The 41,303-nt window shown below is 43.6% G+C and carries 34 protein-coding genes (1 of these 34 only partly in view); 19 read left to right on the top strand and 15 right to left on the bottom strand.

Features of this window, described 5'->3' with window-relative positions; genetic code table 11:
- On the bottom strand, positions 1–531 hold a 531-nt coding region (locus BMY75_RS13910), incomplete at its 3' end, for a glycoside hydrolase family 11 protein (RefSeq protein WP_170844309.1).
- Between the two features lie 776 nt (positions 532–1,307).
- Between BMY75_RS13910 and BMY75_RS13905 the strand changes: the two genes are divergently transcribed.
- From BMY75_RS13905 to trxA, 3 genes are read left to right on the top strand one after another with little or no spacing between them, the layout of a single operon-like run.
- A complete protein-coding gene (locus BMY75_RS13905) occupies positions 1,308–1,502 on the top strand; it encodes a 4Fe-4S binding protein (protein WP_074834858.1) in 195 nt (64 codons plus the stop codon).
- A complete protein-coding gene (locus BMY75_RS13900) occupies positions 1,499–2,098 on the top strand; it encodes a 4Fe-4S binding protein (protein WP_074834855.1) in 600 nt (199 codons plus the stop codon). The genes BMY75_RS13905 and BMY75_RS13900 overlap by 4 nt, the downstream gene beginning before the upstream one ends.
- A gap of 48 nt (positions 2,099–2,146) precedes the next feature.
- Positions 2,147–2,455: a thioredoxin gene (gene trxA, locus BMY75_RS13895; protein ID WP_074834853.1), complete on the top strand. Its 309-nt coding sequence runs from the start codon at positions 2,147–2,149 to the stop codon at positions 2,453–2,455.
- Here trxA and BMY75_RS13890 read toward each other — a convergent pair.
- Positions 2,444–3,106, bottom strand: a complete 663-nt coding sequence (locus BMY75_RS13890) for a Crp/Fnr family transcriptional regulator (RefSeq protein ID WP_074834851.1) — start codon at positions 3,104–3,106, stop codon at positions 2,444–2,446. The two genes, trxA and BMY75_RS13890, sit on opposite strands and share 12 nt — an antisense overlap.
- Positions 3,107–3,131: 25 nt before the next feature.
- Here BMY75_RS13890 and BMY75_RS13885 point away from each other — a divergent pair, with 25 nt between their 5' ends.
- Together BMY75_RS13885 and BMY75_RS13880 are read left to right on the top strand one after the other, a co-directional pair.
- On the top strand, positions 3,132–4,802 hold the full coding sequence (locus BMY75_RS13885; RefSeq protein ID WP_074834848.1) for an FAD-dependent oxidoreductase: 1,671 nt from the start codon (positions 3,132–3,134) through the stop codon (positions 4,800–4,802).
- A 364-nt stretch (positions 4,803–5,166) separates the two neighbouring features.
- Complete coding sequence (locus tag BMY75_RS13880) at positions 5,167–6,267, top strand: TraB/GumN family protein (protein WP_074834846.1); 1,101 nt, start codon at positions 5,167–5,169, stop codon at positions 6,265–6,267.
- A gap of 145 nt (positions 6,268–6,412) precedes the next feature.
- Here BMY75_RS13880 and BMY75_RS13875 read toward each other — a convergent pair whose 3' ends face one another.
- On the bottom strand, positions 6,413–6,982 hold the full coding sequence (locus BMY75_RS13875; RefSeq protein ID WP_074834844.1) for a sporulation initiation factor Spo0A C-terminal domain-containing protein: 570 nt from the start codon (positions 6,980–6,982) through the stop codon (positions 6,413–6,415).
- Between the two features lie 216 nt (positions 6,983–7,198).
- Here BMY75_RS13875 and BMY75_RS13870 point away from each other — a divergent pair, with 216 nt between their 5' ends.
- Positions 7,199–7,729 carry a hypothetical protein gene (locus BMY75_RS13870; protein WP_074834842.1) on the top strand — a complete coding sequence of 177 codons (531 nt, stop codon included), beginning with the start codon at positions 7,199–7,201 and terminating at the stop codon, positions 7,727–7,729.
- Positions 7,730–7,731: 2 nt separating this feature from the next.
- Positions 7,732–8,253, top strand: coding sequence for an NUDIX hydrolase (locus BMY75_RS13865; protein ID WP_074834840.1), 522 nt, complete (start codon positions 7,732–7,734; stop codon positions 8,251–8,253).
- A gap of 34 nt (positions 8,254–8,287) precedes the next feature.
- Here the strand turns inward: BMY75_RS13865 and BMY75_RS13860 are convergent, their stop codons facing one another.
- The 5 genes from BMY75_RS13860 to BMY75_RS13840 form a co-directional block, all read right to left on the bottom strand.
- Complete coding sequence (locus tag BMY75_RS13860; protein ID WP_074834838.1) at positions 8,288–8,857, bottom strand: flavodoxin family protein; 570 nt, start codon at positions 8,855–8,857, stop codon at positions 8,288–8,290.
- A 31-nt stretch (positions 8,858–8,888) separates the two neighbouring features.
- Entirely contained in the window at positions 8,889–9,698 is an 810-nt protein-coding gene (locus tag BMY75_RS13855; RefSeq protein WP_074834836.1) for an aldo/keto reductase family protein, read from the bottom strand.
- 24 nt (positions 9,699–9,722) lie between these two features.
- Positions 9,723–10,649 (bottom strand): aldo/keto reductase, encoded by a 927-nt coding sequence (locus tag BMY75_RS13850; protein WP_074834834.1) that lies wholly within the window; start codon positions 10,647–10,649, stop codon positions 9,723–9,725.
- Between the two features lie 287 nt (positions 10,650–10,936).
- Positions 10,937–12,718: a hypothetical protein gene (locus tag BMY75_RS13845; RefSeq protein WP_074834831.1), complete on the bottom strand. Its 1,782-nt coding sequence runs from the start codon at positions 12,716–12,718 to the stop codon at positions 10,937–10,939.
- Entirely contained in the window at positions 12,718–13,242 is a 525-nt protein-coding gene (locus tag BMY75_RS13840) for an RNA polymerase sigma factor (RefSeq protein ID WP_074834829.1), read from the bottom strand. The genes BMY75_RS13845 and BMY75_RS13840 overlap by 1 nt, the downstream gene beginning before the upstream one ends.
- A 610-nt stretch (positions 13,243–13,852) precedes the next feature.
- Between BMY75_RS13840 and BMY75_RS18265 the strand changes: the two genes are divergently transcribed.
- From BMY75_RS18265 to BMY75_RS13820, 4 genes are all read left to right on the top strand, one after another.
- On the top strand, positions 13,853–15,541 hold the full coding sequence (locus BMY75_RS18265) for a dockerin type I repeat-containing protein (protein ID WP_074834827.1): 1,689 nt from the start codon (positions 13,853–13,855) through the stop codon (positions 15,539–15,541).
- Between the two features lie 594 nt (positions 15,542–16,135).
- Entirely contained in the window at positions 16,136–17,437 is a 1,302-nt protein-coding gene (locus BMY75_RS13830) for an ABC transporter substrate-binding protein (RefSeq protein WP_074834825.1), read from the top strand.
- Between the two features lie 93 nt (positions 17,438–17,530).
- Positions 17,531–18,415, top strand: coding sequence for a carbohydrate ABC transporter permease (locus BMY75_RS13825; RefSeq protein WP_074834822.1), 885 nt, complete (start codon positions 17,531–17,533; stop codon positions 18,413–18,415).
- 14 nt (positions 18,416–18,429) lie between these two features.
- Positions 18,430–19,338: a carbohydrate ABC transporter permease gene (locus BMY75_RS13820; protein WP_074834819.1), complete on the top strand. Its 909-nt coding sequence runs from the start codon at positions 18,430–18,432 to the stop codon at positions 19,336–19,338.
- A gap of 208 nt (positions 19,339–19,546) precedes the next feature.
- Here the strand turns inward: BMY75_RS13820 and BMY75_RS13815 are convergent, their stop codons facing one another.
- A complete protein-coding gene (locus tag BMY75_RS13815) occupies positions 19,547–22,546 on the bottom strand; it encodes a GDSL-type esterase/lipase family protein (protein ID WP_074834817.1) in 3,000 nt (999 codons plus the stop codon).
- 648 nt (positions 22,547–23,194) lie between these two features.
- Here BMY75_RS13815 and BMY75_RS13810 point away from each other — a divergent pair.
- Positions 23,195–23,944: an AraC family transcriptional regulator gene (locus BMY75_RS13810; protein WP_074834815.1), complete on the top strand. Its 750-nt coding sequence runs from the start codon at positions 23,195–23,197 to the stop codon at positions 23,942–23,944.
- Positions 23,945–24,015: 71 nt separating this feature from the next.
- On the opposite strand, the gene BMY75_RS13805 is transcribed toward BMY75_RS13810, so the two are convergent.
- Both BMY75_RS13805 and BMY75_RS18500 read right to left on the bottom strand, forming a co-directional pair.
- Complete coding sequence (locus tag BMY75_RS13805) at positions 24,016–24,546, bottom strand: CHAP domain-containing protein (RefSeq protein WP_074834813.1); 531 nt, start codon at positions 24,544–24,546, stop codon at positions 24,016–24,018.
- A 137-nt stretch (positions 24,547–24,683) separates the two neighbouring features.
- On the bottom strand, positions 24,684–28,706 hold the full coding sequence (locus tag BMY75_RS18500) for a pectate lyase family protein (RefSeq protein ID WP_074834810.1): 4,023 nt from the start codon (positions 28,704–28,706) through the stop codon (positions 24,684–24,686).
- 374 nt (positions 28,707–29,080) lie between these two features.
- Between BMY75_RS18500 and BMY75_RS13795 the strand changes: the two genes are divergently transcribed.
- Positions 29,081–29,575 (top strand): GNAT family N-acetyltransferase, encoded by a 495-nt coding sequence (locus BMY75_RS13795; RefSeq protein ID WP_242940244.1) that lies wholly within the window; start codon positions 29,081–29,083, stop codon positions 29,573–29,575.
- An 84-nt stretch (positions 29,576–29,659) separates the two neighbouring features.
- Here the strand turns inward: BMY75_RS13795 and BMY75_RS13790 are convergent, their stop codons facing one another.
- Both BMY75_RS13790 and BMY75_RS13785 read right to left on the bottom strand, forming a co-directional pair.
- On the bottom strand, positions 29,660–30,178 hold the full coding sequence (locus tag BMY75_RS13790; protein WP_074834808.1) for a cysteine hydrolase family protein: 519 nt from the start codon (positions 30,176–30,178) through the stop codon (positions 29,660–29,662).
- Between the two features lie 24 nt (positions 30,179–30,202).
- Positions 30,203–30,790 carry a TetR/AcrR family transcriptional regulator gene (locus BMY75_RS13785; RefSeq protein ID WP_074834805.1) on the bottom strand — a complete coding sequence of 196 codons (588 nt, stop codon included), beginning with the start codon at positions 30,788–30,790 and terminating at the stop codon, positions 30,203–30,205.
- A 481-nt stretch (positions 30,791–31,271) separates the two neighbouring features.
- Between BMY75_RS13785 and tnpA the strand changes: the two genes are divergently transcribed.
- The 6 genes from tnpA (at position 31,272) to BMY75_RS13755 (ending at position 39,424) form a co-directional block, all read left to right on the top strand.
- The gene (gene tnpA / locus BMY75_RS13780; RefSeq protein WP_081350559.1) at positions 31,272–31,739 is read left to right on the top strand and encodes an IS200/IS605 family transposase; all 468 of its coding nucleotides are present in this window, start codon (positions 31,272–31,274) and stop codon (positions 31,737–31,739) included.
- 225 nt (positions 31,740–31,964) lie between these two features.
- Complete coding sequence (locus tag BMY75_RS13775; protein ID WP_074834803.1) at positions 31,965–32,273, top strand: metal-sensing transcriptional repressor; 309 nt, start codon at positions 31,965–31,967, stop codon at positions 32,271–32,273.
- Positions 32,274–32,279: 6 nt separating this feature from the next.
- Complete coding sequence (locus tag BMY75_RS13770) at positions 32,280–34,817, top strand: heavy metal translocating P-type ATPase (RefSeq protein ID WP_074834801.1); 2,538 nt, start codon at positions 32,280–32,282, stop codon at positions 34,815–34,817.
- Positions 34,818–34,976: 159 nt separating this feature from the next.
- The gene (locus tag BMY75_RS13765; RefSeq protein ID WP_074834799.1) at positions 34,977–37,346 is read left to right on the top strand and encodes an ABC transporter permease; all 2,370 of its coding nucleotides are present in this window, start codon (positions 34,977–34,979) and stop codon (positions 37,344–37,346) included.
- A 178-nt stretch (positions 37,347–37,524) separates the two neighbouring features.
- Positions 37,525–38,190, top strand: coding sequence for a response regulator transcription factor (locus tag BMY75_RS13760; RefSeq protein WP_074834797.1), 666 nt, complete (start codon positions 37,525–37,527; stop codon positions 38,188–38,190).
- Position 38,191: 1 nt separating this feature from the next.
- On the top strand, positions 38,192–39,424 hold the full coding sequence (locus BMY75_RS13755) for a sensor histidine kinase (protein WP_074834794.1): 1,233 nt from the start codon (positions 38,192–38,194) through the stop codon (positions 39,422–39,424).
- A 61-nt stretch (positions 39,425–39,485) separates the two neighbouring features.
- Here the strand turns inward: BMY75_RS13755 and BMY75_RS13750 are convergent, their stop codons facing one another.
- Positions 39,486–40,448 (bottom strand): DUF6612 family protein, encoded by a 963-nt coding sequence (locus tag BMY75_RS13750; RefSeq protein ID WP_074834792.1) that lies wholly within the window; start codon positions 40,446–40,448, stop codon positions 39,486–39,488.
- A gap of 183 nt (positions 40,449–40,631) precedes the next feature.
- A protein-coding gene (locus BMY75_RS13745) for an MATE family efflux transporter (RefSeq protein ID WP_081350558.1) crosses the window boundary here: on the bottom strand, positions 40,632–41,303 show its end. 732 nt of this gene lie beyond the right edge of the window; only the last 672 of its 1,404 coding nucleotides appear in the window; its start codon lies off the right edge, out of view; the stop codon is at positions 40,632–40,634.

Raw genomic sequence — 41,303 nt, 5'->3', positions numbered from 1 at the left:
TGTGTAGATCTTGTATTCACTGCCGTCGATATTAACGGAACCCTTGTACTGCGCAGAAGAATCCTGTGCAGGAGACCAGTTCTTCCAGTCTTCGATGATGTAGTACTCTACCAGAGGATTCTGAGCCCAGCCGTAGATACAGATTCTGGAGTTACCTGATGAACCTGCCTGCCAGTTGCAGTCATAATCACAATAGAAATCACCGTAATCTTTGTATGTCTTAGGGTTATTCAGACCCCAGTAAAGACCACGACGAGCAAGGAAGTTACCTCTCGAACCATTAGGACCACACTTCCAGGATGTGCTGAAACCACCGTCATTGTCGTGCAGTGTCATAGTAGAAGAGTTAGGGGTATCTGCCTGCCAGATCTCGTGATGGTAATCATTGTACCAGCCGACTTCCTGTGTGTGCGAAGGGCTTGTTGTCAGTACCTTAGCAGCAGATGCAGTAACTGATGATATAATAGGAGAAACCATCAGTACACCGGCAACAAAAGCGCTTGTAATGCGTTTTGAAACGGATTTCTTCATAAACCAATTACCTCTCTTTCTAAAAAATCAAAACTATAAATAGATACTTAAATGATACGGCAATATTGACCCTCTCGTTTCAATATTAAATTCCGTATTATTTAATTATATTTTATAATTTTTTAGTTATTGAATCTAATCAAATTTTGCTCATTATCATTCGGGCGATACCAAAAATTGTGATTTTTACCTTCCGTACACTATTTGTTTACTTTTTAAATTATAATTATCTTAAATCTTTTAATCGTTAATAAGATAAGCATTTAAAGTGCAAAAGCCCTGAATCACGTGGATACATAAAATCAACAGTATAGAAATTTTATATTCGCAAATATGGATAAATCAGATATTAATGCAATTAAAACTCAGCATTTTCGCGCTAATATTGGTAAGTTTGAAATTGTAACATTATGCACAAAGTTTTAGTTAATTTTCCTTCACCTGTAATTTCCACCGACTTCTTATTTACTATCATAAAACCATGTATAAAACAACAAAAAACGATCATCAGCAATGTGTGCGGCATCGCGAGATCGTAAAACATAGTGTATATTACAAAAATCACTGTGAGATTTTGTAAGAATCAAGAATGGAAATTTATTAACAATTATGTTATACTAATTGGTAAAATGAAGGATCGAACATAAACGGATGGGAGGTGTAGCTAAGCAGATATAGTGCGATATCGTGGTTTTGATAGGGCTTTACCGACAAATGTGACTTTGTCACAGAAATATTGCCCCCGATTGGATATAATATATCTCGGAGGCGATGATATGAAACGAAAAGCTATCGTAAATACCGAGTTATGTGTGGCTTGCGGCTGCTGCGTGAAAGTTTGTCCGAAATCGGCGATAAGTGTTCCCGCTGGTGTGTTTGCTGTGGTTGACAGCACACTTTGTGTCGGCTGTGGAAAATGCGCAAAAGAATGTCCCGCGAGTGTTATTGAGATCGGGGGAGGTGCAGAATGAAACAGCGTAAAAAATGGTATGACTACCTCTGGATCTTCTCGCTGACATATCTGCTGCTTGGCTTTGTGAATATACTTTTTGCCTGGCTGGGTATGATCTGTTTTATCGTACCGCTTGTTATCTCAATTGGCTGGGGTAGCAAGGCCTACTGCAACAAGTACTGCGGCAGGGGACAGCTGTTCTCTATGCTGGGGGGAAGATTCGGTTTTTCACGAAAGCATGATATGCCGAAATGGATGAGGTCGAAAGCATTCAGATACGGATTTCTGATATTCTTTTTCACCATGTTCTTCGTGATGCTGTGGAACACATATCTGGTTTTCGCAGGCGGACGTCCTCTTTCACAAACAGTCAAGCTTATCTGGACATTTAAAGTTCCATGGCACTGGGCATATCACGGCACGCTGTTCTCAGATGGAGTGGCACAGTTCGCATTCGGTTTTTACAGCATTATGCTGACTTCAACGATACTCGGCTTTGTGACAATGCTGCTTTTCAAGCCGCGCTCATGGTGTGTTTACTGCCCGATGGGTACCATGACACAGCTGATATGCAAGGCAAAGAATGTGACAAAGTCACAGACCGCAGAGGAATAATTGTGTATAATTAAGACACAATAAAACAAACAGAAAGGAAGTATCACTATGGCAGTAATCAATGTAACAAAGGAAAATTTCGCTGAGATGGTAAACAGCCCAAAGCCTGTTCTTCTGGATTTTTACGCAACATGGTGCGGTCCTTGTAAAATGGTATCGCCGTTGGTAGATCAAATAGCAGATGAACATTCCGAATTCACCGTGGGCAAGATCGATGTTGATGAACAGCCTGAGCTTGCAGCGCAGTTCGGTGTTATCAGTATACCGACTCTTGTTGTTATGAAAAACGGCAGAGTTACCGCACAGGAGGTCGGTTTCAGACCAAAGCCCGTTATACTCGATATGTTAAAGGGCTAACTTCCGCAGACGTTCTTTATCGAGGATACGCACGCCCTTTCGAGATACTTCGACAATTCCCTCAGATACAAAGTATTTGAGCATACGTGAAACTACCTCACGGGCAGAGCCGATATACTTTGCGATCTGCTCCTGAGTGAGAGAGATAGTATCTGAGGAAGTTCTTGCTGATTCATCGTGGAGAAATATGGCAAGACGTTTGTCCATACTCATGAAAAGTATCTGCTGCATTACCCACATAACATCGGAAAAGCGGGATACAGCAGTCTCGAGGGCGAATATGCGGATAGCGGGATATTTTTCCGACATTTGCTTGAATGCTGTGCCGCTGAGGACGATACATTCGCTGTCCTCTTCGGCATCAACAGCCACATCGAATGTGATGGTCTGTAAAACACAGGAAGCCGACAGCATACACATATCCCCTTTGTGAAGACGGTAGAGAGTTACGTCCTTGCCGTCCTCGGAGAGTATATACGCACGAAGACTTCCCGAGCAGACAAAGAACGCTCCCGAACAGTCACTGCCGCTGTGGAGATTTGTGCCTTTTGTAAATTTCTTTTTAGCTGAATTTTCACAGATTAAGCTGCGGTCATCATCGGATAGATCATCCCAGAATGGGAAAACTTTCTTATAAACACTTTCAAACATAACAACTATCCTTTCGGAGGTATTTATGAAAACTGTAATTATTGGCGGCGTTGCGGGCGGTGCTTCCGCAGCCGCAAGACTTCGCCGTCTGAACGAACAAGACGAAATAATCATTATTGAGCGTGGAGAATTCATCTCCTTTGCGAACTGCGGTCTTCCTTATTATATAGGTGGAAAGATCACCGACAGAAAAATGCTGACCCTGCAAACTCCCGAGAGTTTCAACAGACGTTTCAACATTGATGTCCGCATCAAAAACGAGGCTGTGCAGATAAATCCCGAGGCACATATTGTTAAGATACGCAATGTGGATTCTGGAGAGATCTACGAGGAAAGCTATGACAGGCTGATCCTTTCTCCAGGTGCTGAGCCGATACGTCCTAATATCAAAGGCATTGATATACCTCATGTTTTTACTCTGCGAAATATCCCCGATACCATGAAGATCATGAACTATATTGAAACCGAAAAGCCGAAAAAAGCTGTTATCGCTGGCGGCGGATACATCGGTGTTGAAATGGCTGAAAACCTTGTTGATGCGGGGCTTGAAGTATCTATCGTTGAACTTGCAGATCATCTTATCGCGCCACTTGACTTTGATATGGCGGCAGATGTCCATCAGTATATCAAAAGCCGTGGTATAGGGCTTTATCTGGATAATGGGATAAATGAGATCACCGAAAAACAGGTTATACTTCATAATGGAAGCATCGACGCGGATATGGTTATAATGTCGGTGGGTGTTACTCCCGAAACTAAGCTTGCAAGGGACTGCGGCATTGAGGTAAACAGCAGGGGAAGCATTATCGTAAACAGCCATATGCAGACGAGTTCTCCAGATATTTATGCAGTGGGTGACGCGGTGGAAGTCCGCGATTTTGTTACCGGCTGGGGAGCTTTCATACCCCTTGCGGGACCTGCCAATAAGCAGGGACGTATCGCGGCTGATAATATAGCAGGTATATCCTCGGAATACAGCGGTACGCAGGGTTCTTCAGTGCTGAAACTGTTTGATATGACCGTTGCAGTGACAGGTCTTAACGAAAAGCGTGCAGAAGAAGCAGGCATCGAATTTGACAAGACATACACCTATTCGGCATCTAATGCAAGCTACTATCCCGGAGCGGAGAATATGTCAGTCAAGGTGCTGTGGGATAAGCATACCCATAAGCTGATAGGTGCGCAGATAGTGGGATATGACGGTGTTGATAAGCGCATGGACGTTCTTGCCACAGCGATACGTTTCGGTGCAAAAGTTACCGACCTGAAAGAACTGGAACTCTGTTATGCGCCGCCGTTCGGAAGTGCGAAAGATCCTGTTAATATGGTGGGATTTGTTGCCGAGAATGTCATAAATGGGACGGTGAAGCAGTTCTTCTGGCATGATGTTGCAACTCTGCCCCGTGACGGAAGCGTCACCCTGCTTGATGTGCGTACAAAGACCGAGATCGCACGCGGAATGATAGATGGTTTTGTGAATATCCCACTGGATTCTCTCCGCGGCGAACTGGATTCTATCCCGAAAGACAGACCAGTGTATGTACATTGTCACAGCGGTCTGCGCAGTTATATCGCCTGCCGCATATTATCAGGTAACGGATACGACTGCTATAATCTTGCAGGCGGCTGGCGGCTTTACAGCTCAGTGATCAGTTCTAAAAAGGTAAAGGATTATATCTGCACTGAGGATAAATAATTCCTTCGTTGATAGGATAATTATACCATCATGTGTGATGATATGTCAAGGAAGTTTTGGGCCGGTGATAACCCGATATTTGTGGTTGTAGGTTTATATCTGAAAAGAGTTTTGCTCTGCTTTTACGTGGGGTAAAGCTCTTTTTTTATTGATTTTAGAATGTAATGATATACAAATATTTGTTTAAATCAATTGTATTCAGAGGTCAAATATAACAATTATTGTGTTGGTTAAGTGAAATGTAATTACAAATCATTGACATATGCAGGAAGCAATTGTATATTAATATATGCTTGTGTGTTAATAAATAAACGATCAAATGAAAGATACAGATCATGTATCATTTAGGAAAGGAAAGTTAAAAATGAAAAACAAAGCTCTTATAGCAGCGGTTGCTTTTATGATGGCATTTACCTGCGCATCATGCGGAAAAAAGGAAGATGATTCTTCAAAGGCTGATTCTAAAGCAAAGGAAACTCCTGCTGAGACCGTAGTTACAACTGATGAAGAAACTGTTGAAACTACTGCTGAGGAAACGGTTGAGACCACCGATCAGGAAACAACCGAGAATGCACTTGGTACCACAGCTGATATCAATGATTTCATTGACACCAAGGAGATCGACCCTCCTATCTGGAAAGTTACCGATCCCGAAAGCGGTAATTCAATGTACCTTTTAGGTACCATACACGTCTTGCCTGCTGATGCTTCCGATTATCCTGCAGACCTGATGGATATATACAACAGCTGTGATTCTATCGCAGTTGAGTTTGATGTAACTGCTCTGCAGAGTGATATCAACGCTCAGATGGAGTACGTTAGCGGTATGACATATTCCGACGGCACTACAGTAAAGGATCATATCTCTGAGGAAACTTACAACAAGGCTAAGGATTATTTCACCAAGATCGGTGCATATAACGAGATGCTGGATCAGTACAGAGCGGGTTACTGGATAAATCAGCTGACCGTTGTAATGCTTATGCGTCTTGAAAATCTTGAGCTTTCAGGAACAGATTCATATTTCGTAGCCAAAGCAAAGGAGGACGGCAAGGAAGTTATCAATATCGAAGATATTTCCATGCAGACAGAGGCTCTCACTGCTTATACAGATGAATATGCTGATTATTCCATCAATGATCTGATCGATGATATAGATGATATAGATGGATTTGCAGCGGATTTCGGTGAACTCTTTGATAAGTGGGCTAAGGGCGACGGCGAGATATCAAGCGAAACTGAAGAGGATATCGCTGAGATACCCGAAGATCTGCTGGACGACCATGATGCATATAACAAGGCACTGCTCGATGACCGTAACCAGTATATGGCTGACAAGGCATCTGAATATATCAAGTCGGGCAAGAACTGCCTGTTCATGGTAGGCGCTGCTCATTATGCAGGAGAAAACGGCGTTGACAATCTCCTTGAAAAAATGGGCTTCACTGTAGAAAAGATCGGCTGATATTAATGCAAAAGTGATTAAATAAAGCATTCACTTTATAGATCATGTCAGAAAAACCATCAATGAAAAGCGTATTTTCATTGATGGTTTTTAGTTTTCATATAATTAAGCTGGACAGAACGCCCGGCTTTTTCCTTTTTTGATCTCAATAAAACACACGTCTTATAGTATCAGCACACTCGGCGATCAGTTCCTGACACTTCGGGCGCTGAATGGGTCTTCTGAACATTGCCCGCATAGGTTCGGGGTCCTCGGAATAGGCTTTGGTGATGGCGTGGCGTATGCTTCTTTCTATGCAAGACATATCAACACCGTATTTCTGAGCGATCTCAGGATAAACATCCTTGCTAAGACAATACAGCTTATCGGGCTTTGTTACACACATAACGATTGATTCGGCAAGATACAGATATCCTTTCAGTGCGCGGGATATGCCAAGTGAAAGTATTGTATCTACCGTCATATCTTCTATCTTTCTTTCCAGCGGAGTGGAAACAGTCATTTTTATGTAGCTGTAAAGGGTCTCCTCGCCGTATTCTGACGGGAGTTCGTATCTTACTCCGCAGTGCCGCGGCTGGTCATTCGAGCTTTGAAGCACGAATGTGTAGTCCTGTACCCTGAGTACAGCGCCGTCTGCAATAACATTAAAATTTTCTTTCTTCAATCTGTCTGCAAGCTTTGCAGCAAGCAGTTCTTCTTTTTCCTCAATAATCATAAGATCACTGCGACCTCCTAAAAAAATATACATTGATAAATTTGACAAAGCATTTCAGATATGGTAAAATAATACCTAGTTTATTAGTTGGATTATTAGTATTATATATTCCACTGGTGAAATACACAGCTGCATGATTAATTATACAGGATTACTGGGCATTAATCAATGAAATGACCTTGCAAGTTTCCTGCAAGCTTTTTGAAAGGATCAGGTATGGAAAGAACATTAAGACAAAGGATCAAAACTATCAAAGAGATCAAAAATCAGCACGGTATGTCTATACCGCAGATACAGGACATAGTAGCAGACCATGGCGGGTATGTATCTCCGAGGACGATGTACGATATTTTCGCAGATGGCTCAGAAGAAAAGAATTTTCACTATCAGTCAATAGCGCCGATATATGAAGCGCTTATAGATGTGTACGGTGATGACTATTCCTCCGATGATGTCATCGCACTGAAACAGATGCTGAAAGAGCGAAACCGCCAGATAGATGATCTTCTTGTTCAGCTTGAAAACAAGCAGGATGAATTTGACAAGCGTCTTGCGATATATGAAGAACGCAGAAAAGCTTATGAGCGTTCCATATCTCTGCTGGAAAAACAGCTGGATCAGCTTGACCGACTTCTTTTTGACCGTGACAAAATGCTTCAGCAGCTCCTTGATGCTTATCTTAAAATCGGCGGTTCGATGCCATCGGCAGCAGGAAGTGTATCGGACAGATATGATAAAGGAGAATGATCATGGAATTATGGGATCTGTATGACGGCGAAGGCAAAAGGACAGGAGAAATATGGGAACGCAAACACGGAAACTTTATGGAGATACCGAATGGGCGCTATCATCTTGTGAGCGACATACTTGTACAGCATAAGGACGGGACTTTTCTTCTATGCAAACGACATACCTGCAAAGACGTTTATCCAGGTTACTGGGAAGCAAGTGCAGGCGGTTCGGCGTTGCAGGGCGAGAATGCGGAAGAATGTGCAAGGCGAGAATTGTTTGAAGAAACAGGTCTTAAAGCAGACAGCTTAGATCTGATAAATATTTCATTCAGCGATAAAAGTCACAGTATGGTATACTGTTTTACAGCTACAGTAGATTGCAACAAGGATGCAGTTATTTTGCAGGAAAGCGAAACGACTGAATACAAATGGGTCGATGCAGCTGGGCTGATAGCGTATTCAGAATCAGATCTTGCGATAAAGACAAGTGTGAAAAGATATGAGAAATTCTATGATAAAGTCAGAGATATGCTGAAATAAAAAAGGCGCAGAGTTTTTTCTGCGCCTTTGTCATTTAGTAATACATATCAAATCCGTTTTCAAGACAATTAATATATGTCTTGCCTGCTTCGTAAAGTGCGGGGAGTATATAGTCCTTGTTGAAACGGACGACAGGAATACGGTCGTATGCGCGCATACCCATATGTACAAGTCCGCGTTCAAGCTGAGTGAGACATTCGAGAGTACCTCTGCCTGTACCGCCTGCACAGGCTATCAGCATACAGCGCTTTTCAGCGAGTGAGTGGCTGAATGTGGCATCACAGCGGCGGATCCTGTCAAAGAAAGCTTTGAAACACTCGGTCATATCCGACCAGTAAACTGCGCTTATCCATACAATTCCGTCGGCTTCTTTAAGGGTGTTGTATATCTCAGTGAAATCATCACTGATAACACAGGAGCCTTTTTTGTAGCAGGTGCCCCAGCCGTTTCCGCAGGCGCGACAGTGTTCAATATTTTTGCTGTTCAGATGTATCTCACATACTTCGCCGCCCGCTTCGGCGATGCCTTTTGATATCTGATCTTTTGCAGATGCAGTCAGACCGTCTTTATTAGGGCTTGACCATATAACTGCGACTTTTTTCATGATAAGTCCTCCTTTGAGAATTCTTATTATGCTATTCTTTTATTGCGAGAAGTTTCTGCATATCATCATCGCTGATGATGAAATCAAGTTCGGTATTCTGCTTGATGAATTCTTCATGGACGGATTTAGGAAGGGGAAGAGTGCCAAGCTGAAGGTCGAAACGGTTAGCAAGCTGTGAAACAGATACTCCGTATTTTTCAGCCATTTCGGAAATCTCTTTCTTAGCTGAAAGTCTGCCGGTTGCATTTGGGGAGTAGCTTTCGACAAGAATATCATTCTTTTTGCAGAACTCAATTAGTTCGGTTGGAACATGACCGATATGCACCCGTATCTGATTGACCATAGGTTTTATCTTAGCGTTGTCCATGAGATTTTGCAGATCTTCCACAGAGAAATTTGATACGCCGATGGCTTTTAGTTTTCCTGCTTCGTAAGCTTCTTCAAAAGCTTTCCACACAGCCAGGTTTTCCTTGTTGTAGTTATTGTTGGGGTCGCCGTCCCAGGGTCTTGGCCAGTGTATCAGCATCAGGTCGAGATACGAAGTGTCCAGCCTTTCGAGAGATTCGTTTATATGTCTGACTGCTTCCTCGTAGGTTTTTATCTCGGCAGGAAGCTTTGATGTGACAAAATAGGAATCGCGAGTTTTCCCGCTTGCTTTCATGCCTTTGCCCACGCCGACTTCATTTCCGTAAGCGATGGCAGTATCGATATGCAGATAGCCGATATCAAGAGCGTGCCTGACAACTCTTTCAGCGTCTTCGTTGGAAGTCTGCCATGTGCCGAGGGCTATTTTGGGGATAGTATTTCCGTTTGAAAGGGTGTATGATTCGCGGTAGATCATTGAATTCGCCTCCAGTTCGGGTGGTTATGGCAGGAACTTTCCTGATGCCAGATAGAGTTCGTACCACTCATGATGTGTGAGTTCAACCTTTGTGGAATCGCAGATGTCTTTAAGATGAGCGGGATTCATAGTGCCCGCGATAGCCTGCATTTTGGCGGGATGCCTGAGTATCCAAGCGATTGCGATGGCAGTCTTTGGTACACCGTATTTTTCACCAAGCTTTGCAAGAACTGCATTGAGTTCGGGATAATCCGGGTGATCTACAAAACAGCCCTTGAACATACCTATCTGCAAAGGCGACCATGCCTGAATGGTGATATCGTGCAGTCGGCAGTAATCCAGAATGCCGTTGTCCCTGTCGGTGGAACGGTCTGTGGTAGTATTGTTGATGTAAAGACCCGCATCTATCAGCTGAGACTGATCGAGAGAAAGCTGGAGCTGATTGAACACCAGGGGCTGTTTTACATATCTTTTCAGAAGTTCCAGCTGACCGGGAGTAACGTTGCTGACACCGAAGTGTATTACCTTACCGCTCTTTTCAAGCATATCAAAAGTCTCGGCGATCTCCTCGGGGTCGAACAGTACGTCTGGACGGTGAAGCAGAAGTACATCGAGATGATCGGTCTTCAGTCTTTTAAGACTGCTGTCAACACTTTCCAGAATATCTTTCTGTGTCCAGTCAAACTCGCCGCGGTCAAAATGAAGTCCGCATTTGCTCTGGAGAAAAATATCTTCTCTTTTCAGACCTGTTAGAGGGAAAGCATCGCCGAAACGTGTCTCGGCTTCACCTTCACCGTAAACGGTGGCGTGGTCGTAGAAGTTTATACCCAGTTCAGCCGCACATGAGATCATTTTAGCTGCCTCATCAACGGTAAGGGACGGCATTCTCATACAGCCGAGGATTATGCTGGATACGTTCTGAGGTCCGTTAACTACATTCTGCATTTTCATATCATATCGCTCCTTCTGTCGTCAGCATACAGTAAAATTCAGATCATTGTGTATATCCCGACCACACAAAAACGTGTGATCGGGATACGGGAAAAATGTTATGTCATTTACTATAGGGCTTAAATCATGTACGTATTATATCATATCCCATAATATAAAAATATAAAATACTTTCTAAAAAATTGTATAAAACTATATTGTTTTGTATTTTTATAATATATGTAAAGTCAGAAAACGGCATTAAAGAACCCTCTGCTATACTTTTGCAGAGGGTTCTTACGCTATTTTTACTTGAAGAAGTATAAGGTACTTCTTTTATTATCAGTATTCTGAGGATATGCAAGTGAGTTGACTTCCTCCTTATAACGAGCTACATGGAATTCTCCTGTAATCTCTCCCTTGAATTCATCTAAAGATGCGTACACATAACAATATTCGGGAGATTCGATATCGGTTTCTATCGTTCTTAATTCGGTAAGCTGGCTGCCGGATGTTTCATACAAAGTGCATTTCAATTTGCCGTTATCTGTTATATTGGCAGATGTAACGTATCTGCCGTTGAAATATACGTCAGAATAACCACCGAGATCATATCTGGTAATGCTGCATTTTTTTCCGCCGACATTGACATTGCCGTTATCATCAGGTGTGATTGCCAAAATATAATTCTCCTCACAGAAAGCACAATATATCGCGTCAGGTGTTGTAGCTATATTCGGGTATGTCTTACCATCATATAATTTATAGGGCTCTTGGGTCGAATCACCATCGGCGTTTATCAGTTCGAGTTCAACATGGCGTTCAAAAGTCGTGTAATCATTTTCTATGCGATCAACAAGTATTAAACCATTTGATTCATTGTAGCCCATTCCGTAGCCATGGAAATCTGTATTATATTCATATATTTTCTTTGCTTTTTTCTGATCTTCATAGTCTATGCGGTAAATAATATCTCCTTCAAAATTATTTGTGTTCGAGAGAGATATATACATTTTTTTCCCATCAGCTGAAAAACGGGTATGTGCGCCGACAACTTCGTTATCGCCTATTCCTAATTGCTTGAAATTAACATCATAATTATAAACAGCATTTCCGTTATCATCAAATACAGTGGCTTTCAAAAGGTTGTAATGTCCTGCATTGTCTAAAAGTCCACTGACGGATACGAATTTGCCATCAAGGCTATGTCCGTTTCTTCCTTTAGTTTTAAAAGATTTGATAAAAGAATCTGATGGAACATCGTATATAACATAATAGGTCAAATAATCGTCCCCGGCTTCCTGGATGCTGTTATCCCAGTAGTACAAAACATATCTGTTATCATTCAGTTTTTCTATACTATAGTCAGGGTAAGCGGCGTTCAGTTTATTAACTAACTCTTCAGTGTTCCTGTCCTTCAGACTATTTGTATTCTCCGTCTTGTTTTCGCTTTTATTCTCTTTGCTGTTTTCTTTGTTGGTGTCAACTACGACGTTCTGGTTGTTACCGTTATTGAGGTTCGTTGTATTGTCTTTTTTGCTGTCGGTCTTTGAATCAGTCTTGTTATTATTCTTGTTATCTGTCTTGTTATCTGTCTTGCTGTCAGTTTTGCTGTCAGTATTGTCAGACGAGCTTTCGTCTGTGATATCATCTGAATCTGTTTCGCTGTCGATATAGCTGCTGTCTTCATCATCTTCAATGTCTGTGGTGACAGTCTCGTTGTATATAGACGAATCTCTGTCCTTGTTAGGTACAGTATTGTGCATATTCCTGTTCAGGGAGAATATAACTCCGCCTGCAAGAAGTATTGCCAAACAAGCAGCGACCGCACCGCCGCGTCTCAACTGAATCCTGCCCGAGGGTTTATTATCATCCGAATTGTATGTCTTAGCTGTGATATTTCTTTTTGTCTGTATTACACTGTTCGTTTCGTTCATTTCAAATCCCGCCTTTCTCATGACGGAGGAGAGTATGCGCTGCTGTTCATCATCGGTGAGCTTTACATCATCAAAGGAAGAAAGCTCATCTGCAAGCTTTTCGGCATCTGACGGTGACACGCTGTTTGTCAATGCTTTCAATCTGTCTTCCATTACACGCCCTCCTCTAAAATTTTCTTTAGTTTTTTCAGTCCGCGAGATAGCTTCATATTCAGCGTGCTGATATTCAACCCTAAGTCTTTGGCGATGTCTTTGTTTTTCTCGCCAAGATAGTATTTGCGTATAAATATCTGTTCATCAGGTTCGCCCAGCTGTTTTATGGCATCTATAAGATCGGAATTTTCGCTGTTGTCTTCTGCGATAGTGTTTTCAAGGTCATCGTAATCCAGCATTTCCTCTTGTTTGCACTGTCGGTGAAAAACATTTATGCAGTGACGTTTTGCGACGACCATAAGCATCGCACGCACTGACTTCATATCAAAGCCGTTCTTCTGACCTATATTGTAAAAAATCAGAAAGATATCACTCACAGCTTCTTCGATGTCTTCTCTTGTGCAGACATCACACAGCTTTGAGTAAGCTATCTTATGTACATAAGCACTATACTGCATAACAGTCTGTGCAAGACCTCGCTGCGCATCGCTTTTCAGCAATTGCAGCAGTTCATTATCATTCATATGAAAACCTCGCTTGTTGAAACGTTTCACTATATACAGTCAATGTAAATTTCAGAAAAGTCACAGGGCGCAAACATTTTTTGCAGGAATAATTGTAAATGTTTTATGAATTGACAACTTGCTGTCGGATGTGAGTTTTTTACGATAACATTACAGTCAATAAAAGAGCAGTGTCTGTTGCAGCGAACATGGCATTGTTTATATTTATAAATATAGTATTCTGATTGAGATCAAGATCTGTTCGGATTTTTAATTATACACTAAATACTATGGTTTGTAAATTGGCAGATAAACTATGTTTCAGAACAGTACATAGTCCAAATTTGTTATCCTTTCATTATCCAGATAGGTACGACAGATTATTTTGTTATTATATTTACGCAAACTATTGACATCATTAATACGCTGTGCTATAATGTAAAACAAATAACAAATGTCATGAAATGAAATATCTGCTGAAGGAGGGCGGGGTCTGTGCCTGTTTATACTTTTTTCTGCGATAACAGTAGTTTTCCCCGTTCAAATAAGCTTAAGAAAGCATACTGACGTTGAATAAACATAGTCGGCGTGCTTTTTATTTTGTAATACATTTTTATAGGAGGAAAGAAACATGACGAAAACTATCAAGAGAGCAGCTGCTGCACTTCTGGCGCTGGCAATAGCCGCGGGAACTATCCCCGTTGATTTTGGTGCAAAGGGACTGATCAGTGTCGCCGCAAGTGCAGGATCAGAGGATATCACCGAGGTCGGAATCGAAAAGGAGAAGACGGAAGAAGAACCTGTTATAGCTCCCAACACATACTATAATTATGCTGAATTCAATGCGGCAGAACCCGGTTCCAAGCCAACACTTGTTCTGCAGGAAAACTACAACGGAACAATGACTATTACCCGCGATGATGGTATTATCGATCTTAATGGATTTACTATCACCGGTTATCTCAACCTGCAAAACCAGAACGATGTTATCATTGTAAAGAACGGCTCTGTTGGCTGGCTTGATGATACTTCGGGTGTGTGCACTGCATTTACTCAGCCGGTCATACTTATAAATGTTACCGTGTATAATACAGCATTCGGCGGTAACAGAAAGTTCTACTATCTGGGAAATACGAACGTAAGATCATTTTCAAGAGAAAGCGGTGAATATGAACCAGCTGACAGCACCGGCTTCAATGCTATCGCTGATCCTGTTGCTAAGGAAGGTCTTGTTTACAACGGCGAAGATCAGTTACTTATCGATGATTCATCTTTCAAGGGTACATTTGGTGTCGTTCCCTCTGAAGATGAGAGATACTTCACATATTATTTCACCCGCGGCGAGCAGGAATCCGATACCTATGTAGCAGGTACCGTTGAGGACGGCGTTATCAATACAGAGTGCGCACCGCTTTATGCTGCCGATGCAGGCGAGTATACAGTTTACTATATGTGGGACTGCGATAGTGAGTGTGATGGCGGCGTAGGAGCAAACAGCTTCACTGTTACTATTGACAAAGCTGTTCCTAAGGTAACTGCACCTACTGCAAATAAGCTTACTTACAGTGGTAAAGCTCAGGAACTGGTAGCAGCAGGTTCTTCCAGCGTTGGAAAGCTCTCTTACAGCCTTGATGGTAAAACTTTTAGCGAGGAGATACCTACTGCCACAGCTGCGGGAAAGTACACCGTATGGTACAAGGTCGATGAGACAAGCAACTGGGAAGCTTCCGAAGTCGGCAGCATCGAAGTCACCGTTGACCACCTGTATACCAAGCACGAAAAGACTGATGCGACCTGTACAGAAAACGGTGCAAAGGAAGATTACTGGACTAACGAGCTGGGTGAGTTCTTCAGCGATAATAAGGGCGAGAACAAGATCGACAGCTCTGTAGTGATACCCGCAAAGGGTCATGATCTTGATACAAAAGCTCTCGTATGGGTATGGACAGAGACCGAAAATGGCTTTGATGCCAGTGTTCAGATAAAGTGCAAGACCTGTGGTGATATCGAAGACGTTAAGGCTGAAGTGAAGTCTGAAGACAACGGCAAGCAAACTACCTACACTGCTACTGCTGTCTACGGTGGAAAAACCTATACGAATACCAAGATCGTAGACAACACTTACATTCTCGGTGATGTAAACGGCGACGGCAAGATAAACATAACTGACCTCACAAAGGTCGCAGCTCACGTTAAGGGCAAAAAAATGCTCAATGCCGATCAGATCAGACGTGCAGATATAAACGGAGATGGATCAGTAAATATAACCGATTTGACAAAGCTTGCTGCATATGTCAAGGGCAAAAAGCTGATCAGATAATCATATCGTAAGCTAAAAAAGAAATTTTTTCAGGCACTTTTGTCATTGCTTTGGCAAAGGTGCCTTTTTCTTGTAAATTGCGGTCAAAAAGTGTGGGCTAATGAAAATATTATCCTGTGAAAAAGTGCTGATAGCAGTTTTAGCATAGTAATTAAATTGATAAAATTACAATATTTGGTAGGTGATATTTCATTTTTTTATACGCAGATATCGTTGAATTTAATATTTTCGGATAAAATAAATAGATATATTTTATAGCACTACACATTATGCACAAATGATATAAAGCGATTTATGGCTTCATAAGGCGATATGCTGTCATATTTTAACATGTTCGCTGATGTGTAGCTTGACCATTTATTGCTCTTTTTTATAATAATATGAAAATCTTTATCAATTTTTGTGCTTCTTGCTTATATTTATTGACAAATTAATATGATTATGGTAAGATTTATACAGACACCGAAGGGAAGCGAAAGCAAATTTGGTGTAACAGAAATAAGCTTACCCGGGCGGCACGCGGAATATATCTTTGGTTGGATATGTCAAATTTGAAGGATCAGCCGCAGGGTATCTAACTAGGAGGTAATACTAATGAAAAAGAGAAAAATCTTAGCAACGATTGTTTCAGCAGCTATGCTCACAACTGTATTTGCAAGCTGCGGCAACACAGACGGCAAGAGCGGCACAAAGAAAGCCAAGACAAATGATGATGGTTCACAGGAGATCACCTGGATGTTCTGGGATGACCTTAACGCAACAGAGGATCTTATCTCGCTGGGTTACAAGCAGACTATTGACAAATTCAACGAGGATTACAAGGGAACATATCACGTAACACCTATAACAACTAACCTTGAAGAGTACTACAACAATCTCAATGCTAAAATTGCAGCAGGTGATGCACCCGATGTATTCATCGTAAGCCCCGGTCCTCAGCTGACTGATTATGTTGAGCCCGGCGTTGCAGCTCCCCTTGATGATTATCTCGCAAAGGACGGCTGGAAGGATACTTTCACAAGCGATGCTGTATTTACTCAGCAGACTTATGACGGAAAGATCTACGCGGTTCCGCTGAACACTGCTGCTGCTTGCTGCTTCTACAACACCGAGATGTTCGAGAAGGCTGGCGCTAAAGTTCCTACTACTTGGGAAGAGATGCTGGACGCTTGTGCTAAGCTCCAGGATGCAGGCTACACTCCTATAACTATATCCGCAAATACAGCATGGTGCCTTTCTATGGTAGCAGGTTATCTGTGTGAGGCTGAGGGCGTCGATCTCGCTGCTCTGGCAGACGGTTCTGCTTCATGGGAAGATGGTAAGCTGGAGAATGCTTGCAACAAGCTTCTTGATCTTTCTAAGTATTTCCAGAAGACAGCTGGAGGAGATACAAACGATGTAGCAACAGCAAACTTCTACAATGAACAAGCTGCTATACTTATCCAGGGTTCATGGGCTATCGGTCAGATCAACGGTGCCAATCCTGATTTCGAGTCAAAGTGCGGCGTGTTTGCATTCCCTGGCGTTGACAGAGTTATCGCTAAGTCCGACTCTCTCTGCATGAGTTCTACATCCGCTTGCCCCGATGGTGCAGCTGCGCTCATCAAGTATTTCACTGATGATGATGCTCAGAAGTACACCGCTGAAAAGGGTGGTAAGATACCTGTAACAAAGGTAGAGTATGATGCATCTGTAGCTCCTAAGCAGCTCGCTTACGTTATGGACGTATTCAGCAGTGCAAAGGGTACATTCGGTTTCTACAATGAGTCGATGCCTACTACCGAGACAGGTTCTCATTTCGATGACACAATGGTTTCTGTAATCCTCGATGGCGTGGCACCTGCAGATGCTGCAAAGGACATGGAGGAATTCTACGCTGCTAATTGCAGAAAGTAAAATTTCGATCTATCAAAAAGACGATATAGGGGCGCATATTACGCCTCTATATTGTTTTTAATGTTTCCCCATTCTGAAAGGAGTTGATCCGGGATGGACAAAATGCTTAGGAACAAGAAAGCTATTGCTTTCTTTATGCTTCCTGCATTCCTTTTGTTCACACTGGTGCTTTTTGTACCGATCGTACAGTCGGTATATTATTCATTCTGTGAATATAGTGTGCTCAAGCCCCCGAAATATATCGGACTTGATAATTACAAGGCTATACTATCTGATAAAACCTTCGTTATTGCATTAAAGAACTCAATGTTCTTCCTCGTTTTTTCCTGCGTGTCGCAGCTTATTTTAGGTCTTTTCTATGCAGCTCTGCTGACAAACATCGAGAAAGGACGAAATCTGTTCAAGAACATTATTTATCTTCCCTGCGTACTTTCTTCGGCAGCACTTGGTCTGCTGTGGATGTTCATATTCAGTCCGCAGTTGGGTATCAACCAGCTTCTTGAAAAAATTGGCATTGAGGGTCCTATGTGGCTTTCGGATACCAAGGGCGCTATCATACTTCCCATGTGGGTAATAGCTTTTGTTGCTCTGTGGCAGTATGTAGGTCAGTCTATGATGCTTTACATGGCTCAGATATCAGGTATAAGCAAGTCTCTTATGGAGGCAAGCTATATCGATGGATGTACAAAGCCCATGACATTCAGATATGTCACACTTCCGCTGATAAAGCCCATGGTAGCTACTGCAATGTCGCTGAATGCTATCGGTTCGCTGAAATTCTTCGATCTTATATTCAATATGACCGAAGGCGGTCCTAACCACAAGACTGAGGTGCTTGCAACTCACCTCTATCAGCAGGGATTCAAGTATTCCAAATACGGCTATGCTAGTGCCATAGGCGTAGTACTGCTCATACTTTGTCTGGCAGTAACATTATTTATCAATAAGGTCGTTAAGACCGAGCAGTACGAGATGTAAGGAGGTACAGTTTAATGAGTTCTTCAAAAAATGAAGTTGCAGCACTGGATCCTTCTTCCAAGAAAAAGGTCACACCGATTCAGGTACTGATATATGTTTTCCTTTCAGTGATAGCCATAACATATCTGCTGCCTTTGCTGTGGGTGTTCAACGTTTCGTTCAAATCTAAATGGGAGATATTTTCCGCTCCCTTTTCACTTCCCAAAGAAATAACATTCGGTAACTACACATTTGCTTGGAACAAAGCTCATTTGGGTCAAGCAACGCTCAATTCGTTTATTGTTTGTGTTGTTGCATTGATACTCGGTATGCTCATTGGTTCGATGGCAGCATTCGGTATTTCACGTCTGAAATGGAAAGGTTCTAAGCTTGCGATGACTTATTTCCTCACAGGTATGATGATTCCTATCCACTGCGTGCTTATCCCCCTGTTCACAAGATTTGCAAAGATCACACAATTTATGAATGATCAGGGATTTGAGAATTTCCATCTCACAAACTCCCTTACAAGCCTTGTTCTCCCTTATCTTACATTCTCACTTCCTATAACGATATTCATTATGGAAGGCTTTTTCTCGAGTATGCCTAATGAGCTTATAGAATGTGCTTGTATGGAGGGTGCGAATATCTTCCAGATATTCTTCAAGATATGTTTACCTCTTGGCAGAACAGGTCTTTTTGTAACAGGTCTGATGACTTTTATTGGTAACTGGAACGAACTGCTTCTTGCTATGGTTTTCATCTCAGATGAAACTAAAAAGACTCTGCCCGTATCTCTGTCGAAGTTCGTTGGTCCATATAATACCAACTATACACAGATGTTTGCGGCTATCATGATAGCAGTCATCCCGACTATCATAGTTTATTGTGCATTCTCAAACAAGATCGTTGACGGTCTGACAGCAGGCGCTGTAAAGGGCTGATAACTGTTTTTAGGGTGCATAAAAATAGAGTATTCGCGACACCTCTGTTGCTTGGGCAACGGGGGTGTCTTTTTGCTTTTGCTGTTAATCGGAATGGTTGTTTGGATAGCAAGATAGTTACGATGAGCAGATCATATAATCAGCCCAAATAAAAGCACATTCCCGAGCCGCTAATGCTGCCCGGAAATGTGCTTTTTGAGTTTGGTGATTATTTTACATAGCCGAAAAGTCCGGATATCTGCTGATTCTTGATAGCCTGAGCTACAAGGCCTGCCACGATGTTGGCACCCTTTTCACAGAAGTGTGTGCCGTCTGTTGAACCTTGTACAGCACCCATCAGGTGATAGGAAAGTGCTGTGTTGTAGCCAACTGAGTTATAGTGGTTCACCATGATTGTGTTCAGGTCGATGCAGGGGATACTGTACTTGCTTGCAAGCTTCTTGCAGGCGTTGCAGTAATCGGTGTAGCTGTTGGTGAATCTTCCCGAACCGCTGTTATATGCGCCCATGCCGATAACGGTAGTTACAAGTATGGGTGTAGCACCCTTAGCCTTTGCGCCGTTTATAAACTGGGTCATGTACCATTCATAGGAGCCGTCGCTGGGATAATCTACGTTTCCGCAGATAGGTGCATATCTGTCGGCATTGGATTTGCCTGCATCGTTGATGGCGAACTGAATCAGTACATAGTCGCCTGCTTTTAGGCTGTCTGCAAGGCTCTGCCATCTGCCTTCGTCGTAGGCTTTCTTACTGCTTCTGCCTGCCATGGAGCGGTTATCTACATTTACATTGCTGTTGAAATAGTTTGCCAGATAATAGCCCCAGCCCTGCTGAGGAGCGTAGCTTGCGCGGTAGGACTGTACAGTGGAATCGCCGAGTATGAATACTGTGGGATTATTGTTGGTGTTTGTATTTGGATTGCTGTTGGGGTCGTAAGTCTCGGCGTAAGGCTCGTCGGTTTTTATGAGAGATATATAGTCGAGATTGGGACCGCCCTTGCCTGAAACAGTGGAAACCATCTTGATGGTATTGACGCCTTTTACAAGTGGAAGTACTATGCCGAATTCATTCCATGAAGTCCAAGCGCCTGTGCCGGGGAAGGACTGCAGCCAGAAACGGCTGGTGTCACCGTTTACATATATCCTCATGGGTCTGTCTTCGGATGTTCCGTTTGCAAAACGGATATGGGTCATATAGTTGCCTGTCTGGTTTGCATTTACTGTGAATGTGATGTTACTGGTATCGGTATTATCGAGATTTATATAACCATTTGGATTTGTGTAGCCTGAATTTGTTGTCTCGATAATTGCTTCTGACCATGTCTGGTCTATTGCGTAGTAGACCTGTTCGGTATATTGTTCGTTCTGGCTGTTATCGGTGAGCTGTGCTCTCAGTCCTGCGAGGTATTCATGCATTATCTGAACATCTGTGCCGTTCACAGCATTATCGTCGTTGATGTCACATACAGAAGTCGGTACGGAATTGTACTTTGAGGAATTATTTGCTATGCGCTGGAGTTCAACAAGGTCAAGGATATCGATCACACCGTCTGTGTTGATATCGCCTACTCTTGACTGTACCTGTACTGGCTGAGGATCGGGTTCAACGGAAACTGTTGTCTTTTCAGCTGTCCATCTCTGGCACTTGTTGTAGGTCATGCCCCACTGCTGAACGTTTGCGCCTGCTGAAGTGCTTGCAGAATCAACTTCAACAAAGCACGCATCTCTTGAAGAACGTGTGGATATGTAGTAGCTGCCGTCACCCAGCTTGGTGAACTGGAAGAGCATCATGCTGTCATTGCCTGCATAAGGAACCAGCTCGACATTGCCGCCGTTGGATCCTGACATAGCTTTCAGTACATAGTCGGGATTTGCGGCGGAGCGTATATAATAGTATGTAGTGCCGTTATTGAAGGGGGTGAGTTTCCATTTCTGGTTGTTCTGACCGTTTGAACTCCACTGCTGGATATTTGTACCCGATTCCATCTTGCCGCCTGCTACGTCCATCACAAGACCGCTGTTCATGTTCTTGAAAGTGTAGTATGTGCTGGTATCCATCGCGGTATCGCCGATATTCATGAGACCGGCTACCAACTCAGCATTTTTCTGAGCACCCATGGCACTCTGGTGAAGATCGTCGTTAGATGCATAGTAAGGAGTCATGGCATCGTATCCGCCTGAACTGAAACCGAAGTTCTGCCATGCGGTGAAGAGGTCAACGACTTTGACATTCTGCTCTTTGCCTATGGTATCCAGCTGTCCGCCGAACCATCTGCCTGTCAGCTTGGGATTGCGGTTCATGTCACCGTGACGCCCCTGCTGTTTTACAAGGATAACGTTCATGCCCTTGGCTTTTGCTTCTTTTACCATGTTGGTAACAACGCTGTAGTATTCGTCAGAATTGGAATAGTTGGTATCGTTTATACCGATTGAGATAATGTAATAATCTCCCGCCTTGCCGTAATACTTTATCGGTGCGAACTGACCATCCTGATAAAAGCCTTTGGCATACTGTCCGCTTGAAGCAAGATTACGGACTTCAAAGACATTGGTGTTCACGTAGTTGTTCAGGTACTGACCCCAGCCGTGCTGTTTGTCATCTGAAGTGTTGTAGTAGTTAGCAACGGTGGAATCGCCGCATATCCATATAGTCGGCTTCATCTCGCCCGTGGTATTCAGCTGGGTTATCTCAATTGTTGAGATAGTGTAATCAGCTTTGTTCATACCTGCCACAGCCTCGATATTCAGCTGACCGTCCGTTACAGGTACCTGTATGGTCTCGGTAGCGTTGTTGCCCGTAAGGTTTATCATCTGTAACATACCCTCGACTTTAATTGTAGTTCGCGGGCTGTTGCCTGTTGTGACTGTCAGCTGATAAAGTCCTCTGGGAAGATCAACATTAAAAGTACCTCCCGTGAATTTTACCGCATCGGAAAGTGCGCCGTAGCCGCCTGCACTGACGTTTGAAACGCTGCCCGAAAAGCCGTAGCCCCTGGAGCTGTTATAACCGTCATAAGCGGAAACACCTGTATATCCGCTTGCGGAGCCATTGCCGCCAAGGTCGAATTTCCAGTTAGTCGTTGCGGCAGAAGCTTTGATAGCTGTGCCTGCCGAAAGACCCGAAAAAGCCGAAAGTGCCATCATAGCTGATGTCACACCGCTTAGCACACGTGAAGTGCGTGACACTTTCTTTCTGTGAAACAGATTCATTCAATTACCTCCATTCAAAATATGGTATTGTATCCATAGTACCACCATTATATTAATTATATCATATAACATATTTCGTTGTCAATCTATTATTTTTAAAAAATAGTGGATTATTTACATATTCTCGCATGATTCGTTGAGATTTTATGTAATATAGTGCCTTGGCGATATCATGCGGAATTTGGGGCATATCATGGATGGCAGGGGAATTATTTATCGGAGAATATATTTTTATAGGATAATATTATCACATAACTTAACAATAACTCGTGTGATATTCAACAAATCCCATTGTTGATTAATGTTAAGTTCAACAAAGTTGGTTAATCGGAAATACGTACTTTGTTAAAACTATTGACTTTAAAATATCAAGGTGATATAATTTAATTATATTCAATGAAAAGAATAATTGTCCGAAAAAGTAAGGAATTTTTGGAATGTGGGTATTAAATGTGCATAAAAAACGGTAGAATATTCTTGTATGTGTTCGGCTGATGTTTGTCGGACATATAAAGATTGACAAATTAGATATCGGAAAATTTTATACCGATAAGATATAGTGATGTCTGTTTCATATTGCCGTATTTCTTGCACAGCGGATAAAATGACAGTTTCTTGGCCAAAGTTATCCGAATAGGGGGAAGAACAATGAATAATATCATTTATGTAGGCAGGAATATGACTACTTTTACCTGCAAGCAGCATTTTCATGAAGAGTGGGAGCTTGTATACTGCACGGGCGGTCAGGGCAGATTTGAATTTGAAGACAGCACCATCGAGTATAACTCAGGGGATCTTGTGATAATCCCGCCCCATGTTGTACACGCTAATAATAGCGATGAGGGTTTCACAAATATCCATATAAATATTACCGATGCGACTTTCAATTTCAAGGAACCTCTGCTTATATCTGATGATGCTGAGCAGCATATCATGGGTAGCTTCAAGGACGCTTTCTATTTCTTCAACAGTGATATCAACAGCAGACAGCCGATTATGGCTGCTTTCGGTGACCTTATCGCCAATTACGTCACGGCTTTCAGCAATACAAAACCTCTGCGTGACGTGGTGGATGAGATCAAGAGCAATATAATGCAGAATTTCACAGACTGCGACTACGAACTTGACACGTATCTGCGCACGATACCTTTCAGCTACGATTATCTGCGCAAGCTTTTCAAGAGTGAAATGGGTATGACACCCCACAGCTATCTGACAAATCTGAGGATACATATGGCAGAGAAGCTTCTTTGCTCCCCTGATACTGTTGAGCAGAATATTTCCGAGATAGCGTATATATGCGGTTATTCCGATTCACTCTATTTCTCGCGCGTGTTCAAGAAGAATTTCGGATGTTCTCCGAAAAATTACGCCGCCATGCATTCGGCAGGCGCATAAAATATAGTTTACATCAAACCCCATTTGTAGATATGGATTCAGCCCCGAGGAAATATTCCTCGGGGCTGGATTTATGTGTTTGGTTCAAAATATCTGTATCCATCAGGAAGTCTGATAAATGCGCGGATATGCTCATCCGGCGGACGTTTTATTATCGCAGAAATGTTGCCGACATTTCCCTCTGCGGTCAGTATTGAATCTCTGCGAACTTCAATGACGATACCGATATGGTCATGCTCGCAGTTTTCAAAGACGCGGTCGAATAGCACGATATCTCCAACTTCGGGAACAAAACCATCACCAATCTTATGATAACCGATGCGCTCATCGCCCAGTGCAAATTCTTCCCATGCGATGCAACCTGCCAGATGGCAGGTTTGACATTCGGCAGGACGTATCGGTATTTCAAAACCAGCTTCGATACAGCAATGATAAACGAAAGCTGCGCACCAAAGTCCGTCAGCTTCTTCTAAAGTCCAGTCGGGAAAATGTCGGATCATTCTATAGAGGTTCGATGCTTCGCCCTTTACAAAACCATGAAGCGGTAGCTGAGCGTTCACTTTTGCGATATCGGCAAGGTGTTTTCTTGTTGCTTTTTCCATAATACCTCCGCTGTGATCTTTAGTGTATTCTGATAACATTATACTTTCTGATTGATAAAAAGTCAACTAATAAAGATCGCGCCTCGTACAAAGTGACTAGGCGCGATCTTCATTTTAAGGATGGTTCTTTCCTATGTTTACCTTACAGTAACTGTAACAGCGTGCTTGATAGAAGCTGTTGATGTCCACTCGCCATTGACCTTGGCTGCGATAGCTACTCTATAAGTCAGATTGGGAGTGAGGTTCTTGGGGGTTGTAAAGCTGAGGGTAGATGCAGGGATAGCAGAAGTCTGAACTCTCCACTTGCCTGCAAGGAATACAGCTATACCGTAGTTTGTAGCGCCCTGAACAGGATTCCATGTGAATCTTATCTGGTGATATTGTTCGTTGTAATCGATAGACTTTATCACAGGATAAACATTGGGATCAAGAGTAGAAGGCTGTTGAGTTGTACCCGACGAAGAAGTCGAGCCGTTTACTACTGTGGTCTCATCGAGAGTTCCGCCGTAAACATCAAAGTAAGATGCAAGCTTCGATGTATCTGTCTGGAGGAAGTAATTGCCCGATGGGATGTAGCAGATAGATGAGTTCGTATCAAAGTTTGCATACTTGTTATCGGTGTTTACCTTGGTGCTCTTGCTTGATACGATAGTGCCCTGCATATCGCCCTTGCAGTTGTTGAATACGTCATTGAAGCTCTTTACTGCGCCCAGTTTTACCTGCATAGGGTTCTTGCAGCTATCAAAGATATTGTACTCGGAGAAAATGTAGGCATTTGCTCTCGGGTTCATGCAGTAGCTTGTCTGTCCGCTGAATATGTTGTTGTACATATGAATGTTTGCCTGACGAGCCAGAGGTCCTCTGGATTCGCACTTGTTCCAGTAGTTGTGATGATAAGTCAGGTGGTACTGCAGGCTGCTGTCGGAGGAACCAACGAGGTTCGTCTTGTGGTAGCCCTGATAGTAGCAGTAGCTGTTTGTGAAGTACTGACCACGCTTGAAATCGCAGGCACCATCGCCGCCTGCCTTATCTGATTCAGCAGGATTAGATATTGAAGGTGCGTAGAATTCGCAGTTGTGTATCCAGCATCTTTCAACGGAAGCTGTCAGTGTTGAGCTTTCCTGAACGCCCTCCATGCCTATGCAGTCCTCGGGAACGTTCTTGAATGCGATATTCTTAACTTCAAAGCTCTTTCCGAGACTTGGAGCCGAAGATTCACAGATGAAATGGAATCCCCAGCCGTTGATAGTAGCGTCAGTGCCGATACCCTCGATGGTGATATCCTTGCCCGACTTCATTCTTGCCATGTAGCCGTTGTCGCCGACACTTCCGCCGTAATCTATGGAGTCATAAGCTGTAAGACCCGAAGGAGCCTTGACATCTCCGATTATACGTATAACAAGAGGTGTACCGTCCTGAGCCAGCTTCTTGATGATGCCTTTATTGGAATTGGCCTTACCGCCGTTGGAAGTTTTACCGCTTCCTGCGTCCTGACCGACAGAGTTGAGTATGTTGCCGATACCGGTAACGGTTGTGCCGTCCTTGGAAGTAACGGAAACTGTATCCTTGTTGCTGTTGGTAACGTAGAGGACGATAGCGTTGGATTTCAGCGTACCGTTATCGTTGTATGCGCCAACACCTGCGGTGTAATTGTAGTGTGCGTAGCCTGAACGGTCCTGTGCATTTACCTGCAATCCGCTCTGGACGATTGTGCCCTTTGTGGTGTTCAAGGTAACGGAATAAGTACCTGCGGGTACGCCGGGTATATCAACTCTCAGACCTGCAGAGGTATCACGTACCAGATAGTTAAGGTCGTTGCCTGTCAGCTTGCCCGATACCTTGCCCGAATATGAAACGCCTGTAACATCAGAATCACTAAGACCGGAGAATACAACGTACAGACTTTCGTTCCAGCCGCCTGCGCTTACAGCTTTTACGCCGTTTATTGTTGTGCTGCTGTTATTTCCGCCTGTGTTTCCACCTGTGTTGCCGCTGTTATTACCGCCGTTGTTTCCGCCGCTCTGTGAGCTGTCATCGGGCTGCTGATAGGAAGAGCCGCCCTGAGTTGAGTAAGCCATGTAGAACAGGTTTGCAGTGTCTGCCTTTGTGAGGGTGTGGCTGCCTGCGGAAACGTCAGCTGTGATAACGCCGTTTGATGCTGTCAGCTTGTTGCCGTCCAGCTTGATATTGCCTGTGCTCTCGACAAAAACGAGTGTCAGCTTGCCAGCCGCGGGAGCGTTGAAGCTGATGCTTGTGGCGCTTTCGATTTTCAGGCACTGGGTTAGGGTCTGACCGCCGTAGTTTACAGTTCCCTTGGAAGTCGAGAGGTTGCCCGTGATGGAGAAGAAACTGCTGTTTGTGCCGTTAGTTGTAAAGTTATGTACATTCGATGATGCAGGTACCGAAGTCTGAGAACCGCTTGAGCTGTCAGGCTTTGAACTGCTGGAATCATCTGGCTTAGAGCTGCTTGATGAATCGTTGTTTGAGGGTGTTGTCGAATCGGAGAATCCCGAACCGATTGCCACGATGGAATCCTTGTAGGATTTCAGTGCAGATTTCAGACCTGTATTTAAAGAGGCACTCTCATCATCAACGGAATTGTTGAATGTCCACTTGAAATCGCCGCCCTGAACACGTCCGGCATTTGCTTTTACGGTCTCAGCGGCAGCATCGGGGCTCTGTGCGGAGTATTTGTACATCACGCTTGAAGTTTCAAAATTGTTGTAAGTGCTGCCGCCCTGCTTTGCCTTTACATAGGAAGGAACCTGCTCGGTCGCACTTTTGGCCTCATAAGCGTCAAAATCGGTGGAATTCTGCTGATAGGTAACATAGCCCTTGGTCTTGTCGCCTGTTACCTTGTTGTTGTAGGACTTTATCACACCGCCGTTTTCTCCTGAGAATGTTCCGCCTGTTGCGTTATCAGAACCCTGCATGGATATCAGCATGGGGTACTTGCAGTTGCGGAAATAGTTGTTCTCAACGAAAGCAGAACCGCCGAGAGTCATGCCGACACCGTATTTTGCGTTGCCGTCAAAGTAGTTATTATAAATGTGTACTGTACAGGTACGAATTCTTGGGTGGCGGGAGTCTGAGTGGTCATACCAGTTGTGATGATATGTGATATAGTTGCTGGTAGTTTCAGACTTCATACCCTGGAGATTGCACTTGCCGTTATCCCAGAAATGATTGTATGAGTGGGTGATATAGCTGGATGTTTTGGTATCAAGTGCGCCGTCGCCCTTAGCCTGATCGGCATCAGAACCTGCATCGCCGTAGAACATATCGCAGTGGTGTACCCAGACATGATCATTCTTCTGCTGCAGGCCGACGTTATCGCCCTCGGAACTGTTGCAGTTCATGAAACCGAGATTTCTGATCTCAACATTTGAAGAATTCTTTACAACGATACCGAAACCGTTGAAAGTTGCGTCCTTGCCGATACCCTCGATGGTAAGACCGCAGGTTATAGCATCAACATAAAGGTCTCCGCTGGGCATATTTGCAGGATCCTGAATGTTGCCGATGAAACGTATGCAGACAGGACCTACCTTGCTGTTGCTCTTCAAGTTGGTAAGGATATTCTGCACGCCTGTTAAAGATGTTGAATTGCCTTTCTTGTCGGGCATGGTAACAGTGACGGAATCCTTGTTTGCATTGGTAACATAGATAACAGTTGCATTGCTTTTGAGTGAGCCGTTATCGTTATATGCGCCCGATGATGTTCCGTTGACGAAACCGAATCCCGAACGGTCGTGGGCTGATGTGTTCACATTCACTGATGCGGACTTGGAGGAATCCTCTTTGCCGTTTATGATAGGAACGATCTTCAGCGTATGGCTGCCCGACTTCAGACCAAGAGCGTCTGCACGGAAGCATGAAGAATACTGGCGTATAAGCATCGAATCAAGCTTGTATCCGTCGGCATATACATTGTATCCCGAAGCTCCGGAAACTGCTTTCCATTCGGCATAAGCGCCTTCTGCGTATCCTGCCGAAGCTGTTACGGTTACCGATGAGGTGCTTTCAGCGTTTGCGATAATGCTGTTCACGCCAAACAGAGCGCCGTTATCGGAATTGATGACCCCTGCACCGAAAGACGATGCAACAACGGCAGTTGCCATAAGTGTCGCCATTGTCTTTCTCATGATTATAGCTTTCATAATTGATCAGCTCTCCTTTTGTTTTCAGATTTTTATATTCCATTCTGATGTTAATGAGGTTAATATCCTCCTAACAATGTTAATTATACACTAAAACATCAAACAATTCTATTCAAAATTCAGTGATGAATATTCATTTTTTGTATTATTTTTGTGAATGGTATGAAAATAAGTGATATTATACAAATCATATAACAAAAGTGAAGATGCATTTTTATCGGGATTTTTACTCGTAAATGTTTTCGGATGCCGATGTTTCATGAATACAAGTTCATATAATTATAAATTATAATAATTCAAAACTTGTACTTGATTTTTGCATTAGTTAATGATAATATATTTATATATCTTAACTATCTCGGTCATCAGATAAAATGTTTACATTTCAAGCAAGGTATGTTATAATGTTTGCAGAGGTGATATCTGTGCAGGTGATAAGGGCTGAAAATACAGCGACAAGGGCGGGGGCGTATTACGTTCGCATACAGGCGATGGCGAAGAAATATCACATCACGCTGGAAGAGGAATTCGATGAACATGACAATAATGAAACAAAGTATATAGTTATCCTCGACGATGATTTTCCTGTGGCGACCTGCCGTTTTTACGATATCGGGGATGGCGCGGTGATGATAGGCAGAGTGGTTGTTCTTCCTGAATACCGCGGAAGAGGTCTTGGGAGCAGGGCAGTGCTTTCAGCCGAAGAATGGGCGGGAGAGTTGGGCTACACCTACGCTGTACTGGAAAGCCGTGTCGAAAAGACAGGTTTCTACGAAAAACTTGGTTATATCGCCGATCAAGAAAACATAATCGAGGGCGGGACATTCCGCTGTGTGCACATGGAGAAAAGATTGTCTTCCCAAAAATAGTAAAAAAGACCGTTCCTGCTTTTATTAGGTAACGGTCTATTTATATAGTATGGGTCATTTCTATTTTGCACTTGCAAACTAATATCAGATGAATTTTACGCCTTTTCTTATCAGTTCTGACTTGCGTTTTTGGGCTTTTTCAGCTGAAAAACGACAGCCTGTGCTTTTCTCGTCAAGAAAGACTTTGGCTCCTGTTCTGAGTGCGCCTTTCGCAGTTGCGCCGACACAACCGCAAAGGTCTAAACCACATACAGTGAATGTGATGTACTTATTTTTGGACAGATATTCCTTGAAACTTTTCGATGTAAAAGTATTCGGGAGATTCTTTTCAAAGTACAGATGAGAAACCACATCAAGTCCGCTGTAAAGCTCTGCGCCCTCGGTGCCTTTTATCGAAAAGCCTATGATTAGCCTGTTTGTGACGATATTTGGAAAGACCTGACCGATGTAGATGATGTCATCGCCCGAAGCTTTGTGCTGTGCGATGGTCTCATTGACCGAACGTACAAGGCGCTCAGTGTCATAAGAAAACATGGGCTTGCGCTCCGCCCACAGATAATCGTTCTGCATATCTATTACGAGAAGTGCTTTTTTATCTGCCATGAATGACCTCCTGTATTCTGTGGATTATTCACCGAGAAAACGCTCGACGTTATTGGTGACGTATGCTAAAAGTTCGTCATCGTTTGTAAGGTCGATGCTGCAGAGTTCTTTCAACTCTTTGTGCCTGAGCACTGCAAGTTCATGAATACTGCATAGTTCAAAGGCTGTGAGCTTACATTCTTCTTCACTTTTACGATTGCCGAAATGCTCCGTTATATAGGGCAGACTTTCCATGCCGACACCGTTGGTGCGGTTGAGAAGTATGTACTTCGTTATCGCTTTTGAGTAACTGAAATTTTCGATCATAATTTTCATCATGCCGAAGTGCAGCAGGATAAGGCGCTGTTTTGCGGGGATATCGGCATGAAGCATCTCGGAAAGTTCGGGGCGAGCGATTTGTATATCGGCGATCAGCTGTTTGAAAACTTCGTACAGCAGATTCTCTCTCGAACCGTAGCAGTAATTTATCATTGCGGGATTGACATGAGCTTTTGCGGCTATTTTCCGAGAGGTAACATCGTCCGAATCGGTGCATGATGTTATAAGTTCTTTTGCGGCTTCAAGCAGTTGTTTTTTAGTTGCTTCGAGGTCGCGCTTTTGCTTCCGGGGCATAATTTCACCTACTTATTAAACGTGTTTAATTATTATAAATAAGTATACACTACTTATCTGTTTTTGTCAACCCATGCAAGAGATAATATATAGAAATGCGTCTGACCGATTATTGTGGACTATACATTTATTGCGAACTTTATGTCGGCTGGTTTTCAAAAAACTCTTTGCACTCTTTTTTACTTGAAATAATATGTAAAATATTATCATTAAAAGATGGTATAATCATAAAGGTAAATTGACCCGTCACCTGTTAAGTAGACAGTGAAAAAACAAAAATATTCTATGATGTGACCAAAAGCAGTCTGTGCAATTTGTGCAGGCTGCATTGTTGTTGGTGCTTTAGCGAAAATAAACCCCAGGTTCTACCGGGGGAGATAAAAAAGCTTCAGCAAGCGATTTAAAATAACCTCCGAGTATGATACAATAGTAAATGGTTTGGCGACCGCATTACTAAAGAAAATAGACGGAGGTTATAAGCATGAAGAACGAAATAAAACATTCGAGCCACTCGACATATAGGTGTCAGTATCATATAGTGTTTGCACCAAAATATCGAAGAAAAGTGATCTATGGACAAATAAGGGCAGACATAGGACAGTTACTTAGAAAGCTTTGTGAGCAGAAAGGAGTAGAAATAATCGAGGCAAATGCAATGCCAGATCATATACATATGCTCGTAAGTGTTCCACCACATATAAGTATATCACAATTTATGGGATATATCAAGGGGAAAAGCACATTGATGATATTTGATAGGCACGCAAACTTGAAATACAAGTATGGAAGTCGTCATTTTTGGTGCAGGGGATATTATGTAGATACGGTAGGACGTAATGAAAAAGTAATCAAAGAATACATAAAGAACCAAACGGAAGAAGATTATATGGCAGATCAAATAAGTTTCAAAGAATACATGGACCCGTTTACGGGTAGTAAGAATAAGTAGGCAAAAATAGACAGCAGCTTAAGCGGCTGCCAGTGATAGTAAATGCGATGCTAAACATTCGATCCCACTTTGAGTGGGTTAGCCAGTAATAGCCACCTTTTAGGGGCGGTATTGATTTGGAAAGAAAGTAAAAAAATTGTGAAATGCCTTGACAAATACCCCGGTGGGGTATATACTGTATGCATAGAGAATACCCCGTGGGGGTATAATAGGAGATGATAATGTATGTCTGATACTGAACATATCTGCTGTTGTGACAGAAAAAAAGTCCGTAGTGAAAAAGAACGTCGTGAACTTATGAATCGACTGAAACGTATCGAGGGTCAGATACGCGGCTTGCAGCGAATGCTTGAAGAGGACGCATACTGTCCCGATATCCTTACCCAGGCATCGGCGGCAAACTCTGCACTGAACAGCTTTTGCAGAACTCTTCTTGCAGAACATCTGCGTACCTGTGTTTCGGAGGATATCCGTGAGGGGCGCGAGGATACGATCGATGAACTGATGAAAACTCTTGAAAAGCTTATGAGGTGATATTTAGTGGAGCAATATCAAGTCACGGGCATGAGCTGTGCGGTCTGCGCGGGACGTGTTGAAAAAGCCGTAAAGGAAGTCCCTGGAGTGACCTCCTGCAGTGTAAGTTTGCTTACGAATTCAATGGGTGTTGAGGGCGATGTTTCTGCGGCGGATATAGTTGAAGCTGTGGAAAAAGCTGGCTACGGCGCATCAACTAAAAGCGCTTCTCTTAAAGCTGAAACAAATGGCTCGCCATCCTGGGCAGATTCGGAAGCACTGAAAGACCGTGAAACACCCATACTGAAAAAACGCCTGCTGTGGTCGGTGCCTTTGCTGATGGTTCTGATGTATTTTTCCATGGGTCATATGATGTGGGGCTGGTATGTTCCCGCCGCTTTCGATAATCATGTGTTTCTTGGGCTTTTTGAACTGCTTATCGCGGCGGCTGTTATGGTCATAAACGGAAAATTTTTCGTTTCAGGTGTGAGCTCTCTTATCCACAAAGCACCGAATATGGATACCCTTGTAGCCCTGGGCTCGGGTGCATCTTTTGTATATTCGGTGGCTGAGCTGTTTATTATGATACTAGCTCAGGGAGAGGGCAGACATGATGTCGTGATGAAATACGGCATGAATATGTACTTTGAATCTGCCGCCATGATACCGACGCTTATAACTGTTGGCAAAATGCTTGAAGCTAAATCTAAAGGACGTACTACCGACGCGCTCAAAGGCTTGATGAGTCTTGCGCCGAAGACTGCTGTTCTGCTGAAAGATGGTATAGAAACAGAGGTGGGTATTGAAGAAGTACATGCGGGAGATATTTTCGCAGTGCGCCCAGGTGAGAAGATACCTGTGGACGGAGTTATACTCAAAGGCAGTACCTCGGTAGATGAATCAGCCCTGACAGGAGAGAGCATACCCGCAGATAAGTCCGAGGGTGACAGCGTATCGGCCGCTACCATAAATCAGCAGGGGTATATCCAGTGCAGAGCAACAAGGGTCGGTGAGGATACAACTCTCGCGGGTATAATACGGACTGTATCAGATGCGGCGGCAACAAAAGCACCCATTGCGCGTATAGCCGATAAAGTCTCAATGATATTTGTTCCGACGGTCATAGTGCTTTCTGTGCTGACACTTGCAGGTTGGCTGATAGCGGGGAAGTCCTTTTCATTTGCTATAGCGAGGGGTATTTCTGTGCTGGTGATAAGCTGTCCCTGTGCGCTTGGGCTTGCTACCCCTGTGGCGATAATGGTGGGCAGCGGTGTTGGTGCTAAAAACGGCATACTTTTCAAAACCGCTTCAGCACTTGAAGCCGCAGGCAGGACGCAGATTATAGCCCTTGACAAGACAGGCACCGTCACTGAGGGACACCCTGCTGTGACGGATATTATACCCATCGGAATAGATGAAAAGGAACTTCTGACCCTTGCCGCATCACTTGAAAAAAACAGCGAGCATCCTCTTTCAAAGGCGGTAACATCTGCGGTTGAGGGTCTTGCGATAAAGGAAGTCACCGACTTTGAAGTGCTTTCGGGGCATGGGTTGAGGTGTACGCTTGATGACAGAGAACTTGTGGGCGGAAGTCTGAGATTTCTGACTTCAAAAGGCATGACCGAACCTTCCCTGACCCAGCGGGCGAATGCCCTGGCAGAAGAGGGCAAAACACCGTTGCTGTTTGCATACGATGGTAAAGCCGTGGGTCTGATAGCGGTTTCCGACAGGATAAGAGAGGATTCGGAAAAAGCTGTGCGTGAGCTTAAAGGCATGGGGATAACCACCATAATGCTTACAGGCGATAATCACCGCACAGCAAAAGCCATCGCGGCGCAGGCTGGTGTTGACCATGTTATCTCAGATGTGCTTCCCGCCGACAAATCGGACGTAGTCACCGCCATGAAAAAGCTGGGCAAGACAGCTATGGTGGGTGACGGTATAAACGATGCCCCTGCACTTACTTCCGCAGACAGCGGTATAGCCATCGGCGCAGGTACTGACATCGCCGTTGATGCCGCGGATATAGTGGTGATGAAGAATCGTCTTTCAGACGTAACTGCCGCCATAAGGCTCAGCAGATATACTATACGCAACATTCATCAGAACCTGTTCTGGGCATTTTTCTACAATGCGGTGTGCATACCTCTTGCTATGGGGCTGTACGGCATTGAGATGAAGCCGATGTACGGCGCGGCGGCGATGGCACTTTCAAGCTTTTTTGTATGTATGAATGCTCTGCGGTTGAATCTGGTAAAGCCATATGATGCCGTTCACGACCGAAAGATCGGTCAGATAAACAGGGAAGCTATCGCAGAGATAGTTTCTTCGTCAGAAAAAAAGGAGGATAAAACCATGACAAAGACAATGAAGATCGAAGGTATGATGTGCCCCCACTGTGAGGCAAGTGTAAAGAAAGCTCTTGAAGCCATTGACGGTGTTGAAAGCGCAGCTCCCGACTATACCGCAGGAGTTGCAGTGGTTACGCTGTTGTCTGAGGTTGGTGATGATGTGCTGAAAAATGCTGTTGAAGCTAAGGATTACAAAGTGCTTGGTATCGAGTGATCCTAAATGATTTGTGATATCCGAAAGGCTGTGGGTTGAATACTCACAGCCTTTTGACATTTATTTCTTGGATCGCATGGTAAAATCTCCACTTGCTGATTTAATGATTATTTAATAATCCCCATGCTATAATGTGAACATAGAAACGGAGGGAACAATATGTATCTCAGAATATTAAAGAAAGATCTGAAAAGAAAAAAGACAATGAACATCATACTTCTGCTGTTTGTGATACTTTCTGCTATGTTCGCGGCATCAAGTGTGAATAATATCCTGTCGGTTGTAAACGGGCTGGACTATTTCTTCGAGAAAGCGAATATGCCCGATATGTTCTATGCCACCAGAGGTGAAAAGAAATCACAGTATATCGAGGAATTTTTGCAGGAGAATGAATATGTCACCGATTACAAGCGCGAGGATGTTATCTATCTCATATCCTCGAACCTTCAGCGTAACGGTGAAAACCTGTGTGACCTTGACAGGGTGGGTATGCTCAACAAGATCGATACGGTTGGCATAAATGTTTTTGACAGCAATAATGAGATGCTGACCGAGGTGGATAAAGGCAAGATCTACATTGCTGGTCAGGAAATCAAAAAGACCGATCTGGAGATAGGCGACAAGATAACTATAGATCTTGAGGGCGTTTCTAAGGACTTTGAGTTTGCGGGTTATATCAAGGATGCCCTTTACGGTTCTTCTATGATGTCCAATCCGAGATATGTTATAAACAGCGAGGATTACAGAGCCTTTGCTGAAAATGAAGCTATAAAGTCCGATTTTGCAGGAAATATGTATTATTTCAATATCAATGACGAAAAGGCGTTTACAGATGCTTCTGCTAAATACGCACCTTATCTTCAGCTGAATTTAGATATAAATCTTATCAGAATGACATACCTAATGGATATATTGGTTGCGGCTATTCTGATGGTGCTTAGTATAGGTCTGCTGATAGTTTCATTTGTGGTGCTGAGATTCACCATCGGTTTTACTATTTCTGAAGAGTTCAGAGAGATAGGCGTAATGAAAGCGGTGGGTCTTAAAAACAGCTCCATCAGGGGATTATATTTGGTGAAATACCTTGGCATCGCGGTACTTGGTGCTTTTGTGGGATATGTTATAAGTGTACCCTTCGGTGCGGCACTTCTTAAGAGCGTCAGCGATAATATGGTGCTTGGCAGTGATAACAGTGTGCTGATTGGCATAGTATGCTGTCTTGTAGTAGTTGCAATGATCATGCTGTTCTGCTGGAGATGCACAGCTAAGATTAACAAGCTTTCTCCTATAGATGCTGTACGCAACGGTCAGACAGGTGAGCGTTTCAAGAAACGCAGCGTTATGAGTCTCAGCAAAAGCAAACTTGGCAGCACAGGATTCTTATCCGTTAACGATATACTCAGCGCACCAAGGCAGTACGGTCTTATAACATTTATATTTATACTGTTCACGCTGCTGATAATGGTGCTGACAGCCACCGCGAATACCATCGACAGCGATTCGCTGCTGTATCTGCTGAGCGTTAAGAAGAGCGATGTTTATCTGACAGACAGTGAGCGTGGCATGGAGATCATAGGCGGTATAAAGACACCCGATGAAGCTTCGGAAGAGATAGAAAAGATACTTGCCGAAAACGATATGCCGGGCAAGGTCTGGGCTGAACCCTGGTATCAGCTGAACGTTGAGTATGATGGCAAGAACACCAATCTCAGTTTCCTGCAATGCAGCAAGACAGAGGCAACAGATTATGAGTATACCGATGGCTCAGCGCCTATGTATACCAATGAGGTAGCTTTTGCCGAAGCCGCCGCAGAGAAAATAGGTGTCAGTGTAGGCGATACAGTTAAGATAACCATTGACGGCAGCACCGATGAATACCTGGTATCCGCACTGTTCCAGAGTTTTGATCAGATGGGCATGGTTGGCAGATTGCATCAGGATATCGAGATAAAAGAAACAGCTCCATCCTCCATATTTGCGTTCCAGATAGATTTCGATGATGATCCGAGTAAGGAAGTGATCGACGAGCGCAGAGAAAAGCTGAAAGACATAATGAATGTCAGCATCGTTGAGGATTCAAGAGAATTCACCAAAAGCAGTATGGGCGTCGGCGATACTATGTCAACGGTCAGAGATCTTGCGCTGGTGCTTGCGGTTGTGATCATCATACTGATAAGTGTTCTTATGGAGCGCTCCTTCATCGCAAAGGAAAGATCTGAGATAGCACTGATGAAAGCTATCGGTTTTAAAGAACGCTCGGTAGTGGCACATCATACACTGCGCTTCCTGTTTATTTCTATATTCGCTGTAATTATTTCGGCATCCCTTTGCGTACCTTTCACTAAGCTGACTATGGATCCTATATTCGGAATGCTGGGTGTTATGAACAGCGTTGAATACAAGTTCGACGTTATCTCGATGTTCGTTATTTATCCCGCAGTCATCGTAGCCGCCACAGTGGTGAGCGTGCTTCTCACTTCCCTTTATACAGGCAATGTAAAGGCTTCGGATACGGCGAGCATTGAATAAGAAAAATACTATTCTTCAAACAGCCTGATATGTACACAGTAAACGACACCGATCTTTGAAAGCAAAATGAGATCAGATGTCGTTTGCTGTTTTCTCGGGAAATGAATTTTGCAGTTGACGTATCAGCAAAAGGGGAGTATAATATTAAATATAAGTACAAAAATATGCGAGGTGTGAAATGGTCGATATACTTATCGTTGAGGATAACAAGGAGCTCAGCGTTCTGCTGTGTGATTTTCTCAGGGCTGAGGGCTATACTGTAAGTACTGCTGAAAGCGGGGAAAAAGCTCTGACACTTTTTGAAAAATACGGCGCAAGACTTGTGCTGCTTGATATCAATCTTCCGGGCATCGATGGCTTTGCAGTGTGCAGGCGTATACGTGAGCAGAGCAATACACCGATACTGATACTTACCGCGCGTATTGACAGAGAGGACAAGCTGAACGGTCTGATCTTAGGTGCTGATGATTATATCGAAAAGCCCTATGATATCGATATTCTGATAGCCAAGGTCAAGGGCATTTTCAAACGCCGACTTGCTATGGACGATCTCTCAGACGGGGATATCACCCTGGATCTTACAGGCGGTACAGTTACCAAAAACGGAGAGTCTTTGCAGATGACAGCCAAGGAATTCGAGCTGCTAAGGCTGTTCATCGAAAACAAGGGACAGACGCTTACCAAGGAGTTCATATTCAATCGGATATGGGGTTCTGACAGTGAATCCGAGATACAGACGCTGACAGTCCATATCAAATGGCTCCGTCAGAAGATAGAGCCCGACCCAAAAGAACCCAAGCGAATACTGACGGTCTGGGGAAAGGGCTACCGCTGGGAGGGCTGAGATGAAAAGCTTCGACAAGCTTATTGTATTCTTCATTGTGATAATGGCGGTGCTGACAGCTTCCGTTGACCATGTCCTGCTTAAAGACCGCTGTGAGACATCGGGGTATTACCTTGTAGAGGTCAACAGAGTGAAACATCGGCTCGATGCGGGTGAAAAAGTCAGCGCCGATGATTATACTGCCATAACAGGGATATATGATATCGACGTAGATGATGAAGCCGCTTTTGATAGCAAGAGAGAGTATGTTATCTGCAAGGCAGGCGGCAGGCTTTACAGGATAGAGTATGATGACAGGACAGATAATGGCAGCAGGAAAGCGTTTGTCGCTGTGAATATTGCTTTCATCGCTGTCACGTTAAGCGGGCTGGCTGTACTTATGTATCTCAGGAGCAAGATGATAAAGCCTTTCAACAGGATAAGTGAACTGCCATATGAGCTTTCAAAGGGCAATCTCACTGACCCTCTAAAAGAGGACAAAAGCAGGTACTTTGGCAAATTTGTCTGGGGACTTGATATGCTGAGAGAGAAGCTTGAATCTTCAAAGCAGAAAGAGTTTGAACACGCGAAAGCCGAAAAGACCATGATACTTTCACTTTCTCACGATATCAAAACGCCGCTTTCTTCTATAAAGCTTTATTCCAAGGCGCTGGCAAGGGGACTGTACAGCGACCCGCAGAAGCTGGAAGAAGTCTACGGCAGTATCGGTGAAAAGGCAGACGAGATAGAGCGTTATCTTGAAGAGATAATCAAACATTCCTCAGATGATTTTCTCAGCTTTGATGTGGAGAACCGCGACTATTATCTTTCTCAAGTGATCGGTGGTGTTGAAGCATTCTACCGAAGCAAGCTTTCATTGAACGGTACAGAATTCATAGTGGAAGACTACAACGACTGCATGATTTACGGCGACCCCGACCGACTGACCGAGGTGCTTCAGAACATAATCGAGAATGCTATAAAATACGGCGACGGCAAAAACATAAAGATAAGTTTTTCGGATGAAGAAGACTGCCGTCTTGTGACCGTTAAAAACAGCGGCTGTGAACTTCCGAAGAACGAGCTTGACCACATATTTGACAGTTTCTGGCGTGGTTCAAATACAAACGGAAAACAGGGAAGCGGGCTTGGTCTATATATATGCCGCAGGCTTATGAATAGTATGCACGGTGATATCTTCGCCGATGTAAATGACGGATTTATGTCCGTTACAGCCGTATGCCGCAAAAGCTGATGATACAAAAAAGACTGTGCGATCACTTAGGTCACACAGTCTTTTGTATTGGTGCTTTAAATTATTTAGCGGAAAGTGCTGCTTCGGGGATAGCAACTTCATCATCAGAAACGCCGCCCCAGTTGTCGAAGTTAAGAGTCATGTTCATTGTCATATCCATCTTGATATCACCTGCTTCCTCACCACCAATTGAGTTTAACAGTTCGGACATATCGAAAGAGATGTTCTCCATAGACATACTGATAGGATAATAATCTTTACCGATAGTCATTATCATATTACCATCAGCTGTTGCGCCGCCGCCAATGTTGAGGAAAGCCTCTGCAACTTCACCGCCGCTTGAGAGGAGATCGCTGAAGGAGATGGTGATAACATAGTTGTCGCCGTCTTTTGTGAGAGTAGCGTTCTTGAATACCTCTTCCTCACCGATGATCTCGCTGGAGAAAGTATCTGTGATAGAGTCAGTGCCGGAAGTCTTTGCCCAGGTCTTGCCCTCATCTGTAGACAAATATGTGGTGCCGTCTTCTGCCTGATAGGTTTCCTGAGTCGCAGTCATAGGACCTGTACCCTCATCGGAAACAGTGGTCTGAACAGTGTGAGTATTCTTACCGTTTGTCTTTGAAACGATATCAGTAGTGTTTTTCATATTTGTGGTAGTGCCGCTCATGGTCATTACCATATCGATATCCATCTTTGCGGTAACTTCGCAGTTCTTGCTGTCAGCAGTGGTCTCCTTTACCTTAGAGAGCAGCTCGGTGAGCTCTTCATTAGAAGATGCAGCGGGCTTATCGGACTCAGCCTTGGACTCAGTTTCAGCCTTAGACTCTGCTTCAACAGCACTCTCAGCCTCAGCAGCAGATTCCTCAGTTGTTTCAGCTTCGCTTACGTCAGCCTCGCTGGCAACAGCTTCGCTTGCAGATGAAGCAGCAGTGGACTCAGTAGAACCCTTGTCGGTATCTCCGCAAGATGCAAAGCTAAGTGTGAGCGCAGCTACGCAAAGCATAAGTATCAGTTTCTTTTTCATAGTTCGATTATCCTTTCTTTCTTGAAATTATAAATTCCTAAATTATACAATGCTTTCCGCAAATAAATATCAAAAAATGAATTAACCTTTGCGGAATTGCGACTACATTATAACATTTATCTACCCAAAAGTCAATAGATTTGCTAAAAAATCGTTTTTTCAGACAATGCCATGCAGTACTTATCAGTGTTTTTCGGATATCTTTTTAGTGCTCAACGTCGAGCCTTTGAGCCACCAGCCGTTGAGGTAGTTGAGCCATGTAATTGTACAGCCTGTGCCAAAGCCAAAAAGCCCGTTCCACCAGATTATGCTGTAGCCGAAAAAGTCGCTGTACCTGAAAAGGTAGGTCACTATCAGGCGGACAGAAAGTGCACAGGTCGCGACAATGGTAGGCATGCCGCTGTGGTTGGTACCTTGGAATACTCCGAAAAGCGGGATATACACCGAAAGCACCACGTTGACCAGCGCAATCGTTCGCAGGTGCTGTATGCAGTAGCCTGCGGCGGCATCGTTCAGCTTGAAGAGGTTGATGATGTTCTGGGAAGTGAGCATTATCACTGCCGAGATAAGCAGTGTTATAACGACAGAAATAAGTATAGTCTGACGCGCTCCCTGCTTGACACGCTCGGGTTTTCCTGCGCCGTAATTCTGACCCGTGTATGTAGCAAGAGTAGTCTGGAAAGCGTTGCAGGGGAGATTAAGGTACATCTCTATCCTTGAACCCACCGTGAATGATGCCGTCATATTCTCGCCGAAATCATTGACTGCACGCTGAATTAAAGTCAGACCGATAGAAACTATAACAAGCTGCAGCGCGATGGGCGTACCGACTATCACGGTGCTTTTGGCAGCTTT

It is taken from the genome of Hominimerdicola alba (assembly GCF_900109655.1).
In the GTDB taxonomy this organism is placed as follows: Bacteria; Bacillota; Clostridia; order Oscillospirales; family Ruminococcaceae; genus Hominimerdicola; species Hominimerdicola alba_B.
Note: the sequence above shows the minus strand (reverse complement) of the source record. Positions and strands in the feature narration are given on the sequence as shown.

What these genes read in the sequence shown, in the direction of transcription:
- BMY75_RS13810 (WP_074834815.1), top strand. Translation starts at nt 23,195, where the DNA reads ATGAATAATATCATTTATGTAGGCAGGAATATGACTACTTTTACCTGC.
- BMY75_RS13855 (WP_074834836.1), bottom strand. Translation starts at nt 9,698, where the DNA reads ATGATCTACCGCGAATCATACACCCTTTCAAACGGAAATACTATCCCC.
- BMY75_RS13825 (WP_074834822.1), top strand. Translation starts at nt 17,531, where the DNA reads ATGGACAAAATGCTTAGGAACAAGAAAGCTATTGCTTTCTTTATGCTT.
- BMY75_RS13785 (WP_074834805.1), bottom strand. Translation starts at nt 30,790, where the DNA reads ATGCCCCGGAAGCAAAAGCGCGACCTCGAAGCAACTAAAAAACAACTG.
- BMY75_RS13775 (WP_074834803.1), top strand. Translation starts at nt 31,965, where the DNA reads ATGTCTGATACTGAACATATCTGCTGTTGTGACAGAAAAAAAGTCCGT.
- BMY75_RS13830 (WP_074834825.1), top strand. Translation starts at nt 16,136, where the DNA reads ATGAAAAAGAGAAAAATCTTAGCAACGATTGTTTCAGCAGCTATGCTC.
- BMY75_RS13805 (WP_074834813.1), bottom strand. Translation starts at nt 24,546, where the DNA reads ATGGAAAAAGCAACAAGAAAACACCTTGCCGATATCGCAAAAGTGAAC.
- BMY75_RS13890 (WP_074834851.1), bottom strand. Translation starts at nt 3,106, where the DNA reads ATGTTTGAAAGTGTTTATAAGAAAGTTTTCCCATTCTGGGATGATCTA.
- BMY75_RS13885 (WP_074834848.1), top strand. Translation starts at nt 3,132, where the DNA reads ATGAAAACTGTAATTATTGGCGGCGTTGCGGGCGGTGCTTCCGCAGCC.
- BMY75_RS13900 (WP_074834855.1), top strand. Translation starts at nt 1,499, where the DNA reads ATGAAACAGCGTAAAAAATGGTATGACTACCTCTGGATCTTCTCGCTG.
- tnpA (WP_081350559.1), top strand. Translation starts at nt 31,272, where the DNA reads ATGAAGAACGAAATAAAACATTCGAGCCACTCGACATATAGGTGTCAG.
- BMY75_RS13795 (WP_242940244.1), top strand. Translation starts at nt 29,081, where the DNA reads ATGTTTACATTTCAAGCAAGGTATGTTATAATGTTTGCAGAGGTGATA.
- BMY75_RS13865 (WP_074834840.1), top strand. Translation starts at nt 7,732, where the DNA reads ATGGAATTATGGGATCTGTATGACGGCGAAGGCAAAAGGACAGGAGAA.
- BMY75_RS13845 (WP_074834831.1), bottom strand. Translation starts at nt 12,718, where the DNA reads ATGGAAGACAGATTGAAAGCATTGACAAACAGCGTGTCACCGTCAGAT.
- trxA (WP_074834853.1), top strand. Translation starts at nt 2,147, where the DNA reads ATGGCAGTAATCAATGTAACAAAGGAAAATTTCGCTGAGATGGTAAAC.
- BMY75_RS13880 (WP_074834846.1), top strand. Translation starts at nt 5,167, where the DNA reads ATGAAAAACAAAGCTCTTATAGCAGCGGTTGCTTTTATGATGGCATTT.
- BMY75_RS13840 (WP_074834829.1), bottom strand. Translation starts at nt 13,242, where the DNA reads ATGAATGATAATGAACTGCTGCAATTGCTGAAAAGCGATGCGCAGCGA.
- BMY75_RS13870 (WP_074834842.1), top strand. Translation starts at nt 7,199, where the DNA reads ATGGAAAGAACATTAAGACAAAGGATCAAAACTATCAAAGAGATCAAA.
- BMY75_RS13875 (WP_074834844.1), bottom strand. Translation starts at nt 6,982, where the DNA reads ATGATTATTGAGGAAAAAGAAGAACTGCTTGCTGCAAAGCTTGCAGAC.
- BMY75_RS13850 (WP_074834834.1), bottom strand. Translation starts at nt 10,649, where the DNA reads ATGAAAATGCAGAATGTAGTTAACGGACCTCAGAACGTATCCAGCATA.
- BMY75_RS18500 (WP_074834810.1), bottom strand. Translation starts at nt 28,706, where the DNA reads ATGAAAGCTATAATCATGAGAAAGACAATGGCGACACTTATGGCAACT.
- BMY75_RS13820 (WP_074834819.1), top strand. Translation starts at nt 18,430, where the DNA reads ATGAGTTCTTCAAAAAATGAAGTTGCAGCACTGGATCCTTCTTCCAAG.
- BMY75_RS13790 (WP_074834808.1), bottom strand. Translation starts at nt 30,178, where the DNA reads ATGGCAGATAAAAAAGCACTTCTCGTAATAGATATGCAGAACGATTAT.
- BMY75_RS18265 (WP_074834827.1), top strand. Translation starts at nt 13,853, where the DNA reads ATGACGAAAACTATCAAGAGAGCAGCTGCTGCACTTCTGGCGCTGGCA.
- BMY75_RS13760 (WP_074834797.1), top strand. Translation starts at nt 37,525, where the DNA reads ATGGTCGATATACTTATCGTTGAGGATAACAAGGAGCTCAGCGTTCTG.
- BMY75_RS13750 (WP_074834792.1), bottom strand. Translation starts at nt 40,448, where the DNA reads ATGAAAAAGAAACTGATACTTATGCTTTGCGTAGCTGCGCTCACACTT.
- BMY75_RS13765 (WP_074834799.1), top strand. Translation starts at nt 34,977, where the DNA reads ATGTATCTCAGAATATTAAAGAAAGATCTGAAAAGAAAAAAGACAATG.
- BMY75_RS13815 (WP_074834817.1), bottom strand. Translation starts at nt 22,546, where the DNA reads ATGAATCTGTTTCACAGAAAGAAAGTGTCACGCACTTCACGTGTGCTA.
- BMY75_RS13755 (WP_074834794.1), top strand. Translation starts at nt 38,192, where the DNA reads ATGAAAAGCTTCGACAAGCTTATTGTATTCTTCATTGTGATAATGGCG.
- BMY75_RS13905 (WP_074834858.1), top strand. Translation starts at nt 1,308, where the DNA reads ATGAAACGAAAAGCTATCGTAAATACCGAGTTATGTGTGGCTTGCGGC.
- BMY75_RS13860 (WP_074834838.1), bottom strand. Translation starts at nt 8,857, where the DNA reads ATGAAAAAAGTCGCAGTTATATGGTCAAGCCCTAATAAAGACGGTCTG.